Below are 44,951 nucleotides of genomic sequence, written 5' to 3'. Positions count from 1 at the left end.
ATCCCCTCTGCGCGTGCCGAGGAGCGCAGTGCATCCGGCCCGCACGCCTGCCGAAGGACAGGCGTGCTTCGTGGTCTAGCTCGCCGCAGCTGTTTGAGCGTAGTGAACGAAGTGAACGCAGCGAGTTCTGCGGCGGGGCCGGATGTGCGAGCACCGCAGGTTGCCCGTAGCGAAGCGGAGGGACACGCGCAGTGGGGTCGCCTTTCTTTGGTTACTTTCTTTGGCGAGACAAAGAAAGTAACTCGCCCGCCGGGGCGAATTCCCGGCTCCTGCGCCAACCAACGAGCAAGGCCAAAACAAAGGCCCGATTGTCAAATTCCACGGCGCGCTGCGCCACCCACCAAGCAAGCCAGCTCATCGCAGCAAAAGTTGCGGGCGCATCGCGGCAGAGGCCAGCTCCGTCTCATCGAGCCTGAACACACCCACCACCTTCGCCAGCTTCCCCGCCTGCTCCTGCAGCGAGCTCGCCGCCGCAGCCGCTTCCTCCACCAGTGCGGCGTTCTGCTGCGTCACCTCGTCCATCTGCGTGATGGCCTGGTTGATCTGCTCGATGCCCTGGGTCTGTTCGTGGCTGGCGGCCGTGATCTCGCCCATGATGTCCGTCACGCGGCGGATGCTGTCGACCACCTCGCCCATGGTGCGGCCCGCCTCCGAGACCAGCGCGCTGCCGGTGTCCACCTTGTCCACGGAGTCGTCGATCAGGCCCTTGATTTCCTTGGCGGCAGCGGCGGAACGCTGTGCCAGGTTGCGCACCTCGGCAGCCACCACCGCGAAGCCGCGGCCCTGTTCTCCGGCCCGCGCCGCTTCCACCGCGGCATTGAGCGCCAGGATGTTGGTCTGGAAGGCGATGCCGTCGATCACGCCGATGATGTCCACCACCTTCCGGGAGGAGGTATGGATGGCGCCCATGGTGTCGACCACCTGGCTGACCACGCCGCCGCCCTTCACCGCGACTTCCGAGGCGGACATCGCAAGCTGGTTGGCCTGACGGGCGTTGTCCGCGTTCTGCTTGACCGTGCTGGTGAGTTGCTCCATGGAGGCGGCGGTCTGCTGCAGCGCGCTGGCCTGCTCTTCGGTGCGTGACGACAGGTCCTGGTTGCCACTGGCGATCTGGGTGCTGGCGGTGGAGACGTCGCCCACCACGCCCTGCACCTGCTGCAGCGCGTTCTGCAGCGCGGCGCGCATGCGGTCGATGGCCTGCAGCAGGCGGCCGGTCTCGTCGCCGGCGTAGCGGGCCTGCGCCTGGCCGCTGAGGTCCATGTCGGCGATGGCGCCGGCGGTGTGCTCGGCCAGGCGCAGCGGCCGCGTGATGCTGCGCGCCAGGAACCAGGCCAGCAGCGCCCCGGAGACCAGCGAGAGCGCGGAGGAGGCGATCAGCACGCTGGTCGTCTGCGTGCGCAGGGCTTCGGCACGCTGCGCGGCGGCGTCGAGGCCCGCACGCTGCAGGTCGACGATCTGCTTCACGCCAGCGAGGTAGGCCACCGAGGTGGGCTCGAAGCGGGCGTCGAACACGCGCCCGGCGCCTTCCAGGTCGCCCGCCAGCTTGAGCTTGCTGACCTCCTCGCGCGCGGACAGGTAGTTCTTGCGCAGCTCGCCGACCTTCTCGAAGAGCTGGCGATCTTCGGGCGTGCCCATCTGCGTTTCGATGAATTTCTGCAGCTCGTTGGTTTCCTTGATGGCCGCCGCGGTGAAGGGCGCGAAGTAGGCGATCAGGCCGGCATCGCTGCTCTTGGCGATGGCCGCGGCGCGCTGCACGCCGGAGGTGGTATGGCGCAGCCAGTCCGAGCCGGCGCGCTCGGCCTTGACCTTCTGCTCGGTCATGATGGCGATCTCATCGCCCAGCTGATGCAGCTTGAGGGCCGACACCATGCTGCTGGCGAGGAACAGGGCGAGGATGAGGCCGAGCATGAAGGCCAGGCGCTTGCCGATCGAAAGGTTGTCGAGAAACACGGGGAAGACTCCGGGGAAGGCGTTGGACATGCGGCAGCGCCGGGACGCCTTTCGTCCCGTCATGGAATCCCAAGGTTCTCGGTGGATGACCGCAGAGCTTTATCGGCAGGCGGGGCGGGAAGTTGAGGGGCATGCCGCCGGGCCGGCGCGCCCTGGCGAAGGGCCACGGCTGCGGGCGATGAGATCGATGCCGCGGGGGGCTCGCGCAAATCGCCAGGCGGGTGAAGAATGCGGTCGCATGGACATTCCCAAGCCCCCAGCCCCGCCACGCCCGGTCGAAAGCCAGCCCGAGGCGGCATCACCGGCCTCCCCGAACGCACCCTTGACGGCCGAGTGGGTGCGCTGGGTCACCGAGCAGCTGCTGCGCGGCTGTGCGCCGGATTCGATGCTGGCGGTCATGGCCGGTGCCGGCATCGATCCGCAGGCCGCGGCGGAGCTGGTCGCGCTGGTGCCCGCCAATGCCGTCTACATCGCGGCCGAGGGGCGGGCGCAGCAACTGCGCAAGCTCGAATCCACGGTGGCGAACCTGCAGCTGCTGTGGGAGATGGACCCGATGTACGGCATCGTCGAGAAGCGCTGGTCGGTCAGCGAAGAGGAATTCATGGAGCGTTACGTGCGGGGCTGCAGACCGGTGGTGCTCACCGGCCATGCGCGGGACTGGCCAGCGATGCGGCGATGGACGCCGGACGACCTGAAGGCGCGCTTCGGTCATCTCGATGTCGAGGTGCAGGCGGAACGTCAGGCCAACCCTCGCTACGAGGAAGACAAGGCCCTGCACCGGCGCAGTGTCCGACTGGGCGACTTCGTCGACCAGGTGCTCGCGGGCGGCGAGACGAACGACTACTACCTCACCGCCAACAACGAGATGCTGCGGCAGCCCGGCTTCGCGCCGCTGTTGGACGACATCGGCAGCCTGCCGCCCTGCTGCGACCGCGCCGAGCTCGCGGCGCAGTCTTCGTTCTGGTTCGGGCCGGGCGGCACGGTCACGCCCTTGCACCACGACACGATCATGCTGTTCCACACGCAGGTGGTCGGGCGCAAGCGCTGGCGCCTGATCTCGCCGCTGCAGGGGCAGCGGCTGTACAACACCAGCGGCGTATTCAGTCCGATCGATCTCGATGCGGTCGATTGGAAGCAGTTTCCCCTGTTCGAGGGCGTGCGCGTGCTCGAGGTCGACGTGTGGCCGGGCGAGACGATGTTCCTGCCGCTGGGCTGGTGGCACCAGGTGCGCGCACTGGACATCAGCCTCTCGTTCTCGTACTCGAACCTGGCGTTGCCGCTTCCGAACAACTTCTCTTACTTCGAGCTGGTGCCGCGGGTGGTCCCCGAAGCCTGAGGGCGATCCTCAGGCGACGCGGCAGGACTTGACGACGAAGGGGGCCGGGTCGATCCCGAAGAACGCGTTGGTACACGGGACGGTCCCGGTGACGGTCTTCTGCACCCAGCGCGTGTCGGCGCCATAGCGCACCACGGTCGCACTCGTCACGGTGAAGCTCTGACCTTCGGTGGCGAGAAGGGCGCCCGATGGGGGCGGCGCGGGCGCGGGTGCTGGTGCGGGCGCTGGCGCGGGCGCGGGTGCTGGTGCGGGCGCTGGCGCGGGCGCGGGTGCTGGTGCCGGTGCCGGTGCCGGTGCTGGTGCTGGTGCGGGTGCTGGTGCTGGTGCGGGTGCGGGTGCTGGTGCTGGTGCTGGTGCTGGTGCTGGTGCTGGTGCTGGTGCTGGTGCTGGTGCCGGTGCCGGTGCCGGTGCCGGTGCCGGTGCCGGTGCTGGCGCAGCAACCGCTCGACAAGATTTCTGAACGAAGGGTGCTGGGTCGGTGCCGAAGAAGGTGTTGGTGCAAGGGACGGTGCCGCTGACCGTCTTCTGCACCCAGCGCGTGTCGACTCCATAGGCCACGAGCGTCGGGCTTGATACGGTGAAGCTCTGGCCCTCGATGGCCAGCGTCGGTCCCTGCGGGGGCGCGGGGGCGGGGGCGGGTGCAGGTGCGGGTGCGGGTGCTGGCGCTGGCGCTGGCGCTGGCGCCGGTGCCGGTGCCGGTGCCGGTGCCGGTGCCACCGCGCTCGAATCCGCCACGCAGATTTTCGCGGCCGACGGTGCCGGATCGCTGCCGAAGAAGGCAGCGGTGCAGGTGCCCGCGCCGTTCACAACCTTCTCGACCCAGCGCCGGTCGGCGCCGTAGCTCACCAGGGTCGCACTGGTCGTCGTGAAGTTGCCGCCCTGGCTGGCCACGGTGCGGTCGGTCGTCGACGGCGCGCTGCCTTGCGTCACGCCCGAGGCCTTGGTCGCGAGCACGCGGCAAGCCTTGGTGACGGTGGGGGACGGATTGCCGCCGAAGAAGTCGCTCTTGCAGCTCACGGCGCCCGTGACCGTCTTCGGGATCCAGTTGCCGCCCGCGCCGAATTCGACCACGGTGGCCGCGGGCAGCGTGAAGGACTGGCCCTGGTTCGCGATCGGGGTCATGCTGCCGTTCAGCTTCAGGATCTTGCCGACCGAGGGCACGCCGGCGTTGTCGATCACGAACAGCAGGTAATAACCGATGGGCAGGATGTTCGGGCTCTCGTTGAGCGTGACGTCCACGTTCGAGCTGCCGCTGGCCTGGGTGAAGGGCAGTGGCAGAAAGCGCTGCCCGAAATCGGTGGAGTGCGTGACCGAGCCGGTGCGCACCAGCGTCACGCGCTGGATCGGCCGCGACGACGCGACGGTGATGCGGAAGTTGGTGCCCAGCGTGAGCTGCGAGGGCGTGGTGTTGATCAGCGGCCGCGTCCTGCGCGCGCCGCTGCTGTCGAACAGGTAGGGCGGCGAGTAGATCTCGGCGTTGAGGTTGACCACCGGCCCCGGCGAGCCGCCGCCGCCGGAGAGCACAGTCCCGTCCGGCAGCAGCATGGCGCTGGAGTGGTAGAGGCGCGCCTTCTGCGCGGGGTTGCCGGTGGTCCATTGGCCGGTGGCGGGGTCCCAGATCATCGCGCTGAAGGCGGTGTCGACCAACTCGTTGTAGACCGCGGAGCCGCCGGTCAGCAGCACCTTGCCGTCGGGCAGCACGGTGAGCGTGCCCCAGATGCGGTTGGTGCCGGGGCCGGCCACCTGCGTCACGACGGGCACGCTGCCGTTGAAGTCCACCACCATGGCGCCGCCGTCCTCGGCGATCAGCAGGATCTTGCCGCGGTCGAACATGGCCCAGGGCATGGCCCAGTTCAGCGTCTTGGGCAGGGTGCCGATCTGCGTGATGAACGGGGTTTCGGTGTTCATGCTGAACAGCTTGTTGCTGCTCGCGACCAGCACCCGCCCGTTGGGCGCCAGCACGGCGCGCGGGTAGAACCAGTCGCCCGGCCAGTCGGGCTGGGCCGAGAGGGTCAGCCAGCCCAGCGTGGGCCGGTAGATCTCGGGCACGCCGGCGCCCGCGCCGGTGCCGTCGATGCCGGCCAGCGCCAGCATGCGGCCGTCGGCCAGGGGGACCAGCGAGCCGTACCAGCGGGCGTACTGCATCGGTGGACCCGGCGAGATGGTGGCGGCGGCTGGGTCGTAGAAGTTCACGTCGCGCACACCGTTGTTGATGAGGGTCGGTGTGACGCCGCGCGTGTCGCCACCGGCCAGCAGCACCTGGCCCGAGGACGGCATCACGGCCTGCGCGCTGCAGAAGAGGTCGGTGCGGGTGGTGTGCTGCAGCAGGCTGTGGGCATTGGTGGCCGGTGTCCACACGTCGTAGTAGAGCTGTGCCCCCTGCGCGCCGGTGGGATCGGTGCCATAGCTCATGACCTTGCCGTCGGGCGTCAGCACCGTGTGGATGGGGTTGATGGGCCAACCGATCGGCGCTGCCCATTGGCCGCCGGCGTCGGGCGCCAGCGCCGCCGCTGCTGCTGCGACCGCGGCGTTGGACTGCGGGCCGGAAATGGCGGCGCCTTCGCCCCGGTCGATGGGCGCGACCCGGTCCCGCTCCAGCTCGCGCTGCCGGGCCAGGTCTTCCAGGGTACGGACGGCCTTGCTGATCGGCGTGGGCTTGGCTGGTGCCTGGGATGTCGCTTCGGGGGCGGGAGCGGGTGCCTGCGTGCCGCTGGTGCCCGCCGGTGCGGCAGCCAGGCCGTTCACCGCGCCGTCGGCGCCGCCACCGCCACCGCAAGCGGTGACCAGCAAGGGTGCCCACAGGGCGATCCATTTGAAACCCGAGGCGCGCGGGTCCGGTGCGGTGCTCGTCATATCCCGCTCCGAGGGTGAGAACTGAAGAGTTATATGTTCGCCGCGCCTCGCTGACTTCTACCAAGTTGCGTAGGTCCAAAGGTCTAAGCAAGGCCGTCGAGGAGGCTCAAGCCGGCGAGAACATCCCATGCAGGCCCAGCGGCAAGGCGCGGGGCAGCACGGCCTGCGCGACAGGCCCGGCAGCCAGCCGGTCGGCCGCGAAGCAGGACAGCACCGTCTTGCGCTGCACGAGGTCGAGCACCGTGCCCAGGATCCAGCCCGGCCCGCGGCCGTCGGGCACCAGCAGGTGCTCCTCCACCATCGCCTGCGCGCCGTAGACGAAGCGCTGCGAGCGGCCGGTCTCCACGTTCGTGTACGCGACGGCGGCGAAGCCGGGCCTTTCCTTCGTCACCTGGGTGGCATGCACCACGCGCCGGTGGCGCAGGCCGACGCGGCGCGGATCGATGCGCGGGAACTCGGCGTCCAGCGGCAGCACCTCCTGCGTGGCCCGCCCGGTGCCGAGGTCCAGCATGGCCACGGTGAGGTGCGGTCCGGGGCTGCGCACGCGGCGCCCGCGCATCAGCTCGCGGTTGGTGGTGAAGACGCCGTCCGCGTTGTCCGAGCGCACGTAGTCGACATGGATGCGCGCCCCCCGCGGCCCCGGCTCCTCCCAGGCGTTGCCGACGTGAAAGAGGAAGCCCGCGGGCAGCGTGAGCATCCGGCGGCGATTCCAGTCTTTCTTGTCGACCACCAGCGCGCGCATGCCGAGCTCGGGCTTCCACGCATGGGCGTCGAGAAAGGAGGTCCCCGGCGGCTTGCCCTTGTCGTCGTAGACCAGCGGCGGCATCAGAAAGACCAGGTGGCGCTCGGTGACGGCGAAGTCGTGGACCATGGGCAGGTCGGTCACCGGCAGCACGGCTGCGCGGCGCAATGCACCCTCGGGTGCGAGCTCGTACAGCGCCAACAGCCCTTGGCGGGCGCCGACGCCGAAGTTCCATACGGTGCCGTCGGGATCGACCTTGGGGTGCGCCGAAAAGGGCATGCCTGCCAGATCGGGGCGCCAGGTCTTCAGGCCCAGGGTGTCCAGCGTGCGCGCGTCGACGCGGGTGGCCGACCCCCCTTCCCACAGCGCGAGCAACTCGCCCGCGAGCGGCAGCACGCTGGTATTGGCGACGTTGATGGCATCGGCCGAGGTGGCCGGCTCCACGCCGGGCAGCACGGTGCCGAAGGCCTCGGTCAGGCGGTGGCCGGCGCGCAGCTCGGCCAGGCGCTTGGCGGTCTGCACGTAGCGGCCCTGGTGCCGCACCGTCGTACCTTCGATGGCGAAGCGCTGCACCATGCCGTCGCCGTCGAACCAGTGGTGGTAGCGCTGGCCGCCCAGGTCATGACCGGCCGGGCCGACGCGGTAGAGCGTGCCGGCCACCGCGTCCGGGAAGCGGCCGCGCACCGTGGCCGCGGCCTCGGGCAGGTCGGCCGGCGGGGTGTCGAAACCGATCTTCCAGGGCGCGTCGGAGGCTTCGAAGTCGGCCTGCCAGCCGGTGGGCTCGCCGGCGTGGAGGAGGGAGGCCAGCCAGGGGGTGGCGCCGGCGCCGGCCAGCAGCCGCAGCAGTTCGCGTCGTTGCATGGCGGCTCCTTCAGCGCAGATGGATGATGGCCTGCAGGTCGCCATCGAGCCGGATGGCGGCGGCATCGAAGCCCGGCGCGCCGCGGTGGCCCTTGGCGTCGTTGGAGAAGCCGTAGCGCTCGGTGGGCAGGCCCATCGGGTTGGTGTCCAGCTTGCCGTTGCCGTTCTCGTCGGCGAAGACGCGCAGCGCGTAGCGGCCGGGGGCCAGGCCGGGGAAAGAGACCTTGGCGGTGCCGGACTTCATCCGCACGGTCTGCGCGGCCAGCATCGTGTTGGCCTGGTAGCTGTCGGCGCTGTCGAAGAGCGCGACGTAGAGCGTGGCGGGCGCGTCGGGCCCGTCGACCACCTGGAGCTGCAGGTCGGCCGCCAGGACGCCGAGCGGGGCGAGCAGGGCGGTGGCGCACAGGTTGCGCAGTCGGCGCGCGGAGCGGGTGGGATTCGGCATGTCGGGCCTCGGGTGTCGAAGGTTGGAGGCCCGAACGATCGCGCAGCGGCCGGCCCGCGCCCAGGGCGATGCGACGAAATGCCGGATGGCCGCGCGAAGGGCGGGAAGGAGGCCGCGAAGCGCGCGGCCTCGGACTAGGCCGGCGGTTGCTCGGCCTCTTCGTTCGACGACGCGAACAGGTCCCAGGTCGCCATGAACAGCGCCGCGATCACCGGCCCGATCACGAAGCCGTTGATGCCGAACAGCGCCATGCCGCCCACGGTGGACATGAGCACGATGTAGTCCGGCATCTGCGTGTCCTTGCCCACCAGCAGCGGGCGCAGGATGTTGTCGACCAGGCCGATCACCACCACGCCGAAGACGATCAGCGACACGCCTTCCCAAATGTGGCCGGTGGCCAGGAAGTAGATGGCCACGGGCAGCCAGATCAGCGCCGCGCCCACCGCCGGCAGCAGCGAGAGGAAGGCCATCAGAGCGGCCCACAGCAGCGCGCCCTGCACCCCCAGCACCCAGAATGCCAGCCCGCCCAGCGCCCCCTGTACCGCCGCCACCGCCACGTTGCCCTTGACGGTGGCGCGGATCACGGTGGTGAACTTGTTGAGCAGGAAATGCGTGTGCGGCCGCGCCATCGGCAGGGCCTGACGCACCGTCTTGGACAGGCCGGCGCCGTCGCGCAGCAGGAAATAGAGCATGTAGAGCATCAGCGCGAAGCCCACCAGGAAGTCGAAGGTGTTCTGGCCGAGGTTGAGTGCCTGCGTGGCGATCACCTGGCCGGTCTGGGCGACGCCCTGGCCCAGCCTGGACAGCATCCCCTCCACATTGCCGAGGCCGAAGCGGTCCAGCAGATTGAGCAGCCACTTCGGCACCGCGCCGAGGATCTGCTGGAGGTAAAGACCGAAGTTGATCTCGCCGGTGCGGATGCGCTGCGTCACCAGGGACGCTTCCTGCACCAGCGACACCGTGACCACGGTCAGCGGGATGATCACGATCACCAGGCAGATCGTGAGCGTGGCCAGCGCCGCCAGGTTGGGCCGCCCCGGCATGCGCTTCTGCAGCCGCCTGTACAGCGGGGTGAACAGGATGGCCAGCGCCACTGCCCACATCACGGCCCCGAAGAAGGGCAGGAGGATCCAGAGAAAGGCGACCGTGACGGCCGCCATCAGGAAGAGGAAGACCGCGCGCTGGAGTTCGGGGGAATTCATGGGCCGCCCGACTGTAGCCGAGCTTTCCGCCTCACCGTGTCAGCGTGCAGCCCGAGGGAGTGCGACGGGTGCGAGCGTGGCGCGCAGCCGTTCGTTGGCGGCCGGGGCGGCGGCAACCTCGGCCTCCAGCGCCTCCTCGACGTTGCCGATGTGCTCCAGCATCAGCTGCCGGGCCTTGGCCGGCTCCCCGTCTTCCAGCGCCGCCACGATGGCCGCATGCTCCGCGCAGGACTGCCCGGCCTCGTGCTTCGACTGGAACAGGGTGGCGGCCAGCGTGGTGCGCGCGGTCAGGTCGCGCAGCACGTCGCACAGCAGGCGGTGGCCCATCTGGTCGGCCAGGCAGACGTGAAAGTCGGCCAGCAGGAAGGCGCGGGTGGCGGCGTCGGCGCCGGCGATGGCGCGCTTCTCGTCGGCGATGTGCTCGCGCAGCTTGCGGATCACCTTCGACAAGGGGCGGCCCGATTCGGCCAGGATGCCGCCTTCGATGATGCGGCGGGCCGAGAAGGCGTCGCGCGCCTCCTCGGCCGAGGGTTCCACCACGAACCAGCCGCGGCGCGACTGCACCTCCACGAAACCGCGCGCCTGCAGCTGCATCAGTGCCTCGCGCACCATGGTGCGGCTGACGCCGAAGTTCTCGGCCAGCTGCTGCTCGCCCAGGCGCTCGCCGGGGGCGAGCTTCTGCGCGAGGATGGCTTCGACCACGCGCGCGGCGATGGTGGTGGGGGTGACTTCGGGCATGGGGCTAGTGTGCCGGATGGGCCGCATGCGCCACGGCGACGGGCGAACCCGGCTCGGCCAGCGGCTCGTCCTCGGGCGAGTGGGTGCCGTCGAGCACCGCGCGGGCCCGTTCGCGGTCGATGTCGCCTTCCCAGGAGGCGATGGCGACGGTGGCCACGCAGTTGCCGATCAGGTTGCCCAGGGCCCGGGCGATGCCCATGAACCAGTCCACCGACAGCACCAGCACCAGCCCGATCGCGGGAATGGCGGGAATGGCATGCAGCGTGGCGGCCAGCACCACGATGGCCGAACCCGGCACGCCGTGCGCGCCCTTGGAGGTGACCAGCGCGATCGCCAGGATCGTCAGCAGGTCGGACATCGAGATCGGCGTGTTGGTGGCCTGCGCGATGAACACGGCAGCCAGCGTGATGTAGATCGAGAAGGCGTCGAGGTTGAAGGAATAGCCGGTCGGGATCACCAGGCCCACCGTCGAGTCGCGGATGCCCATGTTGCGCAGCTTGGCCATGATCTGGGGCAGCACGCTGTCGGAGGAGGTGGTGGCGAAGACGATGGTCAGCTCCTCGCGCAGGTAGCGCAGCAGCTTGATCAGGCTGAAGCCCGACAGCCGCATCACGAAGCCCAGCACCCCGAACACGAACACGATCACCGACAGGTAGAACAGCGCCACCAGCATGCCCAGCTGCTTGAGCGAGCCGATGCCGTACTTGCCCACCGTGAAGGCGATGGCGCCCAGCACGCCCAGCGGCGCCAGCTTGATGATGATGCCCATGATCTTGAAGAGCACCAGCGACAGCGCATCCACGACGGTGGCCACCGGCTTGCCGCGCTCGCCCAGCAGCGCCAGGGCGCAGCCGAACAGCACCGCGAACAACAGCACCTGCAGCACGTCGCCGGTGGCGAAGGCGTTGACCACCGTGGTCGGGATCAGCTTCATCAGGAACTCGACCGTGCCGCCGCTGGTGAGCTTGTCGGCATTGGAGGCGTAGGCGCTCATGGCCGCGGCATCCAGCGTGCCCGGGTCGACGTTCATGCCCACGCCGGGCTTGAACACGAAGGCCAGCACCAGGCCCATCGCCAGGGCGATGGTGGTGAGCACCTCGAAGTAGATCAGCGATTTCACGCCGACCCGGCCCACCCGTTTCAGGTCCCCCGCGCCGGCGATGCCGTGCACCACCACGCAGAACACCAGCACCGGGATGATCATCTTGATCAGCTTGATGAAGCCGTCGCCCAGGGGCTTGAGCTTGGCGGCGAACTCGGGAAAGAACAGGCCGGCCACCACGCCAAGAACGAGCGCGATGACGACCTGACCGAAGAGTGATTTGGCGAAGCGGGGCATCCTTGTCTCCGTGTCTGGTTGCATGCAAGACTGAAGATTTCTTGCATACAAGCAATGTAGGCAAGATTTGGGATTTTTCTGCGCGGGTTTACCCGGGATCGGGACGAAGGCCTTCAATCGCCCTGGGCCAGCGGGAACCAGCGGGCGCAGGCGGGAGAGCAGGCGGGAAGGCGCGCGGCTCCGGTCCTCATGAGCGCACGCCAGAGCGCGGAACAGCCGATGCGGGTTGCATCGGCTTCAGCTTTTCCACGACCCAATCGACGAACACCCTCACGCGCGGCGCGAGTTGGCGCTGGGGCGGGTACATCACGGCGACCGGCATGGGCGGCGGGGGAGACTTCGGCAGTGCCTCCAGCAGCTCACCGTTGGCAAGGTATGTTTCCAGCCGGTATCGCGGGGCCTGGATGAATCCGAGACCCTGTAGGCAGCACGCCGTGTAGGCGTCCGTGCTGGTCACCGATACGCGTCCCTTGAGCGTTACGCTGCGCACCTTGCCCTTCACAACAAACGCGAAGGGCGAATGTCTGCCCGTCGCCGATGACAGGAAGTTCACGGCCTGGTGCGTGCGGAACTGCTCGATGGAGCGAGGCATCCCGCGCTCCTCCACGTAGCCGCGGCTGGCGCAGGTGACGGTTGGCATCAGCGCCACGCGACGCGCAACGAGGCCGTTGTCGCGCGGCGCACCCGCGCGGACGACGCAATCGACGCCTTCGCGCAGGAGGTCGACGAGGCGATCCGTCGTGCCGATCTCAAGATCGATCTTCGGGTACCGGCGGCAGAATTCCCCCAGATGCGGCAGCAGAAAGGCTGCCCCAATCGCCCCTCCCAAGTCGACGCGCAGCCGCCCGCCCGGATTCGCCGCCGCGTCCCCGAGCAAGGACTCGGCCTCCTCGACTTCGCCAAGCACCCGCTGGCACCGCTCGTAGTACGCCTGTCCTTCCAGCGTGGGGCTGACATGGCGGGTGGTGCGGTGCAGGAGGCGAACCCCCACGCGGCGTTCGAGCTGCTGGATGGCGTGAGTGGCAGTGGCGCGCGGCAGGTTCATGTCCTCGGCGGCCGCGGTGAAACTGCCGAGATCCACTATCCGCGTGAACAGCCGCATGACGTCAATGCGATCCATGAAGTTTTCGTTCTGGTATTGGCGGGAAGTGAATCATTGTTGGTGATTATTGAATAGTGATGCCGATGAGCGTTCATTGATCCGCCGTCGTCAACCGCCGACCATGCGTACTGTCGCAAAACACCAAAAGGACTTCTTCATGAACAGTGGAAAAATTGCCCTCGTGACGGGCGGCAGCCGCGGACTCGGCCGCAACATGGCCCTGCATCTTGCGCGAGAAGGCCACGACGTGATCGTGACGTACAGGACGCGCGCGGACGAAGCCGCGGACGTGCAGGCGCAGATCGAAGCGCTGGGGCGGCGAGCGGCCATCCTGCCGTTGGACGTCGCTGACCTGGCGTCATTCCCCGTCTTTTCAGCCCAGCTTCGTGAGGTCCTGAAGAGGCATTGGGACCGCCAAACCTTCGACTTCCTGGTCAACAACGGGGGCACCAATGGGCAGGGCAAGCTCGGCGAGACGGAAGAAGGCGTGTTCGATGCGCTCGCAAACGTCCACTTCAAGGGCGTCTACTTCCTGACGCAGCAGCTGCTTCCGCAGATTTCGGACGGAGGGGCGATCGTGTGCGTCTCCTCAGGCCTGACGCGCATCGCGATACCGGGGTACGGCCCGTATGCGGCGATGAAATCGGCCGTGGAAACACTTGTGCGTTACTGGGCCAAGGAGCTCGGCCCACGCCGAATCCGCGTGAACGCGATCGCACCCGGGGCCATCGCCACCGACTTCAGCCGCGAGGTGTATGAGGCCAATCCGCAGTTGCCGATCATGATCGCCCAGAACACCGCGCTCGGAAGAATGGGACAGGCGGACGACATCGGACCGGTCGTCGCATTTCTCTGCTCGGAGGCGGCTGCATGGGTCAACGCACAGCGGCTGGAGGTCAGCGGCGGACAGATGATCTGACGACTGTGACAGGTGCAGCCGCCTGCCTGCGAGGACCAGGTCGCGTTCCTCGTACACGGCATCGAAGACCTTGAGCAGGTCGAGGTCGGTCCGGCCGATGCTCATATTCGTACTCCAGCCAATGAACGGCATGCATTGTGGGCTTGCAGAGAGATCAGTTCCGTTTGTGAGGAGGCTCGCCCATCATCGCAACCAGCCAACCAGGAGTTCGCATCATGATCACCGAAGCACTCATACAGGACCGTGAGGCCTTGATCGACCGCTGCATTCCCTTCCTCCAGGAAGTGAAGGACATGACGGCGAGCACCGAGGTCGAGCGCTGGCTGAACCAGAAGTACGGGCCGGACAGCGAGCTGTACCAGACGCTCGCGAGCCTCGTGAAGAAGGGTGTGGAAGACGGCTGGGCGGCGAATGTGGAGATCGACGGCCGGCACTACCGTCGCAGCCGCATCGCCGAACCTTCGGACAAGACCCTCCACTTCAGCATCACTGCGGTGTACATGGACAGCACGGGGAACGAGCAGGGCCATCCCGACCACCGGTTCCGCGGCCAATACCATGGCCACCCCTACGGCGAATTCAACATGGTTGTGCCCGTCACACCCGGTGCAGCCTTGAACGGTCCGAACGGCTGGTGCTTTGGCGGGTGGACCGCGCCCTCGCCCGGCAGCCAGCACTATCCCGAAGCGAAGGGAGGCGCCGTCATCGCGCTCTTCTTCCTGCCTTCGGGCCGGATCTCGTATCACGCCGCGCCGCAGCAGTAAGCCATGACCACGAACCCTCGTGAATGGGCCCAGGAGGCCGTCGCGCAATGTGTGGCGAGCGTCGTGCGTTCCCGCCGGGCGGTGCGCGCCTTCAAGCAGAAGCCGCTCGAACGCAAGCTGGTGGAGGAAATTTTGTCGGACGCGGCCACCGCGCCGAGCGGCGCCAACGTCCAACCCTGGCGGGTGTATGTCGTAACCGGAGCGGCCAAGGAGGAATTGGCTGCGGCGCTGGTCGCGGCGTCGCGGTCCGGGACGGCTCCCGCGCCCGCGCACTTCCCCGAGCCGCTGCCCGAGGTGTTCCGCGCCAGGCTGCAGGACTTCGGCGCTCGGTACTACGCATCCCTGGGTATCGAACGCAGCGACGCGGCGGCACGCACCCGCCAGTCCGAACGGAATTTCTCGTTCTTCGGCGCACCGGTCGGCCTGCTTATCAGCATCGACCGCCGCCTGAAGCCGCACAGCTGGATCGATCTCGGTCTCTTCGCGCAGAACCTGATGATCTCTGCCAAGGCGCGGGGCATCGACACTTGTCCGCAGGTCTCTTTCGCCCCATTCCACGACGTGATCGCTTCGCATGTCGGGATGTCGCCTGAGGAAGTGACGGCTTTCGGCATGTCCATGGGCTACGGCGACTCCGATGCACCCGTTAACCAAACGGCAATGCCGCGCGAGCGCGTGCAGGACTTCGCTCGCATGGTCGGCTTTCCCGAATGAACCTAGGAGAACTCACTTGAAGAACACACTGCTCGCCTGCGTCGTGGCGGCCACGATGGGCGCACTCGCCCCCGCTTTCGTCTCGGCCCATGAGACGACCGAGAAGGTCACCCCCGCATTCCGGCAAGCCATCCCCAACATTCCCGGAAAGTCGCTTATCTCGGTGGTGGTGGACTACGCGCCCGGCGCCGCATCGCGCCCGCACGTGCATGCGAAGTCCGCGTTCATCTACGCGTACGTCCTTTCTGGCGCAATCGAATCTCGGATCGACGACGGCCCCGTGCAGGTCTTGCATGCAGGGGAAAGCTTCTACGAGCCCCCGGGCGCAAGACACGTCGTAAGCCGCAACGCGAGCAAAACCGAGCCTGCCAGGCTGCTCGCCGTTTTCGTGCTGGACACCGGGGACAGCCCACTCACCACTCCCACCACCTCAACCGAATCATCGGAGAAAAAGCCATGACCATGCGTCTCGACTACAACCAACTCGCTCCCGCTGGCGCCAAGGCGCTCGGCACCCTCTATGGCTACGTGTCGCAGAGCGGCCTCTCGCCCGCACTCGTGGACCTCGTCTACCTGCGCGTGTCCCAGATCAACAACTGCGCGTTCTGCCTGGACATGCACACGCGCGACTTGCTGAAGAAGGACTTGTCGATCGAGAAACTCGCGCTGCTGCAGGCATGGCGGGAGGCCGGCGATCTCTTCGACCCGCGCGAGCGGGCCGCACTCGCCTGGGCAGAGTCGGTGACGCGCGTCGCCGACACCGGCGTGCCGGATGAAGACTACGAAGCCGCGCGGGCCGTCTTCGCCGAGAAGGAATTGGTGGACCTCACCCTGGCAATCGGTCTGATGAACACCTACAACCGCATGGCGATCAGCTTCCGCAACACGCCGCAGGCCGTCCTGAAGAAGTAGACCTTCGGGCTCGCTTCGAGCCAATTCGCCCGCATTTCTTCGTCGCACCGTTGCCGATCCGGCAATGGTGCCGCCGTGTGGCCGCCAATGCTTTGGTGGCCTTTCCCGACGAATTGCCGAAAAAGTCCTCGTCCTGTATCACAGCTTCTACGGCCACATCGAGGCAGGACCGCTCTGGACGAAGGGTGCACTCGTTGGAACAGTCTGCTTTCCCGGCTTACGGATAGGGAGACAAGGCCGATCTTTGACATGCCGGTCAAGGAACCGTCCATAATCCTCGGCAGGAGGATGTCCGATGGCTGGAATGCGGCAGTTCGATGAGGAAGCGATGCTCGAGCAGGCGCTCGAACTGTTTTGGCAGAAGGGCTTCGCCAACACCACGATGCTGGACCTTGCGGCGGCCACCGGCGTGCAGCGTGGCTCGCTGTACAACGCATACGGGGACAAGGACGCCCTCTTTCTCAAGGTATTTGAAAGGTACCGCCTGCGCTTTCTGGGGCAGGTGGGTGAGGCCTTGGCGCGGCCCAGACTCCGTGATGCGCTGCGTTCGTTCTTTTCCTTCGTCATCACCTCCATGACCACCGGCACGCCGACGCGCGGGTGCCTGAGTACGAAGACGGCCCTTGGCAGCGAAGTTCTCGATCCAGCCCTGCAAGGCGCCCTGCGGCGGCTGCTGGACGACATCGAGGCTGCGCTGGTGGAGAGGCTCTCGCAGGATGGCGAGTCCGAAAGCCTCCCCATCCCCGTTCGCCAGGCAGCGCGCCTGATCGTCACGTTCACCCGCGGCTTGGTCGTCATCGAGCGGGTCTACGCGGATGAGAAGCGGCTACGCGCAACCGCCGATGCGCTAGTCAAGCTGCTGCTGCCTACCCCGGTTCACTAGTCCACTGAAACACTGAAATCGACTGTTGCAGTCCACCCGATACGGGCGCGCTGCGGCGTTGCAGATGCTCGCGATACCGACCGGTATCGCTGCGCTTTGCGCCTTGCATCGCATCCCGTCTCGGGCGGCCCTCACCATTCATTTCAATGTTTCAGTGGACTAGCGCAAGCACAACGCAGTCGGGGCGGCTCCCGTCGATCGCATACCCGCGCAGCCGGAAGGCTCAATACCGCGTCATCTTTGACGGCGTTGTCAAACATGACAGTATTGACAAATATGAACACCCCAACTTCCTCTGCCGCTCGCGCGGCCGCACCAGCGCCTGCGCTTGGCCTCGGCGTCTATCCGCTCATTGCGGCTGGCTTGTGTGCCAGCCTGATCGGCATCGGTCTTGCCCGGTTCGCGTATACCCCGCTGATCCCTCCGCTGATCGCCGCAAGGTGGTTCACTGCCGACGCCGTGGTGTTCCTGGCAGCAGCGAACCTGCTCGGTTACCTCTTGGGCGCGATCTGTGGAAAACGCCTGGCGTCGGCGATCGGGTCGGTTGCCACGCTTCGGGCGATGATGCTTGTGACGGCGTTGTCCTTCCTGGCCTGCGCCATGCCGGTATCCCCGACTTGGTTCTTCTCGTGGCGGCTGGTCTCGGGAGTCACCGGCGGGGCCATCATGGTCCTGGTCGGAAGTGTGGTGCTCCCCCACGTGCCGGCGGCGCGCAAGGGCATGGCAGCCGGAGCGATCTTCCTTGGCTTGGGTCTGGGCATCGCGGCCTCGGGCACGATGGTGCCTCTACTGCTGAGAGCCGGCCTGAGCGCCACCTGGATCGGCCTTGCCGTCGTCTCGCTGATTCTGACGTTGCTCACGTGGGGCGCGTGGCCGCCCAATGCGCGGCCGCCGAAACTCGACGCGGTTGTGCTGCAGCGCGAGGAGCGCCGATCCCTGCTGCACATCTATGGCCAGTATGGCCTGATGGCGATCGGCGTTGTGCCGTCCATGGTGTTCCTGGTCGACTACGCCGTGCGCGGCCTGCACTGGACCGTGAACGGTGGCGCATTCCTCTGGATCGTGTTCGGTATTGGAGCGCTGGTTGGCCCTCTTTCTTACGGAGCTACTGCCGATCGGCTCGGCTTTGCGCGGACCATACGCCTCACGCTTGTACTGCAGGTCGTCGCGGGAGCCACTCTGGTTTCTGCAACGTCGGCGTGGATCATCACACCCGCAGTCTTCCTGCTTGGGACGTTCCCGCCGGGCGCCGTACCTCTCGTTCTCGGCCGGGTCAACGAACTCGTCAAAGGACCGCCAGCCGCGCAGCAGGCGGCCTGGGGCCGGGCCACTATGGCATTCGCATTGGTCCAGGCTGCTGCTGGCTACGGGGACAGTGCGCTGCTGACCTTGACCGGGGGGAACTTCAAGCTCCTGTTCGCGGGCGCAGCCGCAGCGTTCGTCGGGGCGCTTGTGTGGGATCTCGTCGCCAGCCCGTCGAGTTCCAAGTCAAATCGAGGCGCACACACGGAACGGCCATCCAACTGATCCGGCCGTATGCGGAGGGCGGACTATTGGCACCGATTCCGACATACGAGTTTGGCACCTTGCCGACGGTCGCTTTTGACAGAGGCAAACAACTCAGCCACACGACCTTTGGCTTCGGACATTTCGACGATATGGAGACGAGGCATGAGGTTCCGTGCAGGAGGGAACAGAAGGAAGACTGCGAGCTTTGGATTTATCGCTCGTAGAAGCGGTCGTCCAGGAGCAGGTCCTCGAAGAACGCCCCGAATCGACGCTCCGGATCGCGCAAGTGAATTTCGAGCACCCATCGCGTGGGTGACGGCGAGAACGCGGCCTGCGCCAGCGAACCTGTGTGAATCGCCGCGTGGGGGAAGTCGGACAGACGGTGGCCAGGCAAGTCGAAGTTCAACTCCCAGCCCATTTGCCTCGCGCGCTGGTCGGCGTATTCGTAGAGACGGCTGCCCGTCCAGTCGTGCTGGCGCCAGGCTGCGCGGACTTCGTGGAAGAGTTCCTCCGCGTTGCGCGCGCAGCGCTCCAGTTGCTGGTCCCGTCCGACCACGAAGCTCGCGCCGCCGTCGCCTTCCCACGCCTCGTAGCGCGGAGCGATGTCCACAAAGAAGATGTCGTTCTCCTTCAGTACGACGCCGGGCACGGAAGGCTGCTTCATCGCCTTGATGGTGTTGATGCCGAATCGCACGCGCACGGGATGCCACGTCCCACGCAGGCCCAACTTTGCCAGCACGCTCTTCGCTCGTTCCACCGCGTCTTCTTCGAGCATCCCAGGTCGCACTGCTTCAGCAATTTGCTGGATTGCTAAACGAGTGAACTGGCGTGCAGCGAGCATCCCGTCTTCGGAAAATGCTTCTCCAACGCGCTCTGCCTCAAGGATTGATGCGTTCATGGTTTCCTGCCGTGGGTTGTGTTGCCTGGTGGCTTAAGTTGCCGGGTGGCTTGAGTTGCCGTTTGGGGAATTTTCGGCCACCATCGCCGCGGCTGATTAGACCGATAGCGGGGTTCTCCGCCAAACTTCCAGCGAGTTCGGCCATGCATATAGGAATCCTTGCTTTTCCTGACTTCCAACTGCTTGATGTCTCCGGGCTGGCGGACGTGTTCGCTGAAGCGGCACGGCAGCTCGGTGATCCTCGGGCGTATTCGGTGCAGGTGATCGGGACTGAGCCGGGCATGCTTCGCAGTAGCTGCGATGCGACGCCGGCGCCTGATGCATGGGCCACCCGTGGAAGCCGTCCGCCCGGGTTTACCCTTAATGTAAAAATCTATACTAATCTCAAAAATGAGACTAACATTCGGGACACGAGTTCATCGGTTCCCTCGGGCGATGCCCATTTGACCCTCTCAGTGCGTTGAAGCGCGAAGCAAAGGAGACATGAAGTGGAAGCGAGAGTTAACACGGTCGACAGCGTATCAACGGGTATTGCCAGCAAGGAAAGGGTCACCAGCTACGGCTGGAAGGCCCTTGCCGGCTCGGCGATCGGCTATGCGATGGACGGATTCGATCTGCTCATCCTGGGCTTCATGCTGCCGGCGATTTCGGCGGACCTTCATCTCACGACAGGGCAGGCGGGTTCGCTGGTGACCTGGACGCTGATTGGCGCCGTCGCAGGCGGGATCTTCTTCGGCGCGCTGAGCGACTACTACGGGCGCATCCGCGTACTGACATGGACGATTGTGATGTTCGCCGCCTTCACGGGCCTGTGTGCATTTGCGCAAGGCTACTGGGATCTCCTGACTTATCGCACGCTCGCAGGCGTCGGACTCGGCGGTGAATTCGGCATTGGCATGGCGCTGGCAGCCGAAGCCTGGCCGGCGAAGCATCGCGCCCGCGTTTCCTCCTACGTGGCCCTCGGCTGGCAGACCGGTGTACTCGCCGCGGCGCTACTCACACCCATGCTGCTGCCGCAAATCGGATGGCGCGGCATGTTCCTCGTAGGCGTCATTCCCGCCCTTGTCGCGTGGTTCATCCGGAACAAACTTCACGAACCCGAAGTGTTCGTGCGCAAGGCCAAGGAAAAAGGCTCCCGAAGCAAGGCCTTCAAGCTTCTTGTTAAGGACGGTCGCACCACCCGCACCAGCCTGGGCATCGTGATCCTGTGTGGCGTGCAGAACTTCGGCTACTACGGGATCATGATCTGGATGCCGAGCTACCTCGCGAACAAGCTTGGCTTCAATCTCACCAAGTCGGCGCTTTGGACCTCCGTGACCATCCTCGGGATGATGGCGGGGATCTGGGTCTTTGGTCAGATGGCCGACCGCATCGGCCGCAAGCCCAGCTTCCTGCTGTTCCAGGCCGGTGCAGTCGCGATGGTGCTCTTCTACGCGCAACTGTCCGATCCCGTCACGATGCTCTGGGCCGGTGCGGTGCTCGGCATGTTCGTCAACGGCATGCTCGGCGGCTACGGCGCGCTGATGTCCGAAGCCTATCCGACCGAAGCGCGTGCCACCGCACAGAACGTGCTCTTCAACATCGGGCGGGGCATCGGTGGATTCGGACCGGTCGTGGTTGGCGCCCTTGCCGCTGCCTACTCCTTCCAGGTCGCGATCGCGCTGCTGGCGGCCATCTACGTCATCGACATGGTGGCCACGATCTTCCTGATACCGGAACTGAGAGGCGTCGAACTCGAATGAGCGTCGGCTTCTGCCGAGCACATCTCAAGAGTCTTGGAGACCACGATGGATTGGACTTCTCAACCTACCGGCTGCTTCCAGCGGAACGCTGAAAGCGTCCGATCGCATCATTGCAGGGTCGCAGAGCACCGCTGGGTGAACGACCGCTACAAATACCTGCGGCTCGCCGCCGACGCGGACCTCGCTGGCGCCACCAGGCCCGGCCAGTTCTACCAGCTCAGGTGCCCGACCACGAACGATCTCCAACCGTTCCTGCTTCGCCCGATGAGCGTCTATGGCGTCGGGCCCGAATCCGGCACCATCGAGTTCCTCTACAACGTGACGGGTGCAGGCACGCTAGCGCTATCCACCCTCGAGGTCGGCAGCGGCATCGACATCGTCGGTCCACTGGGCAATACTTTCGTCCTTGAATCGAGCGTTCGACGCATCATGGTGGTCGCGCGTGGCGTCGGGCTCGCCACGATGGCGCCCCTTCTTCAACTGGCGGCAAAGTCCGGCATCGGGATCACCGCAATCATGTCGGCGCGTGCGCCCAAGGACCTCATGCGGGATGAGTTCCTGCGCGATGTGGATGCGGATGTCCATTGCGTCTATGACAGCGATGGCAGTTCTTCGGTTGAAGCCATGGAAGCGCTCGTTCGCCATCTGCTCGATTCGCGGAACCATGACGTGGTCTACACCTGTGGCTCGCATCGGATCCTGATGCTGTTGCAGCGGCTGCTCGAGAACTACCCTCAAACGCGCGGCGAAGTGGCCATGGAGCAGCGCATGGCCTGCGGGATGGGTGTCTGTCTTTCTTGCGTCCGTCTGTTCGACAAGGACGGCGACAAGCAATTTCTTCGCGTTTGCCGCGAAGGCCCCGTATTTCCAATCCGCGAAGTCGTGGGGGAGGTGGAGTTTGGCTAATCTTGCCGTCAGGGTCGGAGAATTCTGCCTCCGCAACCCGGTGATGCCCGCTTCGGGCTGCTTCGCAATCGAGTATGCAGAAGCGCTGGACCTCAACAATCTCGGGGCCCTCGTTATCAAGAGCGTGTCTCCCAAGAGTCGCGCGGGCAATCCCACGCCGCGCGTGACGGAGGCCTATAGCGGGATGCTCAATTCCATTGGCATCCCCAGTAAAGGGTTGGACTACTATCGCCGCGAGGTGCTGCCCGCCTACACGCGCTACGACACGCCTGTGGTGGTGTCCATCTCCGCTGACACCGTCGACGAATTTGCAGATGCTGTCGCCGAGATGTCGCTTCCAGAGGTGGCTGTGATCGAGGCGAACATCTCCTGCCCGAATCTGGAAGCCGACGGGATGGCATTCGCCATGACGCCCGAGACCACCTACAAGGTCGTAACTGCGATTCGTCGAAAGACGAACCACCCGTTCTGGGCGAAGCTCACACCGAACGCCTCTCCTATCGCGGCTGTCGCAAAGGCTGCGGAAGAGGCTGGCGCAGATGCACTTGTGATGGGCAACACGGTGCTGGGCATGTCGATCGATGTGCGCACACGCAAGCCAAAGCTGGGCAATGTGATGGGCGGACTTTCAGGTCCCGCGATCAAGCCCATCGCCGTGCGCATGGTTCATCAGTGTTATCGCAGTGTCCGTATCCCGATCATCGGCTGCGGCGGTATCAGCAGCGCCGACGACGCGGTCGAGTTCCTCCTGGCCGGCGCCAGCGCAGTCCAGGTCGGAACGGCATCCTTCCTCGACCCGGGCGTCATGCAAAAGATCATTGATGGCCTCGACGCCTATTGCCGGGAGATGGGCGTCGAGAACGTCCGCGATCTGACGGGTCAGGTCGAGATCGACCGCCAGTTGTCTGATCGCTGGCTGCGTTTCGCCCAGCAATCAGGCTGATCCGGCAATCGTCATTGATCGGGATTCGAGAGAACCTCATGGACCTGACCAACCTGCGGCCCGTGGCGGAGAAACTCTTCGCCGATGTCCGCGAATTGTCCTTCGATGGCGTGGGTGTCACACGGCAAAGCTATGGCCGCGGCGAATCGGCGGCGGCCGATTACCTGAAGGGATTCGCTGAGTCGGAGGGCCTTGTTGTCGAAGCCGATCGTGCCGCCAACCTGGTGTTCCGGAAACCGGGCGTCGCCGCCGACGCGCCGGTTGTCTGGACCGGAAGTCACATCGACTCCGTTCCCCAAGGCGGCAACTACGACGGGCTTGCGGGTGTTGTTGCCGGCCTGCTGTGCCTGGTGGCGCGTCAGCGCGAAGGTGATCGAATTGGCAAGCTGCCGCTGGAGGTCCTGGCCCTTCGTGGTGAGGAAAGCGCTTGGTTCGGAAAGGCCTACATGGGTTCCGGCGCCCTGTTCGGAAAGGTCAGTGCCGCCGACCTTGAGCTGAAGCAGCGAAGCACCGGCGAAACCATGGCCGAGTGCATGCGGAAAGCAGGGGCCGATGTGGAAGCCATCCGGCAGCAGCAACAGCTTTTCGACAAGGCGCGAGTCAAAGCGTATCTGGAGCTGCACATCGAGCAAGGCCCCGTGATGGTTGCCCGGCAGTTGCCGTTAGCGGTGGTCTCGGGCATCCGTGGCAATGTGCGTCACAACAGCATTGTCTGTCACGGGGATGCGCAACACTCGGGCGTGGTTCCCCGTTGGCTGCGCCACGACTCGATGTTCGCAGTCGCCGATCTCATCATGCGCATCGATGAACACTGGCGTGTTCTTCTGGAGCGCGGCACGGACTTGGTGGTCACCACCGGCATTGTCGGGACCGATCCTGCAGAGCATTCCATCTCCCGAATTCCCGGAAACGTGCGCTTCAGCTTCGAAGCGCGCAGCAAGAGCGAGGACACGCTCGACGCTTTCTACCACTTAATGCGTGCGGAGTGCGAGGCTATCGAGCGCGAGCGAGGCGTTCGGTTCGAGTTCGACCGGCGACTGCGCAGCACTCCCGCCACGATGAACGAGCGAATGTGCAACATCCTGTCGAGCGCGTGCAAGGACCTGGGCACCTCCTTCGACCTCATTCCGAGCGGCGCGGGCCACGACGCCTCCATTTTTGCCAACGCCGGAATCCCGAGCGGCATGCTGTTCGTGCGCAACCAGAACGGCTCCCACAACCCGCAGGAGGCCATGGAGATCGACGATTTCATGCTCGGTGCACAGGCGCTGAGTGACGCCATCGACCGTCTGGAGTGAACATGAGCCTGACTATCACCCTGCGCCGGCCCGACGACTGGCATCTCCATCTGCGCGATGGAGAGGTGCTGCAAACCGTCTTGCGCTACACGACAAGACACTTCGCGCGCGCGATCGTCATGCCTAACCTGAAGCCGCCAGTCACAACAGTGCAGCTGGCACGTGAGTATCGCAACCGCATTGTTGCTGCGCTCGACCCGGAAGCGCAATTCACACCACTGATGACCGCCTATCTTTGCGACCAAACGCCGGCGGAGGAGCTCCGGCGTGGGTTCGAGGAAGGCGTGTTCACGGCCGTGAAGCTATACCCGGCCGGTGCGACCACCCATTCTGAGTTTGGCGTCACGTCGACTGCAAAGGTTGCGCGGGCCCTCGAGAGCATGCAGGCCATTGGCATGCCTTTGCTGGTTCACGGCGAAAGCACCGATCCTGCGGTCGACGTGTTCGATCGGGAAGCAGTTTTTATCGAAGAGACATTGACTCCGCTGCTTCGGGACTTTCCGGAGCTCAAGGTCGTGATGGAGCACATCACTACCGAGCAGGCGGCGCAGTTCGTTTCCGGCGACGGCAGCGGGCGCCTTGGGGCGACCATCACGCCCCAGCATCTGCTGTTTAACCGCAATGCTTTGTTCATGGGCGGCATCCGGCCCCACTACTACTGCCTGCCCGTTCTCAAGGCCGAGCGCCACCGCCTGGCAATTCGTCGTGCCGCGACATCCGGTGATCCCCGATTTTTCGTTGGGACCGACTCGGCACCTCATCTGCGCGTGCTGAAAGAGGCTGCTTGCGGGTGTGCGGGGATCTTCAACGCGCCCAGCGCGCTGCAAAGCTACCTGAACGTATTCGAGGAAGAAGGCGCCCTCGACAAGTTCGAAGCTTTTGCCAGCGTGAATGGCGCGAACTTCTATGGTCTGCCGCTCAACGAAGGGACCATCACCCTACGAAAGCAGCCGTCCGAAGTGCCGGAGGACGTTCAGTTGCCCAACTGCGCAGCCATTCACCCATTTCTCGGCGGAAGCACGTTGCCCTGGACCCTCGTCGACGGCCCTTCACCGTAGGCCCTGATTCTGAGCTGCAAAGATTCGATGACTGCTTTTCGTATTGAACCTATAGTCTCTTTTTCGAGCCACCAGCTGTAAAAAGAGATGAATGCAAACACGGAGTTCAAGTCATCGATCGACTACGCCTCGCTCGGCGACCGGCTTCGAGCTTACCGGATTGGTGCGTCGCTGCTTGCAGAAGATGTGGCCGAGAAGCTGGGGATCTCGCGTGCAGTGGTCTATCGACTCGAAAGGGGCGAGATCGTCAAGATCGAGACCCTGGAGCGCCTTGCGCATCTGCTGGGTACTTCGATTGCGTCGCTGCTCGGCGTCGAGGTCGAGTACTACTCCAGCGCGTTGGGCCTGTTCGAGCGAATGAGACAGCTCGAAGAAACGTCCGAGCGGATCCTGTCGCACTTCGAGCCGATCTCGTTGCTGCTGACCTCGGACGACTATCTTCCGTACCTGCGCGAAATGCTCCTCGAAGCCTCGCCACGTGCAGCGGGCAAGGGCCCCAAGTCATCGGACATCGACACGATGCTGCAGATCATTCTCGAACGAAAGGCCTTCTTCGAGAAGCGCAAGCCACACATCGTCAGCCTGATCGGCCTTCGCGAGCTGGAGCGCTTCGTTCAGACGGGCCTGGTGGGGCGAGTCGATCTTCCCGACAGCATTCGCACCGAGCGCGTCCGGGCAGCTCGTCGAGAGGTCGCTCGCATCGCCGACCTGATGGAAAGCGAGCCGATCCACGTCCAGATCGGTTTGATCGACGATGCCATGCCGGCCTCCACCTTCCAGGTCTTTTCAGGCCCGAACCGCACGGTATTGGCAGTCAGCCCGTTTCGTCTCGGCGAACTGCCCAACGTGCGCAATGGCATCGCCACCGTCACGGCTTCGCCCGAGGCCGTGAGGATGTATGAAGAAATGATCGCGCGGCTCTGGAAGGGAGCCTACAAGGGGCAGGCAGGTGCGCTGAGCATCCGCAAGCTCCTGGATCGCATTCACTGAGAACCGAGGTAATCTTGAACTCGAACTATCTTGCCGCCGACGCGCGCCATTCGATCGCCGCCGCCTTGATCGACAGCGGCTGCGTATCGGTCAGAACAGACGAGCCGTTTCGCCTTCCGTCGGGCTGGGCCAGTCCGGTCTACATGGATTGCAGGCGCCTGATCTCCTTCCCCGAGGCACGACGCGAAGTGCTCGGGTGCGCGATCAAGATGTTGAGGGAGAGCGGCTGCCTGGACGGATTGGATGGGGTCGCCGGCGGGGAGTCGAGCGGTATCGCGCTGGCTGCCTGGGTGGCTGACGAACTGAATCTCCCAATGCAGTATGTTCGCAAACGACCGGCCGGTGACCGTCCCGTCGAGGGCATTGTCGGGAGTGGAGACAAGGTCCTTTTGATCGATGACGTCATGGCTGTAGGCCAGTCGAAAGTCCGGTTCTGCAAGGCCCTCCACGACGTGGGTGCTCATGTGAGGGACATCTTGGTCGTATTCCGCTATGACACCTTCCCCGCAGCTGCCGAACTCGATTCCACCAAAGTCAGGGTCCATGCGTTGGCCACATGGCAGGACGTGCTGGAAGTCGCTCGTGAGCGACGAGACTTCCCTGAACCGGCCATCGAAGAACTTCAGGTCTTTCTGAAGCAGCCCATCAGTTGGTCACAGGCGCACGGGGGTCTCGGCCCCGAGGCCAGTGGCCGGATGTGAACACAAGAGAGCACAACATGAACTTTCACGACATTTCCACACGATTCGCAACCATGGGCTCGGGGTCCGATGCGTTCAAGGCGCTATACAAGGACGCCTTCGAGTTGATGAAGCACGATCCCGAGAACGCGGGGTTGTACTTCCTGGTCGGGATTGCGGCCCAGTCCTATGTCCGCAGTTACGAGGATCAAGGGGTGACGGGCGAGTTCGCCGATCGCGCCAAGGCGACCCTGGTGAACTTCAATGCAAAGATCACGGAAGCCCTCGCGAGCACGCCTGAGAAGCGACTGAAGCTGCTGGGTGAGGTCGCCATCGACTACGAGTGGAACGTGCACGATTTCTGAACTCGCGACGCCGACCACGGACGCGCTGCCGCGCCGGGTCGTCTGATGGACCTACTTGCCGGTCTGCCTGTTTGCCGACGGCTCCCGTCGCACGGTGGAAGGCATGAGTTTGGCCATCCCGGTTGCGCGATGGCATCCTGAGCCAAGCTGAGCAATGGCGCGCCGATCTGGCCAATGAGCCGGGGCGCTCGACAGGCACCGCTCCAACTACCGGATGGACCGATGCGCAGGGGGGACTTCGCCGAAGTGCCGGGCAATAAGCATCCGCAGCCATCGGTGCGCCGGGTCGTTATGCGATCGGTCGTGCCAGTACATCAGGACATCGAACGGCGCGGTTTCGAACGGGCATGGCACGATCTCCAGCCCGCAGCGCGCTTTCATGAGCGCCGCCAGCGTGGACGGCGCAACGAGTACGCAGTCCGACTCGCCTGCGATCAGCGCGCTCAACAGGAAACTGGAAGACGTGGCCTTGACGGAGCGCGCCGGAAGCAACTGCGCAAGCGCTTGTTCCACGCGGCTGTGCGCATGTCCCAGAACGCCGGCTGAAACCACGACGTGATCGCTGGCGACGAAGTCCGCGAGCGAGAACGCGCTAGAAAGCGCCGGATGGCCGGCCCGCACGAGGCCGACATAGTGCTCCGTAAAAAGCCGCCGGCAGTGTATTCCGTTCTCCAGCGCGGGAAACGCGCCGACTGCGACATCCACCGCCCCTGATTGAAGCTCGTCGGGCAGGCTCTTGATCGCCAGCCGGTGTGCGTTGAAGCGAATGCCGGGCCACGCAGCGCAGTGTCGCATCAGCACGGGAATCAGCATCAGCTCGCCGACGTCGGAGGCTGCGATGGAGAAGGTCCTGTCGCTCGATGTCGGATCGAAGGACGAGACAGGCGCCAGTTGATCGCGCGCGATCTCGACGATGCGCGAGGCCGGTTCGATGGCCGAGAGTGCTCTGGGCGTGGGCTCCATGCCACGCGCCGTGGGCACGAACAGCGGGTCGTTGAACTCGCGCCGCAGCTTGGCCAGGCCGCGGCTCATCGCTGCATGGGAGATGCCGAGTTCCTCGGATGCACGGCGCAAGTTGCGGTGCCGTTGCAGGACCAACAGGGCTCGTAGCAGATGCAAATCGAGATCTGGCAGGCGCATGTCCACTCCTTGAGGCCGCATGTCGATTTTCGATGCGCGGCGTTCCACAAAACAGCGTTGCCGCATTGGAGCGGGGTCCGCAGACTTCAATGCGCGGCCCATCGCGGCCGTATGCCCGACGACTACCGAAACAGGCCGGCGAGCCGGCTGCAGAGCACAAAAGAAAATCATGCTGGAGACAAGGAATATGGACGACGAATCTCATATCAACTCGGATCCCCAGGTCCTCGTGGTCGGTGCCGGACCGACAGGGCTGATTCTCTGTCATGAACTGCTTCGCCGCGGAATCCGATGCCGCCTGATCGAGAAAAGGACGGCGCCTTCGGGATCCACGCGCGCATTCACGCTCCACGCCCGTACGATGGAGATGTTCGATCACATAGGTTTGGCACCACGCATCGATGAACTGCGCGAACGCTGCCCGGGCAACCGGTTCCACTTCCGGGAACTGACGCTGGACGAACAGCGCACTCCGACCCTTGACTTCGGGAGGCTGCCGGGTACCCAGTACAACTACTACGGCAAGGTCAACCAGAACGACCTGGACCGCGCGCTGCGGGCATCCCTGGCAGCGAACCACGCACTCTATCCGGAATATGGTGTCGAGTACCTGGACAGCGTGCAGGACGGCGATGCCGTGCGAGTGCGCCTTCGGCACGGCGGGGAGGAGGGTACTGTCGAGGAAGTCACGGTGCCTTGGCTGGTGGGCACCGACGGATCGCGCAGCAGCGTGCGTGCCGGTCTGGGGCTGGCCTTCGAGCAGCGCGAGGGCGCGTCCATGAGCATGTCGATGGTCGATGCTCGGCTCGAAGGCTTTCGCGGAGACCGGAACTGGGTGAATTACTACGTCAGCGAGAAAGGCTTCATGCTGGTCACGGGCCTGCCGGGGGGAAAGTTCCGCCTCTATCTCGCGGGAGAACTGGAGAAGCTGTTGCAGGACGCACCGCCGCAAAAGGCGTTTCAGCAGGGTTTGGACTTCTTCGATACTGGCGCCCGCATCGCTGAGATGGACTGGTCCTCGACCTGGGAGATTCGCAAGATTGTTGGCGAAACCTACAGCAAGGGCCGCGTCATCCTGTGCGGAGATGCCACGCATGTCCACTCGCCGGCCGGCGGACAGGGCATGAACGCCTGCATGCAGGATGCCTTCAACCTCGGTTGGAAGCTCGCCCTGCTGATCCAGCGGCGCGCCCAGCCCGGGGTGCTGGAATCGTACGGCGCCGAGCGGCGCCCGATCGCGCAGCAGGTCACCGCCGGGGCCGACCGCATGCATCAGATTCTCTTCAATGCGTCGATTCCGGTGGCCGAGCGCTTCAAGCTGACGCAGGATCCGGCCTGGCACGACGAGGCGATCCTGCGAATCTCCGCGCTCTCGCACAACTACCGAGGCGTGGACGGAACGCTCGGCAGCGTCGAGCTGCCTGCCTCGGCGCCCTTGCCCGGAGATCGAGCGCCGGATTGCGTTCTGTCGGAGCAGCCGCCGAGGATGCGCCTTTACGACGCACTTCGGCACCCCGGGTTCACGTTGCTGGTCGTGCCGGAATCCTCGGAACAGGTCTATGCGGCCTATGCCGAGTGCGCCAGCCAGCTCCGGCGGGCGTTCGGGCATCTTGTCAGGACCCTGCTGGTGACACCGGTCCGCGTGCCCGGGATCGATCCGGACGAACTGCTGCTCGACCCGTTGCAGCAGGTCCAGGCGACCTACGGTGGCGCAGCGAATCAACTCATCCTTGTCCGCCCCGATCTCTATATCGGCTTCCGCGGCACTCTCGGCGAGACACTGGGGCTGCAAGCCTACGTGGGCAAATGGGTGCCTGCGGCGCGTCTCGGACCATGAATCAGTTCATCTACACGGGTCGGGCCGCGCGTGTCGTGTTCGGTCCTGGCAGCTTGCGGCGCCTGCCCCAGGAGGTAGAGGCGCTGGGCGCCCGCAAGGCGCTCGTCCTTTCCACGCCCGAGCAGCACGACTTGGCGCAGCGTGCGGCCGCGCTGCTGGGCGCGCGGACCGCAGGGGTGTTCTCCGGAGCGGTGATGCACGTTCCTGTCGAGGTCGCGCGGGAGGCGCATGCGGTCGCGCAGCAACTCGGTGCGGATTGCGCGGTAGCAATCGGCGGCGGCTCCACCATCGGACTGGGCAAGGCCATCGCCCTGGAATCCGGCCTGCCTGTGCTGGCGGTTCCGACCACCTACGCAGGGTCCGAGATGACCAGCATTTACGGCCTGACCGAAGGCGGCCTCAAGCGGACGGGGCGCGACGACCGCGTGCTGCCGCGCACGGTGCTCTACGACCCGGAACTCACGCTCACGCTGCCGGTCAGCATGAGTGTGACCAGCGGCATCAACGCCATCGCGCATGCCGCGGAGGCGCTGTACGCTGCCAACACCAATCCGATCCTGAATCTGATGGCGGTCGAGGGGATCGCTGCCATCGGCCGGTCGCTGCCGCAAATCGCGCGGCCGCACCCGGGCGATGCATCGGCGCAGGCACGACTCCATGCACGCAGCGATGTCTTGTACGGTGCCTGGCTGTGTGGCAGCGTGCTGGCGAATGTCGATATGGCCATCCATCACAAGCTGTGCCACACGCTGGGAGGGAGCTTCGACCTGCCGCATTCGGAAACCCATACCATCGTCCTTCCCCACGCGCTGGCCTACAACGCGCCTGCCGCGCCCGAGGCCATGCGACGCATCGCCCAGGCGCTCGGCTCTGCCAGCGCACCCGGCGCCGTGTTCGATCTGGCGCGGGACAACGGTGCACCGGTGGCGCTGCGCGATATAGGCCTGCGCGCGGATCAGATCGACCGCGCCTGCGACCTGGCGCTGAGTCAGCGCTATCCGAACCCGCGCCCCCTGGAGCGCGACGCGATCCGGCAGCTCTTGATGGACGCGTTGGAGGGCCGGCGGCCGGCTTGATGCCTTCTTTCCCGCGCTGGGCGAGACCTGGCGCAACTCGCCGCGCTCAGGGCGGCGGCACGAGGAACCAGGAGGCGGTGCGCGCGTTCATCGAGAAGCGCGCTCCGAAGTTTTCCTGCCCCCCGACGCCGATCAGCCGATCCTCACCCGGTCGCAGCGGCGACATGGCGCTCGAGCAGTGCAACCGTTGCGACCGGTGCTTCGAGAGGCGGGTAATGGCCGACACCCGGCAGCACCTCCAGCGTGGCCTGCCGGTACCAGGCCAAGGTCGTCTCCCGAGCGGCGGCCGCCGAGCAGTTGCTGTCCTTCTCGCCGACGATGGCAAGCAAGGGCGCGGGCAGCTCACGCACCTGCTCATGTACATCGGTCTGCGCCGCATCGGCCGCATAGCTGACCAGGGCGCGGCCATCGATGCGCCCCCAGCTCCGGTCGACCACCGCGCGTGCCATGGCCGGGGCGCAGAGTCCCCCGGCGCCAAGGGCCACCAGTTCCTCGCGCCTTTGCCTTGAATCGGCGAGTTCCTGCAGCCACTGCCGGCGCCCCGGGTCACGGCTCGCGCCGCTGGCCGCGAGACCGGCGATCAGCACGATGGCGCATACCCGCTGCGGCAACGCAATGGCGAGCATCTGGGCTGCCAAGCCACCCAGGGAATGGCCCGCAGCTGCAAAGGTGGGCCAGCCCAGGTAGTCGACCAGCCGGACCGCATCGACGACCACCTCGCGCAAGGTATACAGGCCGGGCTCGCCTCGGGATTCGCCATAGCCGCGGTACTCGCCGACCGCGTACTGGAATCGGTCGAGGTCGGCGTAGGCCAGCATCTCGTCGAAAGCATCGCGGGTGCCCAGCAGGCCGGGAAAGAGGATCACCTTGTTCGGGCCGCGGCCGATCAGCTTGAACGATTTCATGACGGCCGCCCTCCCTGCTCGGGGACCAACGCTCGACGATCAGACATGGATCGGGTCCTCCACCTGCATCTGCTTGCGCAGCTGCGCGTGGTCCACGTCGAACTGCGGCGAGATCTTCAACTCGGCGCCCAGCCGCTCCTCCTCCTCGTCCATCTTGAAGCCCAGCGATTTGGTCGCTTCGAACATGACGCCGCCGGGCGTGCGGACATACACGGACTCGAAGTAGCCGCGGTTCTTGCGGTCGGAGAAGTCGGTGAAGCCCATGCCCTCCGCTTCGAATTTGATGCGGCTTTGGGTGTCGTAGTCCGGTACGTCGAAGGCACCGTGGTGCACGATGCCTTCCGCCAGTGTCCACATGCCTTGCCGGAGATCGGGTGCGTGAAGGATGTCGATGCGGCGGCCCGCGCCGCCTTCGCCGGCCTCATAGCGCGTGAACTTGCCGTCATGCATCGTCGGCCGGAAGTGCCAGGCATCGCGCATGAAGATGTCCATGTCGTCGAGTTCGCGCACGGTTGCCGTCCAGTTGTGGAAGCCCCTGACCGCGTGGCGCTCCGGCACATACTCCGAGCGCCATGGCTTGCGCGTATCGCCCGCATCCTCGACCACCTCGAAGTCGATGCCCGCGTGCACGACGCGCAGGTAACGCTCGCCGAATCTTTGCGACTCCTCCTCGATCCGGATGCCGTGCCGTCCGAAGTGATCGCGCCAGAACTCGAGCGAGCCGGCCGGCACCGAGTACGCAATGGCCGTGAACTGGCCTGAGCCCTTGCGGCCCACCAGCTTGGTGCGGCGCATGGGGAAAGTGGTCATCACCGTCCCCGGCGTGCCGTCGGCGTCACTGAAGTAAAGGTGGTAAATCGGAATGCGCCCGTCGTAGAACAGGGTCTGCTTGATGAAGCGCTGCCCCATGACCTTGACGAAGAAATCCACATCCCCTTGTGCCGTGGCGGTGCACAGCGTGATGTGATGAAGGCCGCGAATGAGATTGCCGTCCATATGCTCCTCGAAGAAGATGCGACCCTGCATCACGATCGGAATGAGAGATGCCGCACGGGTCTGCATCGAGTATCGAAAGGCGTACGCGCAGGCACCAGCGCCGAATCGCCATACACCGCATGCCTGATCGGCATGTGGGCCAGGCGCCTTCGGGTTTGCGGGAATTGCGTCGGCGACGAAAGGCCGGGACGATCCTTCGCCCCATCCATCAGTAAGAGCGGCCGATCGACGACCGGAGACGAGAACTTGGACTTCCACAAACTGCCGCAGATCGATCTGCGGCTGCTCGTCGTTTTCGACGAGATCCGAAAGCACCGCAGCCTGACGCTGGCGGCCGACAGCCTCGGCGTCACGCAATCGGCTATGAGCAAGTCGCTGCATCGCCTGCGCCATCAGCTGGGCGACTCCCTCTTCGTTCGAACCCAGAAGGGCATGGAACCCACCGCGCGAGCCAAGGCGCTCGAGGGGGCCGTATCCGAGATTCTGCGCACCTTCCACGAAAAGATCGCGGTGGCGCCGCCCTTCGAGCCGGATTCCTCCAACCGGATCTTCTCGATCCACGCGTCGGACATCGGCATGTCCGCGTTTCTGCCGGTGCTCGCGCAAGAACTCGGGCGCCGCGCGCCGCGTTCGCGCATCGCCGCGATCACGGGCAATCAGAAAGAGGTGATCGAAGCGCTGGAAGCCGGCGACATCGACCTGTCCCTGGGCGCCTTCTCCACGCTGGACGAGCCCGGCATCTTCCAGCAGCGGCTGTATGTCGAGCGGTACATCTGCCTGGTGCGGCAGGGCCACCCGGTCCTGGCGCTACCGCATTTCGACGCGCAGGCCTTCCGTGAACAGTCCCATGTGGTGATCGGCAGCGGCAGGTCGGGCCATGCGCATGGCCGCGCCGAGGCGATCCTGCTGGAGGAGATCGACCCTGCGCGCGTGGCGATGAAGGTGTCGGGTTTCATCCTGGCCGCAATGCTGTTGCGCCAGTCGGACCACGTGCTCACGATCCCATCGGTGGCCGCCCTCACGTTGGCGCCCGAGCTCGGCCTCGTGCCGCTGGACTGTCCGATCGAACTGCCGGAGTTCACGGTGTTCCAGTACTGGCACGAGCGCTTCTCGCACGATCCGGCGGTCCAGTGGCTGCGCAGCCTGATCCACGACGTGTTCGGGCGGCCCGACTTTCTCGTCCCGAAGCGTTGAAGGGCTCGGGGGCTCTGCTCCCGAGCGACATCATCAGTCTGGCCGCCGGCCTTCGAACGCATCCATGAGGAGCTTCTGGATGCCCGCACGTTCCAGCGGACGGGGATTGGGGTAGCGGTTGCTCAGTGTTAGATCGCAGGCCCTGTCCACCTGGTCGACACGGAATCCGAGTTCCCGCAGCGCGGTCGGCGCGCCAAGTTCCTTCGCCAGGTCGAACAGGCGTTGCGGCGCGTTCGTTCCGCCGAGCGCTCGCGCGATCCTCTGCATCGCGTCCGGCGCCGCCGTCGCGTTGTAGGCCAGCGTATGGGGCAGCATGACGGTGTGCGTTTCCGGATGCGGAAGGTTGAAGCTGCCGCCGAGCGTATGGCAGAGCTTGTGATGGATCGCCATGTCCACGTTCGCCAGGACGCTGCCGCACAGCCAGGCGCCATACAGCGCATCGCCGCGCGCCTGCAGCACGGCCGGCGGCAGCGGTTCGTCACGCCCTGGATGCGCGATGTGCGGCAGAGCGCGTGCGATGGCGCAGATGCCTTCCACGGCGAGCAGGTCCATGACCGGATTGCTGTTGGCGGCGTAGAGCGCTTCCGCCGCATGGGCGATCGCATTGAACCGTGCATATCAGCAATCTCGACATCAAGACCATGACGATCTTCTCGAACGTCATGCGACTGCGGAACCTGTCGCAGGCGGCATCGCATCTCGGTCTGACGCAGCCCGCCATCAGCCAGGCGATCACGCGGCTTCGCAAGCATTTCGGGGATGCGCTGCTGGTGCGCACGGGACGGGGAATGGAACCGACGCCCAGAGCACTCGAGCTGCTGGAGGGCATCGATGCCGTCCTGGCGATCGTCCACGAGAAGCTGGAGTCACGGGCGGCTTTCGATCCCACGGGGGCACGCCGCACCTTCACCTTCTATTCGACCGACTTCGGCGCGACCTTGCTGTTGCCGCGCCTGGTGAACGCGCTGCGCGAGGTGGCGCCGAACATTGCGGTGCGCGCGCACACCAACAACTTCAAGCCCGCGGCGCATCAGCTGGAAGCCGGGGAGGCCGACCTCGCCTTCGGCGCTTTCACCGACCTGGGCGGCACCTTCTATCAGCAGCAGCTGTTTCGCGACCACCATGTCTGCCTGGCGGGTCGCCTGTTCCCGCCCGTGACCACGCTGGGCAAGAGCGCGTTCCGTGCCGCATCGCACGTGGTGGTGCGGCCGCTGCCGCAGGGCTACCACATGGTGGAGGAATTGATGCGCAACGAGCTCACCTCAGGGCGCGTGGCCCTGGAGGTGCCGAACTTTCTGTCGCTGCTCATGGTGCTGCGCGAGACGGACATGCTGTGCACTGTGCCGGCACGCGTGGGGCTGGCGGTCGGGAAGCTGCTGGGGCTGCGCAGCTTCACGCCGCCGTTTTCTCTGCCAACGTTGAACATCAAGATGTTCTGGCACGAGCGTTTGCACCGCGATCCCGCGCACCAATGGCTGCGCGCGCTGGCCGCTCAGCGCTTGCGCATGAGCTGAGCTGAGCCGAACGCTCGCTGTCGGCCTCGGGTAGTCGGTATACCCTTCCTCGACCGAGGCCGTGCGTAGCCCGTGGGTGCTTTCAAACACGAGGGGATTCAATGGCGCGCCATCCTGAAGCGGCGCACCAGATGCGGGTTGGAGATGAGCTGCCTGCCGAACCCCACCGCATCGGCCGTACCGTGTGCAACCAACTCGGCGCCTGACGCGACGTCGAACCCGTCGTTCGCAATCACGGGGCCTGCGAACTCCGTCCTGAGCTTGTCCGGCAACGCGCCGGGCCCGCCGGTTTCGCGAACGAAAAGGAAAGCCAGCTTCCGCTTGACCCAACACCTCCGGGACATCTGAGCTGCTGCCGGTTTCAGCGAGGCGATGCTCCCTGTTTCCCGCCGTCTCGATGAGGTGCCATGCGCACCACCAGTGCACCGGCGGCCGCTGCAGTGGACAGCGCGACCACTGCGATCCATCCCCACTGTGAAAGCAGCAGACTGCCGCCCGCGGAACCGATCGCCATGCCGAGGAACATGACGACGAACAGAACGGCGTTGAGCCGGCTGCGAGCGCCTGGCTCCAGCCCGTAGATGATGGTCTGATGGGCGATCAGCGTTGACTGGAAGCCGAGATCGAAGCCGATCGCAGTGACGACGAGCAGCGCCAGCTGCGCCGTCACCGGCAGCAAGGGTGCCAGCGCCATGGCGGCGAAGGAGATCGCGACCAACGCGGTGCCGAGCCGGGTCACGCGCTGGGGCCCGTGAGCATCGGCCAGGCGGCCGGCGATGGGCGCGGCCAGCGCGCCGGCCGCGCCGGCGAGCCCGAAGGCACCTGCGGCCGCGCTGCCGAGATGGAAGGGCGCGCCGTGCAGGAGCAGCGCCAGGGTCGACCAGAATGCGCTGAAGCCAATGGCCAGCAGACCTTGCGCAAGAGCGGCACGGCGCAGGCCCGGGTGCCGTTGCCAGAGACGGGTCATCGACCCCAGCAGGGCGCCGTAGCCCAGGTGAGTGGTCGGCCGGAACTTCGGCAGTCCCCGCCATGACGCGACGCCGATGGCTGCGATGGCCACCGCGGCCATCACGAACATGGATCGCCAGCCGAAGTGCTCGGCGACGAAGCCACTGACCACGCGGGACAGAAGAATGCCCATGAGCAAGCCGGTCATCACGGTGCCGACCACCTTGCCGCGATGCGACTCCGGCGCCAGTGTCGCGGCGGCGGGGACGATGTCCTGCGCCATGGTGGCAGACAGGCCGATGACCAGGCTCGCCAGCAGTAGCACGCCCACGGACGGCGACGCGCCGGCCAGGAGCAGCGCCGCGGCGAGCACCGCGGCCTTGATGAGGATGATCGTCTTGCGGTCGAAGCGATCGCCAAGTGGCGCCAGCAGCAGGATGCCGAAGGCGTATCCGAGCTGCGTGAGGGTCGGAACAAGGCCTGCCTGGCGCACGGATGCGCCGGTTTCCTCCGTCAGCTGGCCCAGCATCGGCTGGGCGTAATACAGCGATGCCACCGCCAGCCCCGCGCCGCAGGCGAGCAGGAAGACCAGGCCCGTGGAAAGTGCTGGTGCGGAAGCCGCAGCAAGAGGCAGTTCAGGCTGCGGTATCGATCGAGTCGCGCTCACTTGGAGCTCCTTGTTCGTCATGGTTGAGACCAATGAAGTATGTTGTTCGGCTCCCCGCACTGGTAGCCGTCGCAAGGACAGAACTGATATACGCTTTGCGCATGAAACAAGGCACGAGGGACGTTGCCGGTGATCGTCTGCTCCTGATGCAGACCTTTGTCCGGATCGTGGAGGCGGGCAGTCTTTCCGCCGCCGCATCGCAGCTCGGGGCCGCGCAGCCCACGATCAGCCGGCGGCTGCAGTCGCTCGAGAAGATGCTGGGGTTCGTCTCGTGCATCGGTCGACCCACGCCATGACGCTCACCGAAGACGGGCGGCGATGTTTCGAGCGATCCAGGGAGCTGCTTGCCGCATGGGAGGTTTTCGAGACCGAGATGCGGATCACGGCCGCCGAACCCGAAGGGACGCTGCGCGTGGTCGTGCCGCATGCCTTCGGGCAACAGCAACCTGGGCGTCGCCGTGGTGTCGGCCTGGCTGGTGGCCGACGATATCGAACAGGGTCGTCTCCTTCACCTGGCGCCGCAGTGGCAGGCCGCGCCGCTTCCAATCTACCTGGTCTACCGGCACGCGAGCTTCTACCCGGCCAAGTTGAAGCGATTCGTCGAGGCGATGAAGACGGCCATGCCCAAGGTCGTGCACGGCCGCGCGCACGAGGCTTAGCGAATCAAGGCCCGCCGAGCACCCTCGCCATCGCGCGCTCGAGTTCGGCGCGCGTGCAGGGCTTGCGCAGCAGCGGCCACTGCTGCGGCTGGTCGAGCAAGCCGCTCGAATAGCCCGACATCAGGAGGATCGGCAGCGCGGGCCGCTGCGCGTGCACGGCAGCCGCCAGTGCGGTCCCTCGCATGCCGGCGCCGAGCAGGATGTCGGTGAGCAGCAGGTCGACGTTCACGTTGGTCGCCAGTTCCTCGAGCGCCTGTTCGCCCTGCCTGCAAAGGGTCACCTCGCAGCCCATTGCGTCCAGGAGCCGGCTGATGACCGCGCTGACCTCGGCGTCGTCCTCCACGAGCATCACGCGCAGCCCGTGCGGGACGCGCTGCGGCGCGCCGGCATCGGACAAGTCCTTCGTCTCCTCGTCCGTCACCCGCGGCAGGTAGATCGTGACGGTGGTGCCCACTCCCGGCGTGCTCTGGAGGTTGATGGTTCCCCCGGACTGCCTGGCGAAGCCGTACACCGTGGACAGGCCCAGGCCGGTGCCCCGTCCGCTTGCCTTGGTGGTGAAGAAGGGTTCGAAAGCGCGCTCCTTCACGGAGTCCGGCATGCCCACGCCCGTATCGGCGATCGAGATGGCGACGTAGGCTTCCTCGCCGTCCGCGCCGCTGTCCGCGCCGAGATCCGGCGGAAGCGCCGCCGCCGCGTGGCATTCGAAGGCCAGGGTGCCGCCCTGGGGCAAGGCATCGCGGGCGTTGATCGCCACGTTCAGCAGGGCGGATTCGAGCTGCACCGGGTCGGCCATGCACAGGACCTCTTCGGCATCGAGCGTGATCATGATCCGCTGGTCGAGCGTGCGCCGCAGCATGTCGGTCAGGGAGCGCAGCAGCGCCGGCGTGTCGATCGGGATGGGCTCCAGCACCTGCCGCCGGGAAAAGGCCAGCAGCTTGCTCGTGAGCTCGGCGCCGCGGCGCGTCGCGCGGGTGGCCGCGTCGACCAACTGCTGGATGAAGGGGTCGTTCGCGTAGGCCGGCGTGTCCTCCAGCACCTGGAGATTGCCGGAAATGACGGTGAGCAGGTTGTTGAAGTCATGGGCGACACCGCCCGTGAGCTGCCCCACCGTCTCGAGCCTTTGCGCGTGGTCCAGGGCCTCTTCGCTGCTGGCGCGCTGGAGCACCGTGGCGAGCATGCTCGACAGCGACTCCAGGAAGCGCACCTCGTCGTCGCCGAAGGGCCGGGGTGTGCGCGATCGGACCGCGACCGTGCCGATGATCCGCCCCCGGTCGGCCAGCGGCACCTGCAGCTCGCAGACCAGGCCGGCCTCGACGTAGCGCCGTGGAATGACGAAGCGCTTTTCGCTCGTGTAGTCGCCGACCAGCACCGGCTCGCCGCTCGCGACCACTGAACCCGCGGGCGAGTTGCGCTCGACGGGCAAGCGCTGGCCGAGCGCCTCGTCGGGGAGCAGGCCGACGCCTGCCGCGATGCGCAGCTCGACGCCGCTCGGCTCCAGCAGAAGGATCTTCGCGGACTCCACCTGGAGCGCCTCCGCGGCCATGAGCGGAACGCGGTCGAGCAGTTTCTTCGGGTCGCGCGCTGCCACGGCCAGGCGGCCGAAGCTCGCCAGGCATTCGGCGTAGCGGGTGCGCTGCAGGGCCTGCCTGACGCGCGGGTAGGCGCTGACGCTGCGGATGGCGGCCACCACGTAGGGCAGGCCGTGGTCCTGCAGGGGGCTCAGCGCGATCTCCACCATCACTTCGCTGCCGTCCTTGCGCCGGGCCACCAGGTCCATCTGCGTGCCCATGGGCCGGGAGCGCGGCTGCTGCGCGTAGGCGGTGCGATACGCGGCATGGCGCGGCCGGATCGCGTCGGGCACCAGTTCCTCGACCGAAAGACCGCCCAATTCCCCGGCGGTGTAGCCCAGGAGCTCCACCGCTGCAGGGTTGGCCAGGACGATACGGCCCTGGGTGTCCACCAGCACCAGTGCATCGGGGTATGCCACGAACAGCGAGCGGAATACGGTGTCCATGGGGTCCACCTTTGCGCGGTCGGTCATCTCAAGCTGCCTCGACCTTGGGTACGAGGATGTAGCCCGCGCCGCGCACCGACTTGATGATCTGCGGATTGGCGGGATCGTCTTCCAGCTTGCGGCGCAGGCGACCGACCTGCACGTCGATCGTGCGGTCGAAGGGGCCCCCGTCGCGCCCGCGCGTGTGCTCGAGCAGGAAGTCGCGCGACAGCACGCGGCCGGGGTGCGTCACCAGCGTGTTCAGAAGGTCGTACTCGCCTGCGGTCAGCGGCACCTCGTTGCGGGCGGGGTCGAGAAGGCGCCGCGCCGCGGTATCCAGCTCGAAGCCCGCGAAGCGATGGCAGGGCAGGGCGGGTGAAGACGGTGAAGCGACCGAAGCGGCCGAAGCGGGCAGCGCGCCGGCCTGGCTGCTGTCGGCGGCCGAGGGCGCGAGCCGGCGCAGTACGGCCTTGATGCGCGCCAGCAGCTCGCGCATGTCGAAGGGCTTGGTCACGTAATCGTCGGCGCCGACCTCCAGGCCGACCACCTTGTCCACCGCGTCGCCACGGCCCGTGACGATCACCAGCCCGCAGCGCCAGTGCTCGCGCAACTGGCGCGCGACGGCAAAGCCGTCCTCGCCGGGCAGGCCCAGGTCCAGCAGCACCAGGGCGGGCGTGTCCCGGGCCATGAGTTCGAACAGGGGGGCGCCGGAATGCAGCTGGGTGACGCGGAAGCCCTGGTTCTGCAGATAGCCCGCGAGCAGGGCGGTGATGTCGACTTCATCGTCAAGGACGGCCAGGTGGATAGGGGCGTTCACGGCTGGTATGGTAGCCAGTCGCGATGCAGGCGGCGGGCCTGCGCAGCTCAAGGGGGCTTTACGCCGTCTCAGGGCAGCAGCACGGCGGCGCCATTCAGCCGTCCTGCGCGCAGATCGGCCAGCGCCTCGTTGGCCCGCGCCAGTGGATACGTGGTGACGTGCACCTGCGGCGGCTGCGCCTGCGCGATGGCGAGGAATTCGCGCCCGTCGCGGCGCGTCAGGTTGGCCACGGAGACGAGCTGGCGCTCTTCCCACAGCAGGCGGTACGCGAACGAGGGAATGTCGCTCATGTGGATGCCGCCGCAGACCACGCGCCCGCCCTTGCGGACCGCCTTCAGCGCGGCAGGCACCAGCGCGCCCACGGGCGCGAAGATGATCGCGGCATCGAGCGGCTCGGGCGGCAGTTCGTCGGCGCCGCCGGCCCAGGCGGCCCCGAGGCTTCGCGCGAAGTCCTGGCCGGTCCGGTCGCCCGGCCGCGTGAAAGCATGCACCTGGCGGCCCTGGGCGGTCGCGACCTGGGCGATCAGGTGGGCGGCCGCGCCGAAGCCGTAGAGGCCCAGCCGCAGCGCTCGCTCGCCGGCGGCCTTGAGGCAGCGCCAGCCGATGAGGCCGGCGCACATCAGCGGCGCGACTTCCTCAGGCGGCCTGGCCACGTGGAGGGGCAGGCAATAGTCGGCCTCGGCGATCACGTGGGTGGCGAAGCCGCCGTCCCGGTGGTAGCCGGTGAAGCGCGGCGTGTCGCAGAGGTTCTCGGCGTCCTGTGCGCAGTAGGCGCAGTGGCCGCAGCTGTGCCCCAGCCAGGGCACGCCGACTCGGTCGCCGATGCGATGGCCCTGCACCCCCGGGCCGATGGCTTCCACGCGGCCAACGATTTCGTGGCCCGGCACGATGGGTTGCACAGGCAGCGCGAGCTCGCCATCGACGATGTGCAGATCGGTCCGGCAAACGGCGCAGGCCAGTACGCGCAGCCGCATTTCGCCGGCGGCCGGCTCGGGCAGCGGGCGCTTTTCCATCCGGAGTGGCTGCCCGGCAGCGGGCAGGACCATGGCGTTCATCATTCCACGTTCCTCGCACAGTCGAGTGGGTAGCATGCATCGCAGGGACCGCGCTTGCCTTGCGCCAGCGCAAGAGCCCGCCCCCAGGCGGGCGCAAGGGGCGCGGCTTGGCGAGAGGCCCCGGCATCGACCGGAAGCTGGCTTGATCAGGATCAAGGCCGAGGCCGGCGGGGCCGCCGACACTGGCCGGATTCCGAACCGGGCACGTCGCCACCGAAGGAGTCCCCCCCATGTACGAGCGCATCCTTGTACCCATCGACGGCAGCGCGACATCGATGCGCGGACTGGACGAGGCCGTGCGCCTGGCCAGGCTCACAGGCGGGGCGATCCGCCTGATCCACGTCGTGGACGAGCTGAAGTACGTCACCGGCTTCGAGAGCTTCGCCGCCTATAGCGGGGACATCGTTCCCTTGATGGCTCAAGCCGGCAAGGAGGTGCTGGCGCAGGGCCGGGAGCGCGTCCGGCGGGCCGGCATGGAGGCCGAGAGCGTGCTGTTCACATCCCTGGCCGGCCGCGTCTCGGAGCTGGTCGTCGAGCAGGCGAAGGCCTGGCAGGCCGACCTGATCGTGATCGGCACGCATGGCCGCCATGGCGTCGCGCGCGCGCTCCTGGGCAGCGACGCCGAGCAGGTGCTGCGCATGGCACCGGTGCCGGTGCTGCTGGTCAGGGCGAAGTCGGATACGAGGGACGACGAGGGTGCGCAGGCCCCGGTGCCCGACGCGGTCAAACTGCAGGCATGAGCTTGCAGCAAACGCCTGAGGTCGGTCTCGCCCGTCGCCGCGTGGAGGCGCTGCGCGAGCGGCTGCGCCGCGATACCGGGGAGCCCGTCGCATTGATCGAAACCCATATCTCCTGGGTGCTGCTGACGCGGCAGATGGCCTACAAGTTGAAGAAGCCGGTCGCGCTGGGCTTCGTCGATTTCCGCACCCTGGATGCGCGCCGACGGTTCTGCGAGGAGGAGCTGCGCCTGAACCGGCGGCTTGCACCCGCGCTCTACGTGGCGGTGCTGCCCGTGTGCGGCACGGACGAAGCGCCGCACCTGGGCGGCGCGGGCGCGGCCATCGATTTCGCCGTCAGCATGCACCGCTTCTCCGAAGATGCGCTGCTGCGTCGCCTGCTGTCGGCGGACGGCCCGATCGAAACCTGGATCGAGCAGCTCGGCCATCACCTCGCGACCTTCCATGCGCAGGCCGCGGTGGCCGCGCAGGAAACGCCCTTCGGCGGTCCGGCCCTGGCGGGACGTCCGGCCATCCAGACCCTGGCCCGCCTGCGCATGGCGGGCGGCGCGCGGCCGCCGGCGCCTCTGCGGGCCTGGGTGTTCGAGCAGGCGCGGGCGCTGCGCACGGCCTGGGCGGCACGCAAGCGCGACGGCTGGGTGCGCGAATGCCATGGCGATCTGCACCTGGAGAACCTCGTCCTGCTCGACGGCAGCCTCACCGCCTTCGACTGCATCGAGTTCGATCCGGCCCTGCGCTGGATCGACGTGATGGGCGACATCGCCTTCCTCACCATGGACCTGAAGGCGCATGGCCGGCCCGACCTGGCCTGGCGTTTCCTGGATGCCTACCTGCAGCGGGGCGGCGACTACGCGGGCCTGCCGGTGCTGCGCTTCTACGAGGTGTACCGGGCCCTGGTGCGTGCGCTGGTGACCCGCCTGCGCGGGGCCACGGACATGCCGGACTACCTGGCACTCGCGAGCCGCCTGGCCCACGAAGCGGATGGCGCACCTCGCCTCATGATCACGCACGGCCTGTCGGGCTCGGGCAAGTCCACGCTGGCGGCGTCGCTCGTGTCGGCCACCGGATCGATCCGCATCCGCTCGGACGTCGAGCGCAAGCGGCTCTTCGGCCTGTCCGCCCTGGATCGTTCGAACGAGCGCAATCACGAGGTCTATTCGGAGGACGCGACGCGGCGCACCTTCGCGCGCCTGGCGCAGTGCGCCCGTCTCGGCCTGCAGGCGGGGTACCCGGTGATCGTCGATGCGGCCTTCCTGCGGCGCGAGGAGCGGATGGCCTTCCGCGCCCTGGCGGCCGAGCTGCGGGTGCCCTTCGCGATCCTGGCCTGCCGTGCCACGCAAGCCCAGTTGCGGCGGCGGGTGGCGGCGCGTGGTCTGGAGGGCCGGGACGCCTCGGAGGCGACGGTTGCCGTGCTGGAGCGCCAGCTCGCGACGCACGAGCCCCTGGCGCCCAACGAACTCGGCTTCGCGCTCGAGGTCGCCACGGACCAGCCGGTGGACCTGGTCGCACTCGCCGCCCGGTGGATGGCGCGGCGGCACTGAGCGGCCGCGGCGCCTTCACTCCACCGCCAGTGCCCCGGTGGGCTGGCTGACCCGGGTCACCTCGTCCGTCGCCGCCTTCTGCTGCGGCTTGGGTGCCCGCACCAGCAGCACCGGCACGGGCGAGGCGCGCAGGATCTGCTCGGCGCTGCTGCCCATGACGACGCGGCCGACGCCACGTCGTCCGTGGGTGCCTATCACGATCACGTCGGCCGGCCACTGGGCCGCCTCATCGAGGACCCGTTGATGGACGGAGCCGGAGAAGGTATCGCACAGTTGGGCTTCGACTTCGACCCCGGCCGCCTGAGCCGCGTCCCGCCCCTCGGCCAGGATGCGCCGGCCGTTCTCGCGCAGCATGTTGAGCCAGTTGCCGGCATGTCCGGCATAGGCGTCCATGGAGAGGGCGAAGGAGAGGTCGTCGATCACGTGGTAAAGCCGCAGCCGCCCCTGCGAAAGTCTGGCCAGCGCAATGGCTTCCTCCAGGCCTCGCTTCGACGTGGGGCTGCCATCGAGGGGGACAAGAATACGTTGATACATCGCGTGCTCCTGGAACTCGGCTTCAGATGAGACCAGTATGGGCAGCACGTGGCCGTGGACCTTGATCTTGCGCAAGGATGCGCCGCGGGATCGCGGGATCGCGCGATCGTGCGATGGGCGATCAGGATGGATGAGACGGCGGTACCGCTGGTCCGGGCGGTTGGCCCTGCGCGAGGAGGGCCTCCAGCC

General features: G+C 66.3%; 41 protein-coding genes and 3 pseudogenes (1 of these 44 running past the window's edge). 23 read left to right on the top strand and 21 right to left on the bottom strand.

Features of this window, described 5'->3' with window-relative positions; genetic code table 11:
- Positions 1 to 354: 354 nt before the first annotated feature.
- Positions 355 to 1,980: a methyl-accepting chemotaxis protein gene (locus tag ABEA07_RS25255; protein ID WP_345541330.1), complete on the bottom strand. Its 1,626-nt coding sequence runs from the start codon at positions 1,978 to 1,980 to the stop codon at positions 355 to 357.
- A gap of 208 nt (positions 1,981 to 2,188) precedes the next feature.
- On the opposite strand from ABEA07_RS25255, the gene ABEA07_RS25250 reads away from it, so the two are divergent.
- Entirely contained in the window at positions 2,189 to 3,286 is a 1,098-nt protein-coding gene (locus tag ABEA07_RS25250; protein ID WP_345541328.1) for a cupin-like domain-containing protein, read from the top strand.
- A 9-nt stretch (positions 3,287 to 3,295) separates the two neighbouring features.
- Here the strand turns inward: ABEA07_RS25250 and ABEA07_RS25245 are convergent, their stop codons facing one another.
- The 7 genes from ABEA07_RS25245 to ABEA07_RS25215 form a co-directional block, all read right to left on the bottom strand.
- Positions 3,296 to 6,139 (bottom strand): galactose oxidase early set domain-containing protein, encoded by a 2,844-nt coding sequence (locus tag ABEA07_RS25245; RefSeq protein ID WP_345541327.1) that lies wholly within the window; start codon positions 6,137 to 6,139, stop codon positions 3,296 to 3,298.
- A 106-nt stretch (positions 6,140 to 6,245) separates the two neighbouring features.
- Positions 6,246 to 7,742, bottom strand: coding sequence for a carotenoid oxygenase family protein (locus ABEA07_RS25240; protein WP_345541326.1), 1,497 nt, complete (start codon positions 7,740 to 7,742; stop codon positions 6,246 to 6,248).
- Between the two features lie 10 nt (positions 7,743 to 7,752).
- On the bottom strand, positions 7,753 to 8,187 hold the full coding sequence (locus ABEA07_RS25235) for a DUF2141 domain-containing protein (RefSeq protein WP_345541325.1): 435 nt from the start codon (positions 8,185 to 8,187) through the stop codon (positions 7,753 to 7,755).
- A 134-nt stretch (positions 8,188 to 8,321) separates the two neighbouring features.
- Positions 8,322 to 9,389: an AI-2E family transporter gene (locus ABEA07_RS25230; protein WP_345541324.1), complete on the bottom strand. Its 1,068-nt coding sequence runs from the start codon at positions 9,387 to 9,389 to the stop codon at positions 8,322 to 8,324.
- A 39-nt stretch (positions 9,390 to 9,428) separates the two neighbouring features.
- Positions 9,429 to 10,127 (bottom strand): GntR family transcriptional regulator, encoded by a 699-nt coding sequence (locus tag ABEA07_RS25225; protein ID WP_345541322.1) that lies wholly within the window; start codon positions 10,125 to 10,127, stop codon positions 9,429 to 9,431.
- A 4-nt stretch (positions 10,128 to 10,131) separates the two neighbouring features.
- Complete coding sequence (locus tag ABEA07_RS25220; protein ID WP_345541321.1) at positions 10,132 to 11,466, bottom strand: C4-dicarboxylate transporter DctA; 1,335 nt, start codon at positions 11,464 to 11,466, stop codon at positions 10,132 to 10,134.
- A gap of 187 nt (positions 11,467 to 11,653) precedes the next feature.
- On the bottom strand, positions 11,654 to 12,586 hold the full coding sequence (locus tag ABEA07_RS25215; RefSeq protein ID WP_345541319.1) for a LysR family transcriptional regulator: 933 nt from the start codon (positions 12,584 to 12,586) through the stop codon (positions 11,654 to 11,656).
- A gap of 76 nt (positions 12,587 to 12,662) precedes the next feature.
- Between ABEA07_RS25215 and ABEA07_RS25210 the strand changes: the two genes are divergently transcribed.
- The gene (locus ABEA07_RS25210; protein ID WP_345541317.1) at positions 12,663 to 13,487 is read left to right on the top strand and encodes an SDR family NAD(P)-dependent oxidoreductase; all 825 of its coding nucleotides are present in this window, start codon (positions 12,663 to 12,665) and stop codon (positions 13,485 to 13,487) included.
- Here ABEA07_RS25210 and ABEA07_RS25205 read toward each other — a convergent pair.
- A pseudogene (locus tag ABEA07_RS25205) lies at positions 13,485 to 13,592 on the bottom strand (helix-turn-helix domain-containing protein); the annotation flags it as partial. The gene ABEA07_RS25210 and the pseudogene ABEA07_RS25205 sit on opposite strands and share 3 nt — an antisense overlap.
- A gap of 110 nt (positions 13,593 to 13,702) precedes the next feature.
- On the opposite strand from ABEA07_RS25205, the gene ABEA07_RS25200 reads away from it, so the two are divergent.
- From ABEA07_RS25200 to ABEA07_RS25175, 6 genes are all read left to right on the top strand, one after another.
- Positions 13,703 to 14,251, top strand: coding sequence for a 4-hydroxylaminobenzoate lyase (locus tag ABEA07_RS25200; RefSeq protein ID WP_345541316.1), 549 nt, complete (start codon positions 13,703 to 13,705; stop codon positions 14,249 to 14,251).
- 3 nt (positions 14,252 to 14,254) lie between these two features.
- Positions 14,255 to 14,965 carry a nitroreductase gene (locus ABEA07_RS25195; protein WP_345541315.1) on the top strand — a complete coding sequence of 237 codons (711 nt, stop codon included), beginning with the start codon at positions 14,255 to 14,257 and terminating at the stop codon, positions 14,963 to 14,965.
- Positions 14,966 to 15,020: 55 nt separating this feature from the next.
- The gene (locus tag ABEA07_RS25190) at positions 15,021 to 15,425 is read left to right on the top strand and encodes a cupin domain-containing protein (RefSeq protein ID WP_345541419.1); all 405 of its coding nucleotides are present in this window, start codon (positions 15,021 to 15,023) and stop codon (positions 15,423 to 15,425) included.
- The gene (locus tag ABEA07_RS25185; RefSeq protein WP_345541313.1) at positions 15,422 to 15,877 is read left to right on the top strand and encodes a carboxymuconolactone decarboxylase family protein; all 456 of its coding nucleotides are present in this window, start codon (positions 15,422 to 15,424) and stop codon (positions 15,875 to 15,877) included. The genes ABEA07_RS25190 and ABEA07_RS25185 overlap by 4 nt, the downstream gene beginning before the upstream one ends.
- A gap of 295 nt (positions 15,878 to 16,172) precedes the next feature.
- Positions 16,173 to 16,760, top strand: coding sequence for a TetR/AcrR family transcriptional regulator (locus tag ABEA07_RS25180; RefSeq protein ID WP_345541312.1), 588 nt, complete (start codon positions 16,173 to 16,175; stop codon positions 16,758 to 16,760).
- A 258-nt stretch (positions 16,761 to 17,018) separates the two neighbouring features.
- Entirely contained in the window at positions 17,019 to 18,287 is a 1,269-nt protein-coding gene (locus tag ABEA07_RS25175) for a YbfB/YjiJ family MFS transporter (RefSeq protein ID WP_345541311.1), read from the top strand.
- A 193-nt stretch (positions 18,288 to 18,480) separates the two neighbouring features.
- Here ABEA07_RS25175 and ABEA07_RS25170 read toward each other — a convergent pair whose 3' ends face one another.
- The gene (locus ABEA07_RS25170) at positions 18,481 to 19,167 is read right to left on the bottom strand and encodes a M24 family metallopeptidase (RefSeq protein ID WP_345541310.1); all 687 of its coding nucleotides are present in this window, start codon (positions 19,165 to 19,167) and stop codon (positions 18,481 to 18,483) included.
- Between the two features lie 530 nt (positions 19,168 to 19,697).
- Between ABEA07_RS25170 and ABEA07_RS25165 the strand changes: the two genes are divergently transcribed.
- The 8 genes from ABEA07_RS25165 (at position 19,698) to ABEA07_RS25130 (ending at position 27,149) form a co-directional block, all read left to right on the top strand.
- Complete coding sequence (locus ABEA07_RS25165) at positions 19,698 to 20,909, top strand: MFS transporter (protein ID WP_345541418.1); 1,212 nt, start codon at positions 19,698 to 19,700, stop codon at positions 20,907 to 20,909.
- 135 nt (positions 20,910 to 21,044) lie between these two features.
- On the top strand, positions 21,045 to 21,815 hold the full coding sequence (locus ABEA07_RS25160; protein WP_345541309.1) for an iron-sulfur cluster-binding protein: 771 nt from the start codon (positions 21,045 to 21,047) through the stop codon (positions 21,813 to 21,815).
- Positions 21,808 to 22,758: a dihydroorotate dehydrogenase gene (locus tag ABEA07_RS25155; RefSeq protein ID WP_345541308.1), complete on the top strand. Its 951-nt coding sequence runs from the start codon at positions 21,808 to 21,810 to the stop codon at positions 22,756 to 22,758. Before ABEA07_RS25160 ends, ABEA07_RS25155 begins: the two co-directional genes overlap by 8 nt.
- A gap of 38 nt (positions 22,759 to 22,796) precedes the next feature.
- Entirely contained in the window at positions 22,797 to 24,056 is a 1,260-nt protein-coding gene (locus tag ABEA07_RS25150; RefSeq protein ID WP_345541307.1) for a Zn-dependent hydrolase, read from the top strand.
- A 2-nt stretch (positions 24,057 to 24,058) separates the two neighbouring features.
- A complete protein-coding gene (gene pyrC, locus ABEA07_RS25145; protein WP_345541306.1) occupies positions 24,059 to 25,114 on the top strand; it encodes a dihydroorotase in 1,056 nt (351 codons plus the stop codon).
- Positions 25,115 to 25,201: 87 nt separating this feature from the next.
- Positions 25,202 to 26,104, top strand: coding sequence for a helix-turn-helix domain-containing protein (locus ABEA07_RS25140; RefSeq protein WP_345541305.1), 903 nt, complete (start codon positions 25,202 to 25,204; stop codon positions 26,102 to 26,104).
- Positions 26,105 to 26,118: 14 nt separating this feature from the next.
- A complete protein-coding gene (locus tag ABEA07_RS25135; RefSeq protein WP_345541304.1) occupies positions 26,119 to 26,805 on the top strand; it encodes an orotate phosphoribosyltransferase in 687 nt (228 codons plus the stop codon).
- A gap of 17 nt (positions 26,806 to 26,822) precedes the next feature.
- Entirely contained in the window at positions 26,823 to 27,149 is a 327-nt protein-coding gene (locus tag ABEA07_RS25130; protein ID WP_345541303.1) for a hypothetical protein, read from the top strand.
- A gap of 207 nt (positions 27,150 to 27,356) precedes the next feature.
- On the opposite strand, the gene ABEA07_RS25125 is transcribed toward ABEA07_RS25130, so the two are convergent.
- Entirely contained in the window at positions 27,357 to 28,289 is a 933-nt protein-coding gene (locus ABEA07_RS25125; protein WP_345541301.1) for a LysR family transcriptional regulator, read from the bottom strand.
- A 187-nt stretch (positions 28,290 to 28,476) separates the two neighbouring features.
- Between ABEA07_RS25125 and ABEA07_RS25120 the strand changes: the two genes are divergently transcribed.
- Together ABEA07_RS25120 and ABEA07_RS25115 are read left to right on the top strand one after the other, a co-directional pair.
- Positions 28,477 to 30,126 carry an FAD-dependent monooxygenase gene (locus tag ABEA07_RS25120; protein ID WP_345541300.1) on the top strand — a complete coding sequence of 550 codons (1,650 nt, stop codon included), beginning with the start codon at positions 28,477 to 28,479 and terminating at the stop codon, positions 30,124 to 30,126.
- Positions 30,123 to 31,202, top strand: a complete 1,080-nt coding sequence (locus ABEA07_RS25115; protein WP_345541299.1) for a maleylacetate reductase — start codon at positions 30,123 to 30,125, stop codon at positions 31,200 to 31,202. Before ABEA07_RS25120 ends, ABEA07_RS25115 begins: the two co-directional genes overlap by 4 nt.
- Positions 31,203 to 31,345: 143 nt before the next feature.
- Here ABEA07_RS25115 and ABEA07_RS25110 read toward each other — a convergent pair whose 3' ends face one another.
- On the bottom strand, positions 31,346 to 32,107 hold the full coding sequence (locus ABEA07_RS25110; RefSeq protein ID WP_345541298.1) for an alpha/beta fold hydrolase: 762 nt from the start codon (positions 32,105 to 32,107) through the stop codon (positions 31,346 to 31,348).
- Between the two features lie 39 nt (positions 32,108 to 32,146).
- Positions 32,147 to 33,103 carry a VOC family protein gene (locus ABEA07_RS25105; RefSeq protein ID WP_345541297.1) on the bottom strand — a complete coding sequence of 319 codons (957 nt, stop codon included), beginning with the start codon at positions 33,101 to 33,103 and terminating at the stop codon, positions 32,147 to 32,149.
- On the opposite strand from ABEA07_RS25105, the gene ABEA07_RS25100 reads away from it, so the two are divergent.
- The gene (locus tag ABEA07_RS25100) at positions 33,074 to 34,297 is read left to right on the top strand and encodes a LysR family transcriptional regulator (protein ID WP_345541296.1); all 1,224 of its coding nucleotides are present in this window, start codon (positions 33,074 to 33,076) and stop codon (positions 34,295 to 34,297) included. The genes ABEA07_RS25105 and ABEA07_RS25100 overlap by 30 nt on opposite strands.
- Positions 34,298 to 34,330: 33 nt before the next feature.
- Here the strand turns inward: ABEA07_RS25100 and ABEA07_RS25095 are convergent.
- Positions 34,331 to 34,903 (bottom strand): annotated as a pseudogene (locus ABEA07_RS25095) (dehydroquinate synthase/iron-containing alcohol dehydrogenase family protein); the annotation flags it as partial.
- Positions 34,904 to 34,908: 5 nt separating this feature from the next.
- Between ABEA07_RS25095 and ABEA07_RS25090 the strand changes: the two are divergent.
- The gene (locus ABEA07_RS25090; RefSeq protein ID WP_345541294.1) at positions 34,909 to 35,811 is read left to right on the top strand and encodes a LysR family transcriptional regulator; all 903 of its coding nucleotides are present in this window, start codon (positions 34,909 to 34,911) and stop codon (positions 35,809 to 35,811) included.
- 98 nt (positions 35,812 to 35,909) lie between these two features.
- On the opposite strand, the gene ABEA07_RS25085 is transcribed toward ABEA07_RS25090, so the two are convergent.
- Both ABEA07_RS25085 and ABEA07_RS25080 read right to left on the bottom strand, forming a co-directional pair.
- The gene (locus ABEA07_RS25085; protein WP_345541292.1) at positions 35,910 to 36,047 is read right to left on the bottom strand and encodes a hypothetical protein; all 138 of its coding nucleotides are present in this window, start codon (positions 36,045 to 36,047) and stop codon (positions 35,910 to 35,912) included.
- A gap of 125 nt (positions 36,048 to 36,172) precedes the next feature.
- Positions 36,173 to 37,408 carry an MFS transporter gene (locus ABEA07_RS25080; protein ID WP_345541417.1) on the bottom strand — a complete coding sequence of 412 codons (1,236 nt, stop codon included), beginning with the start codon at positions 37,406 to 37,408 and terminating at the stop codon, positions 36,173 to 36,175.
- A 119-nt stretch (positions 37,409 to 37,527) separates the two neighbouring features.
- Between ABEA07_RS25080 and ABEA07_RS25075 the strand changes: the two are divergent.
- Positions 37,528 to 38,085: pseudogene (locus ABEA07_RS25075) on the top strand (LysR family transcriptional regulator).
- A gap of 4 nt (positions 38,086 to 38,089) precedes the next feature.
- On the opposite strand, the gene ABEA07_RS25070 reads toward ABEA07_RS25075, so the two are convergent.
- The 3 genes from ABEA07_RS25070 to ABEA07_RS25060 all read right to left on the bottom strand — a co-directional run bounded on the left by ABEA07_RS25070 (position 38,090) and on the right by ABEA07_RS25060 (position 41,950).
- Positions 38,090 to 40,126 carry a PAS domain S-box protein gene (locus tag ABEA07_RS25070; RefSeq protein WP_345541290.1) on the bottom strand — a complete coding sequence of 679 codons (2,037 nt, stop codon included), beginning with the start codon at positions 40,124 to 40,126 and terminating at the stop codon, positions 38,090 to 38,092.
- Between the two features lies 1 nt (position 40,127).
- Positions 40,128 to 40,895, bottom strand: coding sequence for a winged helix-turn-helix domain-containing protein (locus ABEA07_RS25065; RefSeq protein ID WP_345541289.1), 768 nt, complete (start codon positions 40,893 to 40,895; stop codon positions 40,128 to 40,130).
- 68 nt (positions 40,896 to 40,963) lie between these two features.
- On the bottom strand, positions 40,964 to 41,950 hold the full coding sequence (locus tag ABEA07_RS25060) for a zinc-dependent alcohol dehydrogenase family protein (RefSeq protein ID WP_345541415.1): 987 nt from the start codon (positions 41,948 to 41,950) through the stop codon (positions 40,964 to 40,966).
- A 230-nt stretch (positions 41,951 to 42,180) separates the two neighbouring features.
- Here ABEA07_RS25060 and ABEA07_RS25055 point away from each other — a divergent pair, with 230 nt between their 5' ends.
- Both ABEA07_RS25055 and ABEA07_RS25050 read left to right on the top strand, forming a co-directional pair.
- The gene (locus ABEA07_RS25055; RefSeq protein WP_345541288.1) at positions 42,181 to 42,690 is read left to right on the top strand and encodes a universal stress protein; all 510 of its coding nucleotides are present in this window, start codon (positions 42,181 to 42,183) and stop codon (positions 42,688 to 42,690) included.
- Positions 42,687 to 44,228, top strand: a complete 1,542-nt coding sequence (locus ABEA07_RS25050) for a bifunctional aminoglycoside phosphotransferase/ATP-binding protein (RefSeq protein WP_345541287.1) — start codon at positions 42,687 to 42,689, stop codon at positions 44,226 to 44,228. Before ABEA07_RS25055 ends, ABEA07_RS25050 begins: the two co-directional genes overlap by 4 nt.
- 15 nt (positions 44,229 to 44,243) lie before the next feature.
- Here ABEA07_RS25050 and ABEA07_RS25045 read toward each other — a convergent pair whose 3' ends face one another.
- Positions 44,244 to 44,837 carry a universal stress protein gene (locus tag ABEA07_RS25045; RefSeq protein WP_345541285.1) on the bottom strand — a complete coding sequence of 198 codons (594 nt, stop codon included), beginning with the start codon at positions 44,835 to 44,837 and terminating at the stop codon, positions 44,244 to 44,246.
- A gap of 46 nt (positions 44,838 to 44,883) precedes the next feature.
- A protein-coding gene (locus tag ABEA07_RS25040) for an NUDIX hydrolase (protein ID WP_345541284.1) crosses the window boundary here: on the bottom strand, positions 44,884 to 44,951 show its 3' portion. It continues 439 nt past the right edge of the window; only the last 68 of its 507 coding nucleotides appear in the window; the start codon falls outside the window, past its right edge; the stop codon is at positions 44,884 to 44,886.

Origin of the sequence: Variovorax defluvii, from assembly GCF_039541515.1 — a bacterium.
Lineage (GTDB): Bacteria > Pseudomonadota > Gammaproteobacteria > Burkholderiales > Burkholderiaceae_C > Variovorax > Variovorax defluvii.
The sequence above is the reverse complement of the archived record's forward strand: the minus strand, read 5'-3'. Positions and strand labels throughout refer to the sequence as shown.

What these genes read in the sequence shown, in the direction of transcription:
- ABEA07_RS25200 (WP_345541316.1), top strand. Translation starts at nt 13,703, where the DNA reads ATGATCACCGAAGCACTCATACAGGACCGTGAGGCCTTGATCGACCGC.
- ABEA07_RS25105 (WP_345541297.1), bottom strand. Translation starts at nt 33,103, where the DNA reads ATGGACGGCAATCTCATTCGCGGCCTTCATCACATCACGCTGTGCACC.
- ABEA07_RS25125 (WP_345541301.1), bottom strand. Translation starts at nt 28,289, where the DNA reads ATGCGCCTGCCAGATCTCGATTTGCATCTGCTACGAGCCCTGTTGGTC.
- ABEA07_RS25220 (WP_345541321.1), bottom strand. Translation starts at nt 11,466, where the DNA reads ATGCCCCGCTTCGCCAAATCACTCTTCGGTCAGGTCGTCATCGCGCTC.
- ABEA07_RS25195 (WP_345541315.1), top strand. Translation starts at nt 14,255, where the DNA reads ATGACCACGAACCCTCGTGAATGGGCCCAGGAGGCCGTCGCGCAATGT.
- ABEA07_RS25110 (WP_345541298.1), bottom strand. Translation starts at nt 32,107, where the DNA reads ATGAAATCGTTCAAGCTGATCGGCCGCGGCCCGAACAAGGTGATCCTC.
- ABEA07_RS25140 (WP_345541305.1), top strand. Translation starts at nt 25,202, where the DNA reads ATGAATGCAAACACGGAGTTCAAGTCATCGATCGACTACGCCTCGCTC.
- ABEA07_RS25190 (WP_345541419.1), top strand. Translation starts at nt 15,021, where the DNA reads ATGGGCGCACTCGCCCCCGCTTTCGTCTCGGCCCATGAGACGACCGAG.
- ABEA07_RS25050 (WP_345541287.1), top strand. Translation starts at nt 42,687, where the DNA reads ATGAGCTTGCAGCAAACGCCTGAGGTCGGTCTCGCCCGTCGCCGCGTG.
- ABEA07_RS25255 (WP_345541330.1), bottom strand. Translation starts at nt 1,980, where the DNA reads ATGTCCAACGCCTTCCCCGGAGTCTTCCCCGTGTTTCTCGACAACCTT.
- ABEA07_RS25100 (WP_345541296.1), top strand. Translation starts at nt 33,074, where the DNA reads ATGAAGGCCGCGAATGAGATTGCCGTCCATATGCTCCTCGAAGAAGAT.
- ABEA07_RS25170 (WP_345541310.1), bottom strand. Translation starts at nt 19,167, where the DNA reads ATGAACGCATCAATCCTTGAGGCAGAGCGCGTTGGAGAAGCATTTTCC.
- ABEA07_RS25215 (WP_345541319.1), bottom strand. Translation starts at nt 12,586, where the DNA reads ATGGATCGCATTGACGTCATGCGGCTGTTCACGCGGATAGTGGATCTC.
- ABEA07_RS25120 (WP_345541300.1), top strand. Translation starts at nt 28,477, where the DNA reads ATGGACGACGAATCTCATATCAACTCGGATCCCCAGGTCCTCGTGGTC.
- ABEA07_RS25180 (WP_345541312.1), top strand. Translation starts at nt 16,173, where the DNA reads ATGGCTGGAATGCGGCAGTTCGATGAGGAAGCGATGCTCGAGCAGGCG.
- ABEA07_RS25130 (WP_345541303.1), top strand. Translation starts at nt 26,823, where the DNA reads ATGAACTTTCACGACATTTCCACACGATTCGCAACCATGGGCTCGGGG.
- ABEA07_RS25240 (WP_345541326.1), bottom strand. Translation starts at nt 7,742, where the DNA reads ATGCAACGACGCGAACTGCTGCGGCTGCTGGCCGGCGCCGGCGCCACC.
- ABEA07_RS25060 (WP_345541415.1), bottom strand. Translation starts at nt 41,950, where the DNA reads ATGAACGCCATGGTCCTGCCCGCTGCCGGGCAGCCACTCCGGATGGAA.
- ABEA07_RS25230 (WP_345541324.1), bottom strand. Translation starts at nt 9,389, where the DNA reads ATGAATTCCCCCGAACTCCAGCGCGCGGTCTTCCTCTTCCTGATGGCG.
- ABEA07_RS25070 (WP_345541290.1), bottom strand. Translation starts at nt 40,126, where the DNA reads ATGACCGACCGCGCAAAGGTGGACCCCATGGACACCGTATTCCGCTCG.
- ABEA07_RS25150 (WP_345541307.1), top strand. Translation starts at nt 22,797, where the DNA reads ATGGACCTGACCAACCTGCGGCCCGTGGCGGAGAAACTCTTCGCCGAT.
- ABEA07_RS25250 (WP_345541328.1), top strand. Translation starts at nt 2,189, where the DNA reads ATGGACATTCCCAAGCCCCCAGCCCCGCCACGCCCGGTCGAAAGCCAG.
- ABEA07_RS25055 (WP_345541288.1), top strand. Translation starts at nt 42,181, where the DNA reads ATGTACGAGCGCATCCTTGTACCCATCGACGGCAGCGCGACATCGATG.
- ABEA07_RS25245 (WP_345541327.1), bottom strand. Translation starts at nt 6,139, where the DNA reads ATGACGAGCACCGCACCGGACCCGCGCGCCTCGGGTTTCAAATGGATC.
- pyrC (WP_345541306.1), top strand. Translation starts at nt 24,059, where the DNA reads ATGAGCCTGACTATCACCCTGCGCCGGCCCGACGACTGGCATCTCCAT.
- ABEA07_RS25115 (WP_345541299.1), top strand. Translation starts at nt 30,123, where the DNA reads ATGAATCAGTTCATCTACACGGGTCGGGCCGCGCGTGTCGTGTTCGGT.
- ABEA07_RS25175 (WP_345541311.1), top strand. Translation starts at nt 17,019, where the DNA reads ATGACAGTATTGACAAATATGAACACCCCAACTTCCTCTGCCGCTCGC.
- ABEA07_RS25185 (WP_345541313.1), top strand. Translation starts at nt 15,422, where the DNA reads ATGACCATGCGTCTCGACTACAACCAACTCGCTCCCGCTGGCGCCAAG.
- ABEA07_RS25225 (WP_345541322.1), bottom strand. Translation starts at nt 10,127, where the DNA reads ATGCCCGAAGTCACCCCCACCACCATCGCCGCGCGCGTGGTCGAAGCC.
- ABEA07_RS25235 (WP_345541325.1), bottom strand. Translation starts at nt 8,187, where the DNA reads ATGCCGAATCCCACCCGCTCCGCGCGCCGACTGCGCAACCTGTGCGCC.